Here is a 57,671-nt window from a genome sequence, read left to right as displayed (position 1 = left end):
GACACGCATCGGCTTCGAGCTCGAGCCCGCCCGAGCGGTCAACGGAGCTGCGGTACGGCTGCTCGGTGAGCTGATCGAGCGACTGCGCGGCGACGGCCACGACGTCGAGGTGGACGACCCCAACGGACTCATGTAGCGGAGAGTTCTCTCCGTGAGCGGAAGGTGCGGGGGTCGCCGGTGAGCGGATCGGTGAAGCTCAACCGGCACGCGAGCAACTGCAGGGGTGTCGAGAAGTCGTCGGGCGCCACGGACGTGAACGTCGGGTAGTACGGGTCGCCGTGGATCGGGATGCCGAGCGAGGAGAGATGCAGGCGCAGCTGGTGCGTCTTGCCCGTGCGAGGGAAGAGCCGGTAGCGCGCCGCGTCGCCCACCCTCTCGATGATCTCCACCCGTGTCTCGCTGTTCGGCTCACCCGGTTCCTCGTGCGCGGTCATGACGCCGTGTTCTTTGACGATCCGGCTCTCGACACTGCGCGGGAAGGTGAGGCCGGGGTCGAATCCGGCGACGGCCTCGTACTCCTTGTCCACGCTCCCGTCGACGAAGAGGTTTTGGTACGCCCGGCGGAATCGGGCTGCTCTGGTGAACATCAGGACTCCCGCGGTGGCGCGGTCGAGCCGATGGGCCGGCGTGATGTCCGGCTCGTCGAAGAGCCGCCGCAGCCGCACCGTCGCGGTCTCGGTGATGTGACGCCCGCGCGGGATGGTCGCGAGGAAGTGGGGCTTGTCGACGACGACGATCGCGTCGTCGACGTGCAGGATCTCCATCTCGAAGGGAACCGGCACCTCGGGCTCCGGGATCCGGTGGAAGTGCACGACGGCACCGGCGCGATAGGCCGTGTCCTCGCTGTACGGGCGGCCGCGCTCGTCGACCACCTCCCCCGCCGCCATCGTCGCCCGCCACGCGTCGCCGGGCAGCACGCTCTCCAGGTATTCGAGCGTGGTCGCCGGATGCTCGCCGTGGGGCAACCGATGCCGCAGCGGTGCGAGGCCGTCCCGGAACGGCAACGGCACGGTCACGTGGGGACGCACTCGGTGCAGACCAGAGCCAACCCACGACCGTGGCCGTCGTCCGTGTCGAGGTACCGCGAGGTGGGAACACCGCAGCGTGAACAGGTTCCGATAACGGCCGGGTGGTCGGAGAACGCGACGGTGCCGCGCTGATCGAACACGTACAGCGACCCGGACCAGAGCCCGTCGTCCCCGTACCGCTCGCCGTACCGCACGATGCCGCCGTCCAGCTGGTAGACCTCCTCGAAGCCGCGCGAGCGCATCAAGGAGGACAACACTTCACATCGCACGCCCCCGGTGCAGTAGGTGACGACGGGCTTCGACTTCAGGTGGTCGAACACACCGGAATCCAACTGCGCCACGAACTCTCGCGTGTTCTCGACGTCCGGAACCACAGCGCCGTCGAAACGTCCGATCGCGGCTTCGAAGGCGTTGCGGCCGTCGAGGAAGACGACGTCGTCCCCCCGCTCGGCCACCAGGTCGTGCACCTCCTCGGGTGCGAGGTGGCGGCCACCCCCCACGACGCCGTCCGCGGTCACGTGGAGTTCGTCCGGTACTCCGAATGTCACGATCTCGGGACGCACCCGGACACTGAGTTTGGGGAAGTCGCCGCCGCGGCCGTCCGACCACTTCACGTCCGCGGCCGCGAACGGCGCGTATTCACGAGTGCCGCGGACGTACTTCTTGACTGCGCGGACGTCGCCGCCCACCGTCGCGTTGATGCCGTGCGGGGAGACGATGATCCGGCCGGTGAGCCCGTGTACGGACGCCAGGGTGTGCTGCCACAGCCGGACCGCCTCGGGGTCCGGCAGCGGCGTGAACACGTAGAACAGCACGATCTTGGGCGTCGACACGGAGGAACAGTCTAGATTCCTCGAACCGGCCTGAAGTCACGGCAGTCAGGGAGCCAGGGGTTGGGCGGGAGCCACCGTCTGCGTGCCCGACCCGACGCGGAAACCCGCACCGAAGTAGGCCGTCGACGCGGGATCCTCCTTGGCGGTGACGTACCAGTGATCCATCTGCGCGCCCGACGGCGTCACCTCGAAGACACCGAACCCGTGGGTGTCGAGATCGACGTACTTGACGTGGTGGTTGAAGGCCTTGAACGCCTCCTCCGCCACCCGCCCGACCGTGTGCTCCGGGACCTTCAGGAAGTCGTCGATGTTCGCCGAGGTGACCGACGTGACCACCAGCTCGGTCGCCACCGTTCCCGCCGCCGGGTACGCCGCGGCGTCGACCGGGATGTCGCATGCCCACGAGGAGTGGATGTCGCCGGTGATGAACACGGTGTTGTCGACCCCCGCGGTACGGATCGCGTCGAGCAGCCTGCGCCGGTCGGCCGTGTACCCGTCCCACGGATCAGCGTTGTAGGACACTCCGGCGGCCGGGAGCCCGAGCAGCTGGGTGACACCTCGCGCCGCCTCGGGGTCCAGCGGCGGAATCAGAGTCGGCGTGATCATCACCGGGTTGCCGATGATGCGCCACTGCGTGGGCGACGACGTCAGACCTGCCGTCAGCCACGCCATCTGGTCGGCGCCGGTGATGGTGCGATCCGGCGAGTCCACCGCCGGGCCCTGAAACGGCAGCACCTGCTTCGAACGGTAGGTGCGGAGATCGAGCATCGACAGCTCCATCAGCGTCCCGAACCGCAGTCGGCGGTACAGGTGCCGGTTGTTCGCGGTTCCCGCAGCGCGCACGGGCATCCACTCGTAGTAGGCCTGAACCGAGTTGGCCTTGCGCGAGGCCCAGTCCCCCTCGGTGTCCGGCTGATGGTTCTCGGCGCCCGTGGCGTAGGCGTCGTTCGCCGACTCGTGGTCGTCCCACGTGCAGATCCACGGCACACCGCGGTGAGCGGCCTGGAGATCCGGATCGGACTTGTACTGGCCGTGCCGGATTCGGTAGTCGGCGAGAGAGACGATCTCGTGCAGTGGATCGTGCACTCGCACGACGCCGTTCTTGCCCTCGAACCCGCCCGTCTCGTACTCGTAGATGTAGTCGCCCAGATGGATGATCGCATCGAGATCCTGGCGGGCGGCGAGATGGCGATACGCGGAGAAGTACCCCGACTCCCAATTGGCGCACGACACGACGCCGAATCGCAGGCGCGCGACGTCGGCCTCGGCGGCAGGGGCGGTACGGGTGGTGGCCACCGTCGACGACTCGCCCGCCGCCGTGAAGCGGTAGTGATAGGTCGTCGCCGGGCTCAGACCGGTGACGTCGACCTTCACCGTGTGGTCGGTGTCTGCAGAGGTGACGACGCTGCCCGAGCGCACCACGTCGGTCAGCGCGGCGTCGCGCGCCAGCTCCCACGTGACGGTGGTGGCCGGTCCACGGCCGGACCCCGGCGTCGCGTCGGGGGTCGGCGTGACGCGGGTCCACAGCAGGATCGCATCCTCGAGTGGGTCGCCCGAGGCGACACCGTGTCGGAAGACGGACGACGACTGCGCCGCCGCGGTCCGGGCGGTGAGGGTCGCCGCGGCGCCCACCCCTGCGGCGAGGGTGGTGGTCCGGAGGAAGCCGCGGCGGTTCAGAGAAGTCTCGTGCACGCCCGTGAGTCCATGCCATGGGGGCCGATCGGTCAAGTGAACGTTCGAGCGGCGCCCTCTCAGGAACAGGACCCCCCGGTCGAATCGTTGCCCCACGCATGAAGGCAATCGTCTACACCGAGACCGGTGCACCCTCCGTCCTGACCGCAGTCGACCGCGACATCGTGGAGCCCGGCGTCGGCGAGGTGCGGGTGCGCCTCGTCGTCGCGGGGGTCAATCCCACCGACTGGAAGTCGCGGACGGGCGCGGGTCCGGGGCAGAAGCCCGCGTTCGACGAGGTGGTTCCGGGCCAGGACGGGGCCGGTGTCGTCGACGCGGTCGGCCCGGAGGTCGAGGGCATCGCCACCGGTGACCGGGTGTGGCTGCTGCTCGCCCAGCACGAGCGCCCCACCGGAACCGCCCAGGAGTTCACCGTCGTCCCGGCGGATCGCGTGGTCCGGCTGCCCGAGAACGCCGACTTCGACCTCGGCGCCTCGCTCGGCGTCCCGGCGGTGACCGCCCATCGCGCGCTCACCGTGTCCGAGGACGGACCGTCCCGTCTCCATCCGGGCGCACTGGACGGCAAGACCGTCCTGGTCGCCGGCGGTGCAGGTGCGGTCGGCCACGCCGCGATCCAACTGGCCCGCTGGGCCGGCGCCACCGTCATCACGACGGTGAGCGGCCCGGAGAAGGCAGGTCTGGCCACCGCAGCCCGTGCGCACCACATCGTCAATTACAAGTCCGGCGACGCTGTGGCTCGCATCCGCGAACTGGCTCCGCACGGTGTGGACATCATCGTCGAGGTGGCTCCCGCCCAAGAACGCGGAGCTCGATGCCGCCGTCGCCGCACCCCGCGCGTCGGTGGCGATCTACGCGAACAACGGCGGCGACGCGGTCTCCATCGACATCCGCCCGAGCATGGTCGGCAACATCCGGTACCAGTTCGTGCTGCTGTACACCGTGGGAACCGCCGCTCTCGAGGCCGCGAAGCACGACGTGACCGAGGCTGTTCGGGCCGGTGCACTTCCGGTCGGTGAGTCGCACGGGCTGCCGCTGCACCGCTTCTCTCTCGGTGCCACGGCCGACGCTCATGCCGCCGTCGAGTCCGGGGTGACCGGAAAGGTGCTCATCGACATCAGCGCCCCGTGATCCTTTCGTGTCAACGGTCGAGAGGCCATTGACAAATGGTGTGATCGCGGTCACCATTCCCGGATGATGGTGCGCCGCCTGGCCGGTCTCGCGTTCTTTCTGGCCGTGGTGGCCTTCGTCGGCTTCACCACCGCGGTGTACGCCCGGACATTCGAGTCCGTGGTGACGGTGGAACTGCGCACCGATTCGGTGGGAAACGCGCTGCCACCCGACGCCGACGTCAAGGTGCGGGGAGTCATCGTCGGCCAGGTGCGATCGTCGACCACGGAGAACGGTGTCGTGATCTCCCGCATCGCGCTCGAGGAGGACTCGGCGCCGATGATTCCGGCGTCCGTGACGGCGCGTCTGTTGCCCAAGACGCTGTTCGGCGAGCGCTACGTCGCACTCCAGATTCCGCGGGGAGGGACGGGCACTCCCATCGCGGAAGGCGACGTCATCGAGCAGGACACGAGCGGCAACGCCATCGAGGTCGGCCAATTACTGGACAGCCTGCTGCCCTTGCTCGACGCCATTCCCCCGGACAAGTTGGCCACCACTCTGGGCGCGCTGTCGCAGGCCCTCGACGGGCGGGGCGAGGCACTCGGTCGCACCCTCGACCGACTCGACGAGATCGTCACCGGCCTCAGCCGTGAACTGCCCGCGCTGCAGCAGGATCTCGTCGACTTCGCCGCCCTGACGGAGACCTACTCCACCGCGGCTCCGGATCTGCTCGACGCGCTCGACAACCTCACCGTCACGGGCAACACGCTCGTCGAGCGACGTCCCGCCGTCGACACGCTTCTGACGTCGGCGACCGCATCGTCCGGCAGCACCGCGGACCTGCTCGCGGCGAACGCCGAGTCGATCATCACCATCGCCGACGGCAGCAGAGAGACGTTGGAGTTGCTGGCCGAGTTCTCCCCCACGTTCGGGTGCATGCTGCCCAAGTTCGCGGGCCTGATCGGGGAGGCGAGACGCATTCTGGGAGTGGGTGATCCGTACCCCGGTGCGCGCGCCACCATCAATTTCGTCAACCCGCGCGGCGGCTACCTCCCCAACCAGGACGAACCGCGCCTCTTCGACGACAGGCCGGCCGCCTGCTATCAGGACGTCACCGCACCCGGACGGTTCTTCCCGCAGTACCCGGGCAGTGGACTCAACGACGGGTCGTACCAGGTGCCCTCGCGCAAATCCCGGCCCGCAGGACATCGAGTACGCATCGCTCCCCCAGCAGTCACCCGTTCCGGCCGACGCGTCCTACGCCGGGTCGGACGCCGAGCGAGACACGCTGGCCGTCATCTACGGACAGGGCAGCGGCGTCGAGCCCACCGCGGTCCCGTCCTGGACGACGCTGATCGGCGCACCCGCACTCCGCGGCGCCGAGGTGGCGATCCGCTGACGGCAGCAGGTCAATTCCGTTCGATGACCGGCTCCGAGGACCATGGGAACTCGATCCACAGATCGGTCTCCCGCCACGAGAAGTCCGGCGTGATGATGGTGCGGGGCTTGGTGTAGACGACGGCGGACTTCACCTCTGCCGCATGCTCTTTCAGTAAGCCTACGACCAGCGCGAGAGTGCGCCCGGAGTCGGCGACGTCGTCCACGACGAGCAGCTTCTTCCCCACGAGTGCGTCGGTGTCGAGCAACGGCGCGAGCACCACCGGATCCGGCAGTGTCTCCTCGACGTCGGTGTAGAACTCGACATTGAGCGTGCCGGCGGCCTTCACACCCATCGCGTAGGCCAGAGCCCCGGCCGGGATGAGTCCGCCGCGTGCGATCGCGATGACGATGTCCGGCCGGAAGCCACTGTCCACGACGGTGCGTGTGAGCTCACGCGACGCCGTGCCGAACAGGTCCCACGTCAGTGTCTCGCGCATGGGGACTCACGTTACCCGTGCCGGTGCCACCGGATCGGACGAGCGATCACGGCCACTCGATGGTCTCCGCGGCGGCGATGTCGTCGACGACCATGGTCACCACGGCCACGATCGGTGATCCGATGCGGGCGAGGAGCACGTCCGTGACCGCCGCCGACGCACGGATCGCAGGCGCCGCGGCCATTCTCGCCACGACCACCTGGCCGTCGTCTCGACGGTCGTCGGGGTCCTGACTCTCGTCCTCGGCGCTCGACCCGCTCGTCCGACGCTCCGGTTCCGGATGGACCCCGAGGGTGCCGAGCACCACGGCCACGACGTCCGACGGATCCGACCCGGTGTCCTTCGCGGCCGCCTCGCGGACGACGGCGCCCACGTCGTCACCGTCGAGGCCGTCGGGATGGGCAGCCTCGAGGAGCATCCGCAGGATCGCGGCGTAGACGTCCTCGACGCGAACACCGTTCTGCGAGGCCAGTTCCGACACAGCATCGTCGACCGCGTCGGCATCGGAGTCTCGCAGCGCCGCGGAGAGTCGGACGATGCCGTCGGCGACATCGCGTGCGGACGCCGGCCAACGCAGCGGCCAGGTGGTGGTGGTCATCGTTCGGGTCCTCTCGTGCTGAGTGCCGTCACGATGTCACGGCCGTCCGACACGGGGCTCTCTCACCGCCGCTCGACGACTCCACGGATGAAGGCCGCCTGGCCGATGTGCTGTAGATCGTCGGACACGACACTGACGAGGCGGACGGCCAGAGTGACCGGCGGATCCCAATTCTCGTCGATCACCCGGTCGAGGTCTTCTGCCGTGAGGGTGTCGAGGTACTCGACGGTGCGCGCATGAACGGCATCGACGTACCCGGCGAGGAGCTCAGCGTCGACGTCGACCTTGCCCACGTCCTCCGTCGACTGCCCGTACCCGATGGCGTCGTCGTCGAACGGAAGCGCGAAGCGGGCGTTCCATCCGTCCGCGGTGTAGACCTGCTCGCTGCCCGCCACACCCGCCACGTGATCGTCCTGCACCCGCGCGAGATGCCACACCAGCCAGGCGATGGTGTTGGCCTCCGGATCGATGCGGTAGGTCAGCGCCTCCCGATTCAGGCCGTCGAGCGTCGTGTGCACGGTCTCCTTGATGCGGTCGTACGCGTCGATGAGCACGCCTCTGTGGTCCACCGGTGATCTCCTTCGTGTCGGTGGCCCCAGTGTGCCCGCGCCCCCGGACACGGAAACGCCGGACCTCTCTCGCGAGAGGTCAGAGAAGGGCGCCGATGTCGGCCGGGAGTTCGGCCGTCGACGCGGCACTCTCGGTGGCGACACCGTTCGCCACGACGATGCGCGACACCCCGGAATCTGCCAGGACGTACAGGTCACCCGTGGTCGAGAAGACGACGCCCGAGCCGTACCGCGCACTCGGCGTGAGGGTGCGGGAGTACAGCGACGTGCCGTCCGGTCCGGTCAGCGTCAGGGTGTTCCCCGCGACCGACGCGGTGGTAGTGCCGCTCGTCGCCGAACCTCCGTCGGCCACGAACGCGCTCGCCGGTGGGGGCGGTGGGGTGGTGCTCGTCGGCGGGGGCGGCGGCGGGGCTGCCGTCGGCGTCACAGGAGGTGTGGTGGACGGAGCCGGGGCGACGGTCGTGGTGGTGGTCGAGGTGACCGGGGGCGCGGTTGTCGTGGATGCGGGAACCGGAGTCGTGGTGCCGGCTGCAGGCGTCGTCGATGGTGCCGTTGCCGTCGTCGTCGGTGCGACGCGGGCGGCGGCGAGCGGCGCGGTCGTCGTCGGTGTGACCGTTCCCGGGGTGACGCACGTCGAGATCCCGTTCGATCCCAGCGAGGTGACTGAGATACGGCGCGTCAGAGCGGGAGTCGACACGAATTCTCCGACGCGCGAGTAGAGCGAGACGGTGAAGTTCTGTAACAGGGAGAGGATCTCGGCCGGCGGGTAACTCGACAGGGTGCCGGCCGGCAGATTGACGGTGCGCGACTGACCGAGCAGTGCCTCCGACTGGAACACGAGCCGGTAGCCGTAGAGCGGATCGACGGACGGCCAGGACAGCAGCGCTGCTCGGTTGCTTCCTTGGAGAGAATCGGTGCAGGTGAAGCTCGTCGGCCGGACCATCGTCGCGGCCGTCGGAACGGCCCGCGCCTGCGCCGTGTCGTTCAGGGCTGCCTCGGTCCCTTGCGTCGCCGCAAATCCGGGGACCACCACGACCGCCACCAGTGCTGCCGCGACCCCGGAATGCACTCGATGACGACCGGGCCGGACGGGCGATTCCCTGCGGAGACTTGTCGGCCGTACAACGACGTACAGCAGAGCCGCCGCGGCGAGACCGCCGACGACCCACGCGAACGGTGTGGACAACCAGGACGCTGCATAGCCCGCGTACGGCACGTGCGCGACGACCCGGTCGACGGAAGACAGGATGTACGGATCGGCGTCCGGTGTGGAGTTGGCGTCACCCTTCAGGATCAAGACGGCGGTCTCCCCCTCGGCGAAGTCGACACGGTCGACGCGGTGAGTGATGCGCGACCCGTCGGAGCGGAGCACGCTGACCACGTCTCCGACCTGAACCTCCACCGCGGACGTCTCACGGGCGAGCGCCAGCGATCCGGTGGGGATCGACGGCTCCATCGAGCCAGATCGGAAGACCAAGGGTGTCAACGAGAACACGGAGGCGCAGACCGCGAACACGATGCAGAGGGCGCCGAGCACGGCGGCGGCGGTGAGCGCGCGGTCGGCGACCCGGCGCCGCCGATCAAATGTCTCGGAGTGGTCAGGCACTTCCCACCCCCGTCGCAGCGAAGGTGAACGTCACGGTGTTTGTTGACACCCTGCAGGGTGTTGGCTGCGTTGATCGACAGATCGAACTGCACACACAGCGACTCGGTCGCGCCGACAGCCAGCGGTCGTGACGTGGTCAGGACGGGCGTCGTACCCCCGGTGCACGTGAGACCGGTCGTGACAGAACTGGCGGCGACACCCGTGCCGGCTCTCACCGTGGTGGTCAGGCTGGTCCCGAGGCCACCGGTCGACGTCACCGCGGTGGGGGTGTAGGTGAAGGCGATATTACCCGCGTTCCGGACGTTGACCAGCGCCGCAGTCGACCTGCCGGGCAGGATGTTTCCCGCGGGCAGGGTGATCGTGGCGGGCGTAGGTGCGCCCTCTGTTCCGTTGACGGTGATGTCGACCGACCCGGTGAGGAACTGGCCGGACGTCGTCGTCGAGGACGTCGACCACGCGGCGAGGGTCCCGACGGTGCCGAGGCCGAACACCAGGCCGGACGCCAGGATCGCTCGCAGACGAACGCTGGTGGCGGTGCTCACTGAGAACGTCACGACGCGTGCCTACCCGTACGTCGTCGGTCCCGCGCTGCCGAGACGAACTGTGCTGCGGCGTAAAGGAACAGCAGTGCAGCGCCGGCACCCACGACGAGGGTGCGCGTCTGACCGGTGAGCCAGTTGTTGACGTAGCCGAGGTACGGGATGGCATACCAGACTGCGCCGCGAATCTGCCCCGGCTGCACGACATCCGGGTCGGGCTGCGGATTGTTGTCGCCCTGAGTGGTGTAGACCCGAGCGCCGTCCTTGTCCAGACCGGTCGCGATGATGCGGTGTGTCACGACGTCGGGCTCGCCCGAGCGGATCTGGTACGTGATCGATGATCCGACGCTCAGTTGCTCGCTGGGCTTGACGACGACGAGGGTGCCCGGAGGGTAGGTGGGTTCCATCGACTGGGTGAGGATCGTGTACGGCTGCGCCCCGGCAACCTTCGGCACGACCACGGCGGCGAGAAGTACACCCACCACGCCGATCAGCAGCACCCAGGACAGAACGGTGCCGATCCACCACAACGGACCGGTGCGGCGCTCGGTCGCGTCCTCGTGTGTCGTCATCGTGTCTGCTCCACTGCGAAGGCGAAGCGGTGGGTGTAGGCCACCGCGCTGGTCGACGTGACCTGAGTGAGAGTCGTTCTGATACACCAGGTCTGACTCGCACCCTTGGCAAGGCTCTGCCACAACGGGGCAACCGCGGTGGTCGGAGCGGACGTCGTGAAGGTCCCGAAGGCCGTCCCCATCGGAGTGGTCGCGGAGCACGTGGCGCCAGACGACAGCACCGCACCGGCGAGGGACACCGTCGCGGCGGCGTTCGCCGTGGAGACGGCCGGGCCCGCAGCGGACAACCGGAAGCGTAGCGGGGTGTCACCGGTGTTGGTGATCACCAGCGGCGCCTGCACCGCCTCGTTCAGAGCCACCGGGTTCTTGGTCAGTTCGCTGAACACGTAGTCCGACCCGGACGGCGATCCGGTGGCCAGTGACAACGTTCCGGTCCGAACGGTCGCACCGGCCACCGTCACGTCGTCACGCCAGAGCGCCCCGGTGCTCTGCACCGAGCCGAACACCAGGGCGGCGGCCCCCACGACCGCCGCCCCGAGCCACACTTTCCGCGGCACGTCAGTTCACCTCGCTGGATGGGTGTTCGGAATCAGGCAGATCGGCGCGTCAGGGAGCAGTCGTGCGGGCGGCCTGCTGCAGGTTGATCCGAAAGGCGGACAGGTTCACCGAGTCCTCGGTTCCCACCTGGTTCGGCGTCGTCTCGACGAACGTGACGGTCACCGTGACATCGACGAGGCGGTTGTTGTCCGCCTCCGTGATCTGGTTGTTGGCGAGGGGCGTGCCGTTGTACGTGCTGACCAACGACACCGGGGTGTTCGTCGGAGTCAGTTCGCCAGTGCGCTGGATGCTCTGAGCATCCGCGGCGATGGTCGCACGAAGATTCTCGCCGTCCGCGAGTACTCGGTACTGCGCCTTGTACTGGAGGACGTCGCCCGGAACCATCCGGAACGTGGCGATGTCGAGGGGGCCCGGCGTCTTGACCGGTCCCGGCGAGACGTCGGTCCACACACCTGCGGCGACCGGCGAGATGTCCAGGTTGCCCGCCGTGATGGTGCCGCCCTGGACGGTCTCGGCGTCACTCCACAGCGCGTAGCTTCCCGCGCCACCGAGCAGGAGGATACCGGCGGCACCCGCAGCGAGGGCACCCTTCGTGGTCTTGTTCATGGGGTTCACTTCCGTCGTGTCCTCCACGCCGGAGGTCGGCGCGGTTCAACCATTGCTTCGCTAGCTGATTACCCATTCGTTACATGTCCCAAAGCGGACGGGGGATCCGGGAAGCTCTTTGGGACGTAACTCAAAACCGTTCGCGCCCCGGGAGTTACACCGTGCGCGGCTGGGCGAAATGGTCCCAGCCAGCCATTATTTGCCATTACTGCGCCATTGCGTAAGAGCGTTTCCAGTAGGCAATATTGGCCAATCCCGGATGCCGATGCTGGAATGGTGGTCCACACAAATCTTTCACCCTGTTTCTCGGATCGCGGTTTCGGGCACTCCACGGCCACCATCCACTCGTTCGAAGGACTCCCATGACCCATGACACGGCCACACCTCGGCAGCGCACCGAGCCCGCATCGTCGGGCCAGGTTCTCCTGGTCGTCGTCAGCGCCATCGTCGCCGTGGTCGGAGGGTTCCTGGGCTCTGGCGCCGTGGTCGGCACACCGATCGCCGAAGCAGCCGACGGCGCCCTCAGCGCGACCGCCACCCTGGTCGCCCCGGCGGGGCCCGCATTCTCCATCTGGTCGGTCATCTACCTCGGACTGATCGCCTACGCGGTGTGGCAGGCACTGCCCGCCCAGCGCCGGTCCGAGCGGCAACGAGCACTCCGCGTACCCATCGCCGTGACGATGCTGCTCAATGCCGCGTGGATCACCGTGGTGCAGTTCGGGCAGGTACTGCTGAGCGTCGTCGTGATCGTCGCGCTGCTCGCGAGCCTGGCGTTCGTGTTCGCTCGGCTGATCGCGGCACCGCGGACCACCGCCGTCGACACGCTGATCACCGATGGGACGATGGGCCTCTACCTCGGGTGGGTAGCGATCGCGACGGTCGCGAACGTCAGCGCATGGCTCGCGTCGACGGGCGTCGAGTCGGCGGCCACCCTGTGGGCCGTTCTCGTTCTCGTCGTCGCGGCGCTCGTCGGACTGTTCCTGGCCACCGTCTCCGCCGGACGGATCGCGCCCGCACTGTCTCTCGCGTGGGGACTCGGGTGGGTCGCGCAGGGGCGCCTGTCCGGCGAGGTCCTGAACACCACCGTCGGGTGGACTGCCGCGACGGCGGCAGTCGTCGTTCTCGTGGGCACGGTCGCCGTGCGAGTGCGCTCCCGCTGACGTTCCGTGTTCCCGCGGCCGCTGCACGTTCGTTGCCAGGATGGTCGTGAGACAGACTGGCGGCGGCGTGGAGATCGGAGCATCTCAGTGACCGGAGTGCAGATCGGACGTTCAGCGACCGGCGTTCGGAAGTTCTCGTTCGCGTTCAAGGTCGAGTTTTTACGCGAGTGGGACGCCGCCGTCGAACGAGGCGCCAAGACTCGGCTGATGCGCGAACACAACTTGTCCCGCCCGACCGTCGATCGGTGGCTCGAGGCGCGGGAGCGTGGAGAATTCACCGCATCGATGGTGACCGCCGCACGAAAGTCGAGGTTCGAGGTGAAGAACACCGAACGCGCCGAACTGGCACGACTACGCAAGGAGAACGACGCCCTCAAGAAAAAGGTGGCGCAGAGCGAAGCGGTCCAGGAGATCCTGGGAAAAGCATACGAGCTCTTGGAAGGGATCACCGAGAGCTCGACGGAGACCGACGAGCAGATCCCACCGGCCCTGATGAGCGCAACCGAGTACGCGCAGTGGCTCGAGCGCAACAAACTGTCCTGACCACCACCGTCGAGCAGGTGACCGCGGCGTCGGCGCTGTCGGTGGTCGCGGCGTGCGCGCTCGTCGGCATCGCCCGATCCACCTACTACCGGCTGGTGCGTGGCTACTCCCATCACCGGCCGGCAGCGACGCCGATTCCGCATACCGAGCGGGCGCAACCGGCGGCGCTGTCCGCGGACGAACGCGCCCAGATCATCGACGTCATCACCGATGACGATTACCCGAGCCTTTCAGTGGTGCAAGCCTATTGGCGAGCGTTCGACGCCGGGACGGTGGCGTGTTCGCAGCGGACGTTCTACCGAGTCGCTGCCGCCGCGAACTGCGTCGGTGACCGGCGTCGCCGCCGCGGCACCGGGCCCGGCGCGACCCGCCGCGCACCCGTGGTCGCGGCGCACGCGGTGGGTGATCTCTGGTCGTGGGACGTCACCGAACTACGCGGCCCTCGGATCCAGGATCGGTACAAGCTCTACCTCGCCATCGACGTCTTCTCCCGCTACCCGGTCGCATGGCGGATCGAGTACACCGAAGACCGGAAATCGGCGGTGGCGATGTTCACCGACGCCATCGCCGCGCACGGCGCCCCGACGGTGCTGCACGCCGACAAAGGAGCCGTCATGCGCTCGCACACCTTGATCGACGCCCTCACCGAACGTGGTGTGCTCACCTCGTTCTCCCGACCGCGGGTCAGTGACGACAACCCGTTCTCCGAATCGCTGTTCAAGACGATCAAGTACGACCTCGACTGCCCCGACCGCTTCGACAACATCGACCACGCCCGCACCTGGACCGCACAATTTCTGAACCGCTACGCCACCGAACACCGCCACTCCGGCCTCGGCCGGCACACCCCCGCAACCGTCCACCAGGGCACCGCGCACCTGATCCGACAGGACCGGCAACACCATCTGCACCGCTACTACGCCCAACACCCCGAACGATTCCGACGCCCACCCCGAGCACCCGAACTACCAAGACCCACCGGAATCAACCACCACAAACTGTCTCAGACAGGTTGACAACTACCGTGCAACCACCACGGGAACACACAACGCCCGCGGGAACCGAGGCGCCACCCCTATCGATACCGACAGTGCATCGCTGCAGTGCAATTTTGACTTGGACTTGTATGACACCGCGCCTTAGCGTCGTCTGTACAACCACGCACTGCGAGAAGGGCTGATGCACTGATGACTGCAACGGTGACGACGACCGCTCCTCTGACCGGGGAGCTGATCATCGCCGGGTCCACCGTCCCCGGCACCGGCACGACCGTCCACGGCATCGATCCGTCCACCGGCGCGGATCTCGAGCCCGCCTACCGGCACGGCACGATGGCCGACGTCGACGCGGCCTGCGCGGCGGCGGACGAGGCCTTCGACGCCTACCGCTCCACCACGTCCGAGGCGCGCGCCGACTTCCTCGACGCCATCGCCGACAACATCGAGGCGCTGGGCGAGACGCTCATCGAGCGCGCGGTGGCCGAGTCCGGCCTGCCCGTCGGTCGGATCACCGGTGAGGTCGGCCGCACCAGCGGACAGCTCCGCCTGTTCGCCTCGGTGCTCCCGCGAGGGCAGCTGGAACGGTGCCCGCATCGACCCCGCACAGCCGGATCGCGCACCCCTTCCCCGCGCCGACATCCGCCAGCGCACGGTCTCACTCGGACCGGTGGTCGTGTTCGGCGCCAGCAACTTCCCGCTCGCCTTCTCCGTCGGCGGCGGCGACACCGCATCGGCACTCGCCGCCGGATGCCCCGTCATCGTCAAGGCCCACGACGCCCACCCGGGTACGTCCGAGTACGTCGGCCGCGCGATCACCGAGGCCGCCGCGTCGACCGGCATGCCGGCAGGAGTGTTCTCGCTCGTCTACGGCGACGGCCGCACCATCGGCACCGCTCTGGTCACCGACCCGCGCGTCAAGGCCGTCGGCTTCACCGGATCCCGTTCCGGCGGCACCGCTCTGGTACGCGCCGCAGCCGGTCGACCGGAACCGATCCCGGTGTACGCCGAGATGAGCTCCATCAACCCGGTGTTCCTGTTCCCGCACGCCCTCGAGACGCGGGCCGCAGATCTGGGCCGAGCCTTCGTCGCCTCCCTGACGCTCGGCTCCGGACAGTTCTGCACCAATCCCGGCCTCGTCGTCGCGCAGGACGGACCGGAACTCGACGCCTTCGTCGCGGCCGCTGCGGACGCCGTCGCGGCCAGCACCCCGACCACCATGCTGACGCCGAACATCGCCGACAGCTACGGCAAGGGTGTCGACGCGCTGAGCGCCGCCGCAGACGAGGTCGCCCGAGGCACCGTCACCGACGCACCCAACGCCGGCCGCGCGGCACTCTTCAGCACCGACGCCGCGACGTTCCTCGACCGAGACGTGTTGCAGGCCGAAGTGTTCGGCGCATCCGCGCTCGTCGTCCGCTGCACCTCGGCCGAGCAGGTCGCCGCCGTGGCCCGCGCTCTCGAAGGTCAGCTCACCGCGACGATCCACGCCGACGCCGCCGATCACGCCGACGCCGGACGCCTGCTCCGCGTCCTCGAGCTGAAGGCCGGACGCATCCTCTTCGACGGGTGGCCCACGGGCGTCGAGGTGGGCCACGCGATGGTCCACGGCGGCCCTTACCCGGCGACGTCCGACTCACGCTCGACATCGGTCGGCTCGCTCGCCATCGAGCGGTTCCTGCGCCCTGTCGCGTACCAGGACGTTCCCGCCGCGCTGCTCCCCAGCGCCATCGCCGACGGCAACCCCGACGGCATCTGGCGGCGTGTCGACGGCCAACTCTCCCGCGACTGATTCCACCCTCCCGCACCACACCGGCCGGCCTCCGGCCTTCCCGCACCACCCCGGCCGGCCTCCGGCCTTCCCGCACCACCCCCCTCGTACACCAGGAGATCTCATGCTCGACGGCGTCCTCTTCTTCCCTGTCACCCCCTTCACCGACTCCGGCGAGGTGGACCACGCACTTCTCGCCGAGCACATCGCGAAGGGTGTCGACGCGGGCCCCGGCGGTGTCTTCATCGCCTGCGGCACCGGTGAGTTCCACGCTCTCGAGGCCGTCGAGTTCGGCGAGATCGTCGCCACCGCGGTGCGTACCGTCGCCGGCCGCGTCCCGGTCTACGCGGGCGCGGGTGGTTCGGTGGCCCAGGCGAAGATCTTCGCCCGATCCGCTCGTGACAACGGTGCCGACGGCATCCTGCTGCTCCCGCCCTACCTGGTGACCATGCCGCAGGCCGGCCTGGTCGAGTACACCCGCGAGGTCACCTCCGTCACCGACCTGCCGGTGATCGTCTACAACCGCGGCAACGCGCGCTACGACGAGGCGTCCGCCGTCGAGGTCGCCCACTTCCCCACCGTCGTCGGATTCAAGGACGGCACAGGCGATCTGGATCGCGTCTCGCGTATCGTGCGTGCGGTCGAGGACTCCCTGGCGCCCACCGGCAAGGCGTTCCAGTTCTTCAACGGACTGCCCACGGCCGAGGTCTCGCAGCAGGCCTACCGCGCCATCGGCGTCACGCTCTATTCGTCGGCCACGTTCGCCTTCGCCCCGGAGCTGGCCCTGGCGTTCTACACCTCGCTCGAGAACGCCGACGTCACGCTCACCGACGCCCTGCTGCGCGAGTTCTTCCACCCACTCGTGCGTCTGCGTGACTCGGTACCCGGCTACGCCGTCTCCCTGATCAAGGCGGGCGTCACCCTCGAAGGTGTTGCCGCCGGCCCCGTTCGGGCACCGCTGATCGACGCGGCCCCCGCGGACGTGGAGGCCCTCACCGCGATCATCGCAGCCGGCCGCGCCGTGCTCGCCGACTCCCTCGCAGCCGACTCGGTCACCAAGGAGGCCGTGCACTCGTGAGCGCCCGGATCACCTCCGTCACCGTCACCCCCGTCGCCTTCGCCGACCCGCCGCTGCTCAACACCGTCGGAGTCCATCAGCCGTTCGCTCTGCGCGCGATCGTGCAGATCCGGACCGACGACGGCGCCGTGGGTCTGGGCGAGACCTACGCCGACACCGCGCATCTCGTTCGCCTGAACGCTGCTGCCGACGCCATGGTCGGGGTGGACGTCTTCGCACTCCACACGCTGCGCGCCGTCGTGGACGAGTGCCTGGGTGGCCTGACGGTGACGGGTGGTGACGGGGTGGCCGGCATGATCACGACGGCCAGCACCACCGATCGGGTGTTCTCGCCGTTCGAGGTGGCGTGCCTCGACATCCAGGGCAAGATCCTCGGGCGGCCCGTCTCCGATCTTCTCGGTGGCCTGGTGCGCACGGCCGTACCGTTCAGTGCCTATCTCTTCTACAAGTGGGCCGGGCACCCCGGCTCCGCGGACGACGAGTGGGGTGCCGCGCTCGATCCCGAGGGCATCGTCGCGCAGGCCCGACGGATGATCGACCGGTACGGCTTCGGCGCGATCAAGCTCAAGGGCGGGGTGTTCCCACCCGAGCAGGAGATCGCCGCGATGCACGCGCTGCGCGAGGCATTTCCCGATCTCCCACTGCGGCTGGATCCCAACGCGGCGTGGACCGTCGACACGTCCCTCGAGGTCGCGTCGGCCCTGACCGGTGTCGTCGAGTATCTCGAGGACCCCACACCGGGCCTGGACGGAATGTCGGAGGTGGCCCGCAAGGCCGCCATGCCGCTGGCGACCAACATGTGTGTCGTGGCGTTCGATCAGCTCGAGCCGTCGGTCCGACGCGACTCGGTCGGGGTCGTGCTGTCCGATCACCACTACTGGGGTGGACTGCAACGCTCACGGCTGCTCGCCGGCATCTGCGACACCTTCGGACTCGGCCTGTCGATGCACTCGAACTCCCATCTCGGCATCTCGCTCGCCGCGATGGTGCACCTCGCCGGCGCCACGCCGAATCTCACGTACGCCTGCGACACACACTGGCCGTGGAAGACCGAGGACGTCGTGGTCCCGGGCGTTCTGCGCATCGAGAACGGCGCCGTCGCGGTACCCACGGGACCGGGGCTGGGCGTCGAACTCGACGAGGACGCGCTGGCGAGGCTGCACCAGCAGTACCTCGACTGCGGGATCAGGGACCGTGACGACACCGGCTACCGGCAGAGTCTCGAACCCGACTTCGTCAACTCCTCGCCGCGATGGTGACCGGCCGTTCACACGGTCGGCTATCTTGAGCCGATGTTCTCGCTCTCGCGCCTGACGTGCTTCATCGCCGTCGCGGAAGAGCTGCACTTCGGCCGAGCCGCAGAGCGGCTCCACATGACCCAGCCCCCGCTCAGCAGGCAGATCCAGCAGCTCGAGAGTGAACTGGGCGTGCAGCTGATCGATCGGACGTCACGCTCGGTGACCCTCACGGCCGCCGGCGTGGCGTTCCTGCCCGACGCCCGCCGGATAGTCCGCTTGGCCGAGAGCGCCGCACTGACCGTCAAGCGTGTCCCCGCCGGTGATCTGGGCACCGTCGTCATCGGCTTCACCGCGGCGTCCGCGCACGCCGTCCTGCCTCGGCTGCTCTCGGACGTGCGCGCGGCTCTCCCGGACGTCGAACTGGTGCTGCGGGAGATGGTGTCGTCGATTCAGATCGACGCCCTGGCGAGCGGGGAACTGGATCTCGGTCTGGTCCGTCCCACCGTCACGCGACCGGGAATCCTGACGCGGCCCATCCACCGCGAGGCACTCGTCGCTGCGCTTCCCGAGGGGCACGAACTCCTCGACGTGGAGCGTCTGAGCGTGACGCACTTCGACGATCAACCCGTGATCATGTACTCGCCGGTGGATGCCCGCTACTTCCACGAGCTCCTCATCAGCACCTTCACCGTCGCCGGGGTCACGCCTCGATACGTGCAGTACGTGACGCAGGTGCACACCATGTTGATGCTCGTGAGCTCCGGCCTGGGCTGCGCACTGGTGCCGGCCTCGGCACGCACGATGCACACCGAGGGCGTCGTGTTCCGCGAGATCCGTTCCAGCACCGAGGAACCCGTGCGACTGAACGCCGCATGGCGTCACGACGCCGCCAACCCCGCCCTGCACCGTGTGCTGACGGACGTGAAGGCCGTGACCTCACTGCAGTGAGATCACGGCCGGCGGCTGCTGCGTCCGCGAATTAGTGCGCGACCTCGACCGGCGGCTTGACGGCCACGACCGGGCAGTGTGCGTCGAGCAGGACACGCTGAGACAGGCTGCCGAGCAACAGCTTTCCGACGGGTGAGCGGCGACGCACGCCGATGACGAGGAGCTCGACGTCCGGCTCGTAGGACATGTCGACGAGGTTGTCGGCATGCGAGCGGCCGGGTACCGGTTCCGCCACCCGCGCCGCCACGCCGTCGGCGCCGGAGTCGCTGCGGGCAGCCATGATCAGCTCGTCGACCGCACTGCGATCACCGTCGACCACGACGGTGACGTCGGTACCGCGCATCTTGGCCTCGCGGAACGCGAACGGCAGTGCGTTGCGATCCTCGACGGTGTCCGCGTATCCCACGACGACGCTCATCGGGTCTCCTTCTGATCGGGCTGGAAGACCGGCGTCACGAGCGTGCCGTCGGCGAGGAACGAGTTCAGGTTCTCGAGGGTGAGTGCTTCCATCGCGGCGCGAGTCTGCACCGTGGCACTCCCGACGTGGGGAAGCAACACCACGGTGTCGAGGGCGCGAAGCGCGTCCGGCACCTCGGGTTCGTGGGCGAAGACGTCGAGCCCGGCGCCGGCCAACCGTCCGCTCTGCAGCGCCTCGACGAGGGCGTCCTCGTCCACGACGCTGCCGCGAGCCACGTTGATCAAGAAGCCGTCCGGCCCCAGTGCGTCCAGCGTCTCCCTGTCGACGAGCTGCTGCGTCTCCGGTCCGCCGGCTGCGGCCACGACCAGAACATCTACTGCCGCAGCGAGTTCGCGCGGAGACGAGTGGTACCGGTACGGACTCGACTCGACGACGTTGCGGTTGTGATAGTCGATGGTGCAGCCGAAGGCCTCGAGGCGGTGCGCGATGGCGCCGCCGATGCGCCCGAGACCGAGGATGCCGACCCGAGATCCGCTGACCTGCCGCGCCAACGGCGGCATGGGCTTGGTGGTCCACTCGCCCGCGCGCACGTAGCGGTCGGCGGCGGAGAAGCCGCGGAGGGTGTCGATGAGCAGCCCGAGGGCGGTGTCGGCGACGGCGTCGGTGAGGACGTCCGGAGTGTTGCTGACACCGATCCCGCGGCGGCGGGCCTCCTCGGCATCGGTGCCGTCGTACCCGACTCCGAAGTGGACGATCGCGCGCAGCGCGGGCAGGCGGTCCATGAGGTCCGCCTTGACGCCGACACGGCCGGACGTCACGACGGCGACGATCTCGTCGGCGTGCCGGCCGAGCACATCGTCGCGATCGTCGTCCGGCAGCACCAGAGCGCCGCCGGCCTCGAGTGTCTCCATGAGCGAAGGCTTGAGTCCGCCGACCCGGAGAACGCGCGAAAATCGCTGCGCCTCATCGGGACTCGATGCCGATCCGTTCGAGCTCGGCGTTCCACCGTCGGTCATGCCGCCTCCTTCACCGTGCGACGGCCACCGGGAGCGACGGCCATCGTCTGCGGTGATCGTATGTCGGCCGACGAATACCGGTCCAACACGCAATTAGCATGGATCCATACTCTTCCGGTATTGATATCGTGTCTTCTCGTGACGCAGCAGGTCAGAGCCTCGGCAGTGTGATGCGGACCGCTCGACGCCGTCACGGCGAGCCCGAAATCGGCCCCGAACTGCGATTTCCCGGCCGATCGTCTGTTGACGGTCACTCCCCCCCACTCCTACCGTGTGTCTACCGTCACAGGCGGTCCATCGGCTCCACTCGGCATGCGTCGTCAGCCCCGACTCCTCGCACCCGGTGAAGCCCCCTCAGCTTGGAGGAATCCATGAGATCCACCCGCGCCACATCCCTGGTGTCGGTGATCGCCGCGTCCGCACTCCTCACCGGATGCACCGTCGCGAACTCGGACAGCGGAGACGCCGCGAGTCCCGACACCGTCCGGATCGTGCTGCCGCAGGAACCACCGACCCTGGAGCCGTGCGATGTCTCGCTGACGGCCATCGGCGTGGTCACGCGGTCCAACATCACCGAACCCATGATCGAGCGTGACCCCACCACGGGTGACCTCGAACCGAAGCTCGCCACGTCGTGGGAGCGCACGTCGGACACCGAGTGGACGATCCGCCTGCGCGACGACGTCACCTTCAGCGACGGCACACCGTTCGACGCCGAGGACGCCGCCGTGTCGGTCGATCGCGCCGTGAACTCCGATCTGGCCTGCAACGTCGAGGGATACGTCTTCGGCGACGACGACCTCACCGTCCGCGCCGTGGATCCGACGACGTTGACCGTCGCCTCGCCGACTCCCGATCCGATTCTGCCGCTTCGGCTCTCGTTCATCGAGATGGTCAAGAGCGAGGTCGGTAGCGCCGAGCGGACCCGCGAGCCGATCGGTACCGGCCCGTACCGCATCGACTCGTGGGACTACGGCCAGCGACTCTCCCTGGTGCGCAACGACACCTACTGGGGCGACGCACCGGAATTCACGCGGGCCGTCTACCAGTGGCGTACCGAGGGCAGCGTCCGCGCCGCCATGGTCACCAACGGCGAGGCGGACATCGCGACCGGACTCGGCCCCGAGGACGGAGCCGGCGACCTCGGTGTCGCCTTCCCGAACAACGAGACCACCGCCTTGCGGATGCAGGCCACCACACCGCCACTCGACGATCAGCGCGTGCGCGAGGCGATCAACTACGCCATCAACCGTGCGGGCATCGTCAAGGCACTGTTCCGCGGAATGGGAGCGCCCGCTGCGCAACTCATCGCGGACGGCGTCGTCGGCTACAACGACGAGCTCACCCCGTGGCCGTACGACATGGAGAAGGGCAAGGCCCTCATCGACGAGGCTCGCGCCGACGGTGTTCCCGTCGACACCGAGATCCGCCTCATCGGCCGCACCGGGCAGTTCCCGAAGATCAACGAGACCGTCGAGGTCATCCAGAACGCGCTGGCCGGCATCGGCCTGAACGTGAAGATCGAGATGAAGGACACGGCGGCCACCGCCGAGTTCCAGGAACGGCCGTTCCCGAACGTCGGGCCCTACCTGCTGGTGATCCAGCACGGCAATCAGGCCGGCGACGCCGCGTTCACGATGGATCAGTACATGCGCAGCGACGGCTTCCAGAGCTCCTACGGCACAACCGACTTCGACGAGGGGATCGACGAGGCCGAATCGCTGACCGACGAGGAGCGACAGACCGCGTTCGCCGATCTCTTCGCCCGTGAACCCGAGGAGATCACGCAGATGGCGTACATCGCGCACATGAACGGTGTGTTGGCCAAGGACCCGCGCATCGACTACACCCCCGATTCCGCCACCGTCGACGAGATGCGACTGGCCGAGATGACCCGGAGTTCCGATGCGACCGACTGATCACGACCCCGACCAGCAGCCCACCTCGATCGAGAGGCCGACCAGCCCCTCCTCCGGAAGGGAGTGACCGCCATGTTCGCCTTTCTGCGACGCCGCGTCTACACCAGCCTCGTCCCACTTCTGGTCGTCCTCATCGGCGTCTTCTTCCTCGCTCGTCTGACCGGTGATCCGACCAGCCTCTACCTTCCCGAGTCGGCGACACCCGCCCAGCGCGAGGCGTTCGCCGCCCAGAACGGCTTCGACCAGTCCGTGTGGACACAGATGGCCGACTACTTCGGCGGCGTGCTGCACCTCGACTTCGGTGAGTCGCTCCGGACGGGCGAAGCCGCGTCCACCATGGCGTTGCGCGCCTTCCCCGCCACCCTGCAGCTCGCGTTCGTCACGATGCTCCTCGCCGTGATCGGTTCGATCGTCATCGGCTGCTGGGCCGCGTACCGTCCCAACTCTCTCGCCGACCGGTTCTCGAGCCTGCTGTCCATGACGGCCGCGAGCATCCCCGACTTCTGGTTCGCCATCACCGGCGTCTGGATCTTCGCCGTGGTGCTCGGTGTCCTGCCGACCTCCGGCACCGGGGGCGCCGTCGCATGGGTGCTCCCCATCGCGACACTGCTCATCCGTCCGCTCGGCGTGCTCACCCAGGTGGTCCGCGGCGCGATGGTCTCCGCCCTCTCCGCCCCGTACGTCCGCCTCGCTCGCAGCAAGGGTGCCGGCGATCTGCGCGTCGTCACCCACCATGCGCTGCGCAACGCCGCGGCACCCGCGCTGACCGTCGCCGGCGACCTCACCGTCGGCCTGGTGAACGGCGCCGTCGTGGTCGAGGCCATCTTCGGGTGGCCCGGCATCGGCAAGTTGATGATCGACGCGATCCTGCAGCGCGACTTCGCCGTCCTCCAAGCAGCCGTCCTCCTGACGGCCGTGAGCATCTTCGTTCTGAACATCGTGATCGACGCGTGCTACGCGCTGCTGGACGCACGGGTTCGCGACAAGGCCAAGGTCTGAGAGGTACACCCATGACACTCGAAGCAAGCAAGGACAGCTCGGGCGTTCCGGTTCCCCCGGTGCTGCCGCCCACCCCGGACGCCGCGTCCACGGCGCCCTCGCGCACGACCTCCATGCCGCTGTGGCGTCTGCTGCTGCGGGACCGCGTCGCCACCATCGCGGCGAGCATTCTGGTGCTCGTCTTCCTCACGGCGATCTTCGGTCCCATGCTGGTCGGCGACGCCGCCACCCGTCAGGATCTCGATCGATCCAACCTGGCGCCGTTCTCCCTCGACACCGGCTTCATGAACATCCTCGGCACCGATCCGCTCGGCCGCAGCATGCTCGCCCGCCTGATCCTCGCCAGCCGGACCACGCTGTCGGTCGCGATCCCCGCAGTCATCCTGTCCGGCATCATCGGCTCGATCATCGGCATGTGGGCCGGTTACCACCGCGGCTGGCGCGAGACCGCCGCCATGCGCGTCGCCGACGTCATCATGAGCTTCCCGTCGTTGCTGATGGCCGTCGTCGTGCTGTACGTCTTCTCCCCCAGCGCCGCGAACATCGTGCTGATCCTGACCATCACCCGCATCCCGATCTACCTCCGCACGGCCCGCGCCGAGAGCGCGGAACTCCGATCGCGAGTCTTCGTCGACGCGGCCCGCACGTTCGGCGCCGGCAGCGGCGCGGTGATCCGTCGCCACGTGGTGCCGATTCTGCTGCCCACGTTGCTGACCGTCGCCACGCTCGACTTCTGCTTCGTCATGCTGGCCGAGTCGTCGCTCAGCTTCCTCGGCATCGGGATCCAGCCGCCCGACATCAGCTGGGGCCTCATGGTGTCCCAGGGCCGCACCTACCTGCAGAGCGCCTGGTGGCTGTCGTTCTTCCCCGGACTCGCGATCGTCATCACCACCGTGTCCGCGACCGTGCTGGCCGCGTGGGCCCGCATCGCCACCGACCCGGCGCAGCGCTGGCGCCTCACCCTCCCGCGTTCGAAGAGAAAGGCACGTCGATGAGTGCTCCCGCTCTCGCCCGCACCGCGCTCGAGGTCGACGGTCTGACCGTCGAGATCCGCACCCCGTCGGGCACCGTGCGTGCCGTCGACGGAGTGTCGTTCAGCGCGAAGCGCGGCCGCACACTCGCACTGCTGGGCGAATCCGGCTGCGGCAAGTCCATGACGGCCCAGGCCCTCGTCGGGTTGCTCGAGCCGATCGCCGACATCGTCGACGGCACCGTCATGCTCGGCGACACCGATCTGGTGACGGCGAACTCCAGGACTCGACGCCGCATCGCCGCCACCGAGCTCGCCATCGTCTTCCAGGACGCCCTGACGGCGCTGAACCCGGTCTACACCGTCGGCACGCAGTTGGCGGAACCGTTCCGCATCCACCGCGGCATGTCGGCGAAAGCGGCTCGCGTCGAGGCGATCTCGTTGATGGAACGCGTCGGTATCCCCGAGCCCGAGTCACGTGCGGACTCCTACCCCCACCAGTTCTCCGGCGGTATGCGGCAGCGACTGCTCATCGCCATGGCCGTGGCCCTGGGTCCGACGGTGCTGCTGGCCGACGAGCCCACCACCGCCCTCGACGTCACCGTGCAGGCGCAGATCATGTCCCTGCTGCGCGACCTGCGCACCGAGCACGACATGGCCGTCATCCTCATCACGCACGATCTGGCCCTCGTCGCCGAGGAAGCCGACGACGTCGCCGTCATGTACGCCGGCACCGTCGTCGAGACGGGACCCGTCGCCGAGGTGTTCGGCTCGCCGCAGCATCCGTACACGAAGGGACTGCTCGACTCGGTCCCCGTCGCCACCGTGCGCGGCGAGCACCTCAAGTCCATCGGCGGCACCCCGCCGGATCTGCACTCCATCCCGCCGGGATGCGTGTACCAGGCCCGATGCCCCATCGCGCGCGCCGTCTGCGTCGCGCAGCGCCCCGAGCTCCGCAGTGTCGCCGGCACCAGCCGTGCGACCGCATGCCATTTCCCCGAGGAGGTGTCCGGTGTCCGTTACGACGACAGTGGCGAGTGAGGCCGCGGCCACGCAGGCCGCACCGTTGCTCCAGGTCCGTGGAGTCTCCAAGACGTTCGACGTCGCCGCCGGCAGCGGCGGCCACAAGAAACTGCGGGCACTCGACGGCATCGACCTCGAGCTGCGACGCGGCGAGACCCTCGGCCTCGTCGGTGAGTCCGGTTGCGGCAAGTCCACACTCGCGCGCACGCTGATGATGCTCGAACGACCCGACACGGGCACCGTGTCGTGGGACGGCGTCGACCCGTTCGGCCTCAAGGGCAAGGAACTGCTCGCGTGGCGTCGTCGGATCCAGATGGTCTTCCAGGACCCGTACGGATCGCTCAACTCGAGGATGTCGGCGGCGGAGATAATCTCGGAGCCGTGGCACACGCATCGCACGATGTACAAGACCAAGCGCGACCGCGCCGCCCGCGTCCGGGAGCTGCTGCACCTCGTCGGTCTGCGTCCCAGCGACGAGCACCGCTACCCGCAGGAGTTCTCAGGTGGTCAGCGCCAGCGTCTCGGCATCGCGCGGGCCCTGGCACTCGACCCGAGTGTCGTGGTGTGCGACGAGCCCGTCTCGGCTCTCGACCTGTCGGTCCAGGCGCAGGTGCTCAACCTGCTCTCGGATCTGCAGAAGGAGCTCGGCATCAGCTACGTCTTCATCTCGCACGACCTGTCGGTGGTGCGACACGTCGCCGACCGGGTCGCCGTGATGTACCTCGGCCGGATCATCGAGACCGGGCCGACCGACGACGTCTTCGACCATCCCACGCACCCGTACACCGAGGCGCTGATGTCGGCAGCCCCGACGCTGGATCCCTCGACCCGGCGTTCGCGCATCCTCCTGGAGGGGGAGGTACCGTCGCCTCTGAACCCGCCGTCGGGCTGCCGTTTCCGCACGCGCTGCGCGCACGCGACGGACGTCTGCGCCACGGGCATCCCCCCGTCGGTCGGGCGTCTCGGGAACCTGCACATCGCCGAGTGCCACCACCCGAGATCGGACGCCGTGGCCGTATGACCGTGCTCGCGTGACCGGCCTCGAATGGCTGGTCGTGGGCGTCGCGATCTTCACGGCGTCGTGTCTCCAGTCGTCGATCGGCTTCGGGATGGGGATGGTCGCGGCGCCCGTCCTGGCCATCATCGATCCGCGGATGGTGCCCGGCACGATCATCCTGCTCGCCACCGCGCTCACCGCGCTGGTGGTGGTGCGGGAGCGCACGAGCATCGACGTGCGCGGGGCCGGCTGGGCACTGGTGGGACGGGTGCCCGGCGTGATCGCCGGCGCCGCGCTGCTCGTCGTGCTGCCCGAGCGGGGAGTCTCCATCATGCTCGGCGCAGTGGTGCTGTTCGGCGTCGTGGCCACGGCGATCGGCTGGTCGCCGACACCGCGACGCGGATCGCTCATGACCGCGGGCGCCGCGTCCGGACTGCTCGGCACCGCCACCTCCATCGGCGGGCCACCCATGGCGCTGATCTGGAGCGGCAGCAGCGGCGCCGCGTTGCGCAGCACCATGAGCGGCTTCTTCCTGATCGGCTCCCTGATGTCGCTCGCCGCGCTGGGGGTCACCGGCTCCCTCGACGCGCACTCCCTGGCGACCGGCGCCCTGCTCCTGCCCGTAGTCGCGCTCGGGTACATGGCCTCGCGCTGGGTGAACCGCGTACTCGACCGTCGTCGGCTGCGATGGGTGTCCATCGTCGTGTCGGCGGGTGGTGCGCTCGTGCTGCTGGTCGATGCGGTGGTGTGAGGTGTGCGGTTGCGGTGGGTGCAGCGCCAGCGCTTCCGGGAGCGCACACACCCTCTGATGAGCGCACACCCGCTACAGCCGACTGGACGGGGTGTGCGCTTCATGGCAGATGTGCGCACTCGGCGCCGGCGCACTCGATCGATACTCACCCTGCATCGCTGCATCCACAAATGGTGTTGGACGGGAATGAATCACCCGCCCTAGGCTCGTCGACGTGAGCACCGTCACCGAGGTCCGAACCTCCCATGCCACGCCCGTCGTCACCGCGATGCGCGTCGTTCCCGTCGCCGGCCACGACAGCATGCTGCTGAATCTCAGCGGCGCCCATGCACCGTTCTTCACCCGGAACCTGGTCGTGCTGACCGACTCCGACGGGCGCACCGGTGTGGGCGAGGTACCGGGTGGCGAGCCCATCCGCCGCTGTCTGGAGGACGCCCGCGTCCTCGTCGAGAACGCCTCGGTCGGCAACTACCACGCCGTGCTCAACGCGATGCGCCGCGCGTTCGCGGACCGCGATTCCGGCGGACGCGGCGCCCAGACCTTCGATCTGCGGATCGCAGTGCATGCCGTGACCGCGGTGGAGAGCGCCCTGCTCGATCTTCTCGGTCAACACCTCGGCGTCAGTGTCGCTGCCCTGCTCGGCGACGGCCGCCAGCGCGACAAGGTGCAGGCGTTGGGCTACCTCTTCTTCATCGGCGACCGCACCAAGACCGACCTCGCGTACCGCGCCCCCTCGGACGAGAGCGGCTCCGCCGACGCCTGGTCCCGTATTCGCCACGAGGAAGCCCTGTCGCCCGACGCCGTAGTGGCGTTGGCCGAAGCCGCACAGGCGAAGTACGGCTTCCAGGACTTCAAGCTCAAGGGCGGCGTACTCCCCGCAGCGCAGGAGGCCGACGCGGTCCGTGCGCTCGCGGAACGATTCCCCTCTGCGCGGATCACCCTGGATCCCAACGGCGGGTGGCTCCTGAAGGACGCGATCGAGACCTGCCGTGGTCTGCGCGACGTGCTCGCCTACGCGGAGGACCCGGTCGGACCCGAGGGCGGATTCTCCGGGCGCGAGGTGATGGCCGAGTTCAAGCGCGCGACCGGCCTGCCCACCGCCACCAACATGATCGCCACCGACTGGCGCGAGATGGGACACACCATTCGATCCGGCGCCGTCGACATCCCGCTCGCGGATCCCCATTTCTGGACGATGAACGGATCGGTCCGCGTCGCGCAGCTGTGCGACGCCTGGGGTCTGACGTGGGGATCGCACTCCAACAACCACTTCGACGTCTCGCTCGCCATGTTCGCGCACGTCGCAGCTGCCGCTCCCGGTGAGATCACCGCCATCGACACGCACTGGATCTGGCAGGACGGGCAGCGCATCACGACGAATCCGTTCCCCATCGTGGACGGGTACCTCACCGTCCCCGACGTGCCGGGCCTCGGAGTGACCCTCGACATGGAGCGCGTCGAGGCCGCACACGAGCTGTACCAGCGCGAGGGCCTCGGGGCCCGCGACGATGCGGTCGGCATGCAGTACCTGGTGCCGAACTGGACCTTCGACAGCAAGCGCCCCTGCCTGCAGCGCGCATGAAGGTCGTCGTCGCGGACCGCAACCTCCTCCCGCATCGGGACGCCGTCGAGGCGGGGATGCCGGACGGCACCGTCGTGTCGTGGCACGAACGCTTCGACGAGGACGCGCTCGTCGCCGACCTCGCCGATGCGGACGTCCATGTCGGGGGCCGGGTCACCGAGGCCATGGCGCAGGCGGGCCGGGGCCTGCGACTCGTCCAGGTCGCGGGAGCCGGCGTCGACAACGTCGCCCGTACGGCCCTTCCACCGACCACATTGCTGGCCAACACGTTCCACCACGAGGACTCCATCGCGGAGTACGTGCTCGCGTCTGCGGTGCTCTTGCGGCGTGGCTTCCTGACGCAGGATCACGCACTGCGACAGAGTGTCTGGTCGACCTCGGTGTACGACGACACGCTGCCCCAGCCGTCCGCGACAGCGGGCGCCCGCGTGGGCCTCGTCGGCTTCGGCCACATCGGGCAGCGCTCGTGGTCGCTGCTGCGCACCCTCGGCTGCCTCGGCGCCGCCGTGACCGGACGCGGAGCCGTCGACGTGGCCGCTCACGGCCTGGACTGGGCCGGAGACACCACGGAACTTCCGCGGCTGATGGCGGAGTCGGACATCGTCGTCGTCTCGGCACCTCTCTCCGCGACGACGACCGGCATGATCGGCGCGGACGAGCTCCGCGCGCTGGGGCCGGCGGGAGTCCTGATCAACGTCGGCCGCGGGCCGCTGGTGCAGGAGCGGCCGCTACACGACGCGCTGGCGACCGGCGAGCTCGGCGCCGCAGCCATCGACGTCTGGTACAGCTACCCCGGCCCGGACGGGCGGGGCGAGCCGAGTGCACTCCCGTTCGGAAGCCTGCCGAACGTGCTGATGACGCCGCACTCGTCCGGCATCACGCGCCGAACGTTCGAGGGCCGCTGCCGCGACATCGTCGCCAACATCCGGCATCTCGCCGACGGGACCCCGCTGATCAACCTGGTCGGCTGACCCCGAACAGGACGAAGGCCGGTCACCACGCGGGCGACCGGCCTTCGTCGAGGCGGTGCTAGGAGACGCCGAGCATCTCGTGATCCTTCAGCGACGACGTGATCACCCGGAGGTGATCGTCGACCCCGCCGAGCGTGTGCTCGATGGCCGTGAGACGCGAGAAGTAATGTCCCACAGGGTATTCGTCCGTCACACCGATTCCGCCGTGCAGCTGGATCGACTCCTGGCCGATCTGCCGGGCGGAGCGTCCGATCTGCAACTTCGCCCGCGACGCGACCGTGGGATCCGGAGATCCGTCGGCCAGCGACATCGTCGCGTAGAGCGCCATGCTGCGTGCCAGTTCGAGCTGCACGTACATGTCCGCAGCGCGGAACGTCAGTGCCTGGAACTTGGCGAGCGGCACACCGAACTGCTTGCGCTGCTTCAGGTACTCCGTGGTGAGTCGCAGCGACTCCTCCATCGCACCGAGCGCCTCGGCAGCGAGAGCCGCCTGCGCACGGACGTTGGACGCCACGATGGCGGCACTGGCGTCGCCGCCGTCACCGAGCGGTTCGCCCGCGACGTCCGACAGCTCGAGCGACGCGCCGCGCAGTCCGTCGTGGGTGCGGTAGGTCTTGCGCGTGAGTCCCTCGGCATCGGCCGCGACCAGGAACAGGCCCACGCCGCCGCCGGGCAGCGCCGCGCTGATCACGAAGTGATCGGCGCAGTCACCGTGCAGCACAGGGTTCTTCACACCCGAGAGTGCCCACGAGCCACCCGATCCGGCCGGCCTCCGGCCTTCACGCAGGTCCTCGGTGGCCGACGTCGACACCTCGGCCGCCGGCCAGCGGGTGCCCGGCTCGGAATGCGCGAATGCGAGAAGGGTCTGCCCCTCCGCGACGCCCGGCAGGATGCGCTGACGCTGATCGGTCGATCCGACCTCGGTGATGAGACCACCCGGAATCAGCACGCAGTCCAGCAGCGGCTCGGGTGCGAGGCGGCGACCGATCTCGGTCATGACCGCGAAGGTCTCGACCGGTCCGGCGTCCATGCCGCCGTCGTCCTCGGCGAAACTGAGGCCGAGCAGGCCCAGCTCGGCGAACTGCTTCCAGACCGATTCGGTCCAGCCGCGCTCGCTCTCCACCGCTGCCTTGCGCTTCTCGTTGTCGTAACTGCGGGCGAGCACGTCACGCACCGTGTCGCGCAGCAGCTTCTGTTCTTCGTCCAGTTCGAACTGCATGTCGTGCGCTCCTAGAGACCGAGAATGCCGGACGCGATGATGGTGCGCTGCACCTCGTTCGAGCCGCCGTAGATGGATGTCTTGCGGAAGTTCAGGTAGGTCGGGGTCGCACGCTGCGCCCAGACCGGTGTCGGCGAGTCCTCTCCGGCCGCGAACGGGAGCGAGTCCGGTCCCGCCACGTCGGTGAGGATCTCTGTGGCCAACTGCTGCAGCTCGCTGCCCCGGAGCTTGAGCACCGACGACGCCGGGTTCTCCTTGCCGGAGACGTAGCTGGAGACGATGCGCAGCTGGGTGAGCTCGAGTGCGAGCACCTGATTCTCGAGCTCGGCGAACCGAGCGGCGAAGACCGGATCGTCGAGCAGCGTGCCGGTCCCGACCGTGGTCTCGGCCGCGAGCGCCTTGGCCTGCGCCAGCTTGGTCTTGGTGAAGCCGAGTCGCGTGATGCCGGTGCGCTCGTTGCTCAGCAGGAACTTGGCGTAGGTCCAGCCGGCGTTCTCCTCGCCGACGAGGTTCTCGACGGGGACGCGGACGTCCTCGAACCAGACCTCGTTGACCTCGTGGCCTCCGTCGATCAGCTTGATCGGGCGCACCGTGATGCCGGGGGTCTTCAGGTCCACCAGGATGAACGAGATACCGGCCTGCTTCTTCGGCGCGTCCGGGTTGGTGCGCGCCAGCACGAAGATCCAATCGGCGTACTGGCCGAGCGTGGTCCACGTCTTCTGACCGTTGATGACGTACTCGTCGCCGTCGCGCAGAGCGACCGTGCGCAGCGACGCGAGGTCCGATCCCGCCTCGGGCTCGGAGAAGCCCTGGCACCACCAGATGTCGAGGTTCTGCGTGGGCGGGAGGAACTTCTGCTTCTGCTCCTCGCTGCCGAAGGTCGCGATGACGGGCCCCACCATCGAGATGTTGAAGGCCAGGGGCTCGGGCACCGAGGCGAGCTGCAGCTCGTCCAACCAGATGTGGTGCTGCATCGGGGTCCAGTCCTTGCCACCCCATTCGACGGGCCAGTGCGGGCTCGCCATGCCGTGCTTGTTCAGGATCTGCAGCGTCGTGATCATGTCCTCGCGCTCGAGTTCCTCGCCTGCCGCGTTGCGCTCGCGGATATCGGCAGGGATCTCGGTACGGAAGAAAGTTCGCATCTCGTCGCGGAACGCAGCTTCCTCATCGGTGAGTGCCAGGTTCATCTGTGACCTTTCGAAGTCCTTCGCTGATCTCTAGCACCGTACTCTCCGGTAACCAGGCTCGGACAGGGGTGCCGTCGACCGATATTCTGGGCCCGACCATGACCGATCACCTCGACTCCCGGGCGCGGAGCACCTCTGTCCGAGTGGCCCTCGTGCGCCACGGCGAGACGGACTGGAACGTCGAGGGGCGTCTGCAGGGCTCCTCCGACATCCCGCTCAACGACATCGGGCGCAGCCAGGCCCGGACCGCGGCCGCCACGCTGGCCGACGACTCGTGGGACACCCTCGTCAGCTCGCCGCTCTCGCGGGCGTCGGAGACCGCCGACATCATCGGCCACGTCATCGGGCTCACCCGCTCGGCCGACCACGAGGACCTGATGGAACGTCGCTTCGGACGTGCCGAGGGCATGACCGGCTACGAGGCGTGGGCGTACTGGCCCGACGGTGACTACCCGGGCGCCGAGTCGCACGAGGCGCTCGCCGAGCGGGGGCGTCGTCGACTCGACCTGCTGGCCGACGAGAACCCCGGCAGGTCCCTCGTCGCCGTGGCACACGGCGGCATCATCCGGGCCGTGCTGAGGTCCATCACCGGCCACCCTGCGCCGCGCATCGCGAACGCCGGCGTGAGCATCGTCGTCCGCGACGACGACGGCTGGTCGGTCCGCACCGTCAACTCGGTTCCCGTCCGCCACGGCCGACGGCTCCGCTGACGCGTCAGGAGAGGAACGTCTCCACGGGCGCGGGGCGCCCGTAGAGGTACCCCTGTGCGTACGTGCAGCCGAGTTCGGTGACGATGCGCTCCTGCTCCGTCGTCTCCACGCCCTCGGCGACGGTGCGCATGGTCAGCGCGGTGGCCATGGCCTCGATGGCCGTCACGATGGACACCGACGCGTCGTCGACCGGGACGCGGTCGATGAACGACTTGTCGATCTTGATGACGGTGATGGGCAGATCTCGTAGGCGACCGAGCGAGGAGTACCCCATCCCGAAGTCGTCGAGCACCAGCACGATGTCCTGCTCGGCGAGACGTGCGAGGACCCGATTGGCCACCACCGGATCGGCGATGAGGGCACTCTCGGTCACCTCGAGCCCGAGCACCGACCCGTCCAGACCGTGCGACGCCAGCAGGTCCGCGACGACGTCCGGGAGCCGCTCGTCACGCAGCTGCAGCACGGAGAGGTTCACCGACATCGACATGCGCGGCGCTCCCGCCGCCCGCAGTCGCACCAGATCGCCCAGAGCCGTGTCGAGTACCCAGGTCCCGATCTCGGAGATCATGTTGGTGGCCTCGGCGACCGGGATGAACTCGTCCGGCCCCACCCAGCGGCCGCGATGCTTCCACCGCACCAGGGCCTCGTAGACCAGCACGTCGTGGGTCCGCAGCGACACGATGGGTTGGTAGTGCACCGCCATCTCCCCGCGCGCGACCGCGCCGCGCAGCGCGCTGCCCAGCTCGACCGATCGGGTCGCCGCGGTGCGCAGGGACTCGTCGAAGAACGCGTAGGCCGCCGGCCCGCGGAACTTGGCGTCGTACATCGCCGTGTCGGCCTCGCGGACCAGATCGTCCGCCAACCCGGCGGGACCGCAGGACGTCGCGATGCCGATGCTGACGCTCACGTACAGCGACGCCACACTCAACTCGAACGGTTCCGCGAACGCGGCCAGGAGCAGTTCCGCGAGTTCCTCGGCACGGGCCCGGTCACAGTGCGCCACCACCACGAACTCGTCGCCGGCGTACCGCACCACGTCCTCGTCGGCGGAGACCACGCGCCGGATGCGCTGCGCCGCCGCCTGGATGAGCTCGTCGCCCGCGCGGTGGCCGTACGAGTCGTTGACGACCTTGAAGTTGTCGAGGTCCGCGAACAGCACGGTGGTGGCCGACGCCGACGAGGACGGCCTCCGCGCAGCGCGTTCCAGGATCGACTCGAGCATGGACCGATCGGGGAGACCGGTGAGCGAATCGTGGGTGGCGTCGTGGCGGGCCTTGTCCTCGCTGCGCTGCACCCGGCTCAGCGCCCGCTCACCGCGGACGAACATTCCCACCAGGATCACGGCCAGAAAGGTCGAGCGGACCACCACGTCCGCGGTCCCCACCGCGTCGCCGACGAGCGGCAGCGCGGCGCAGGTGGCGACGAGCGCGACGGACACCGTCATCCGCTGCCGGGTGAGCGCGGCCGTCACACCTCCCGCGCGACCCACCCACGCCATCGACGGATGCAGCGACGCGGCGGCCAGCAGGACGAACGCGAGCAGATACATCGCGTCGAGGACGACCGCGGGCGGGGCGACCGAGCGGGCCGTCGCGATCGCGTAGCCGAGATCGCCGACGATGGTGACGAGCAGTGCGGCGACGAGGAGAACCAGGGACACGTTGAAGCGGCTCTTCGACAACAGCAGGAAGAACGCCATCGTGAACAGGCCGGCGTCGATCGCGGGGAACAGCCCGTTGAGCACCACGGACGGCACGTCCCGCGTGGTCGAGAGGACCGGAGCCACCAGCAGCACCCAGGAGACGAACGTCATGCCCAGCGTGACCAGGACCGCGTCGATGATGGTCGGGGTGGGCCGCGAGTTGCCCCCTCGCCGCGACCAGCCGACGATGCCGAGGACGAGCAGCAGGTAGCCGAGCAACACCAGTACCTCCGGCAGCAGCCGGATCGCCGAGGGCAGGTCCGCGCGCACGCTCCGCGCGGACAGGCCCACCAGGAAGGACGTCGCCGCGCCGAGCATGCACCGCCAGGCGTACGTGTCGGTCGGGCTGTTGCGCCGCAGGCCGACCAGGACCACGACCATGCAGCCGATGGCGCCCACCGCGAAGACGCCGGTCCGGATCGATGCGGGCACGATCAGGTAGACGGCCAGCACCACGGCGGCCACCGTGAACGACGCCGCCAGGTAGCGCCCCGGCGACCGGACAGGCCCACCGAGGCGCGATCGGTCCAGCGCCGCAGCGGTCACTCGTGGGGGAACGGGCGTCGACACCATCGACTCGTCCTCCTCGACCACCGCGCGTGAGCGTGTCCCCCGAACCACGACCTGTCCGACCACAATCTATCCGTCCACAACCTAGCTGAGCAGTGGAAAGACGAGCAGCGCCGAGGCAGCAGTCATGCCTGCGCGGACGGCGCCGACGCTGCCGGCAGTGCCCGAGATCGGATGCCGCCGCTCCCGCGCCGCGACACTGACGACGACGGTCCGTGCGAGGACCAGGTGAGAGGTGGTTTCCGGTGCCGAACGGCCACTGTCGGGGCAACCCGGGCGCCGTAACGACTCGATAACGAAGAGACCGATCGCCCCTCTCGATGCTGAGGTTCGGCCACTACTTCGGTAGGTCTGGGTGAGTGAGTACTTCCGAATCAGGTTCTGTCGACAACCCGACACCGGCGCTGAAGGACGCTCCGCCCGGGGTTCTCCGGCGCGCGATCGGCGCCTCGGCGATGGGCAACGCGACCGAGTGGTTCGACTACGGCGTGTACGCCTACACGGCGACGTACATCTCCCGCGCGTTCTTCCCGGACGACCTCGAGTCCGCCACCCTGCTGACGCTGGGCATCTTCGCGGTGTCCTTCCTCGTGCGGCCGCTCGGCGGCCTCGTCTGGGGACCACTGGGGGACCGTCTCGGCCGCAAGCACGTCCTCGCACTGACCATCATCCTGATGGGCACCGCGACCTTCCTCATCGGTGTCATCCCGAGTTACGCCTCGATCGGCTTCTGGGCACCGGTTCTGCTGGTGATCCTGCGCATGATCCAGGGCTTCTCCACCGGCGGTGAGTACGGCGGCGCAGCCACCTTCATGGCCGAGTACTCCCCCGACCGCAAGCGCGGCTTCTACGGCAGCTTCCTCGAGTTCGGCACACTCGGCGGCTTCTCCCTCGGCGCCCTCGTGGTGCTGGCCGTCGACCTGCTCTCCACCGACGCGTTCATGGACACGTGGGGCTGGCGCCTGCCGTTCTTCGTCGCTGGGCCGCTGGCGCTCATCGGGCTCTACATGCGGTCCAAGCTCGAGGACACCCCGGTGTTCCGTGAACTCGAGAACGAGGACGCGGTGGAGCACAAGACGTCCACCCAGTTCCGCGAACTGATCGCCACCTACTGGCGACCGATCCTCACGCTGATGGGCCTCGTCGTCGCGCTCAACGTCTGCAACTACACCCTGCTGAGCTACATGCCGACCTATCTGGAGAGCCGGATCGGCCTGTCGAGCACGTCGTCGCTGTTCCTCGTCGTCATCGGGCAGTTCGCCATGATGCTCGTCATTCCGTTCGCCGGAGCACTGTCGGACAAGGTGGGGCGCAAGCCACTGTGGCTCGTCTCGATGGTCGGACTGCTGATCTTCGCGATCCCGATGTACATGCTGATGACGGTCAACTTCGGCTGGGCCATCGTCGCGTTCACCGTGCTGGGCCTGCTCTACGTCCTGCAGCTCTCGACCATCTCGGCGACGTTCCCGGCCATGTTCCCGACGCACGTCCGGTTCGCCGGCTTCGCCATCGCCTACAACGTGTCGACCTCGTTGTTCGGCGGGACGGCGCCGGCGGCCAACGAGTGGCTCGTCGAACGGACCGGCAACGATCTCGTCCCGGCGTTCTACATGATGGGCGCCTGCGTCGTCGGCCTCATCGCGCTGTTCTTCGTCGCCGAGACGGCGGGCGCGTCGATCCGCGGCCGCGGGGTTCCGGGCGTCGACACCGACGCGCATCCCTCGGCGTTGCAGAAGAGCTGACGCACCGCACCCCCGCGAGACTCTCGCGGGGGTGCGCTGCTGTCAGTGCTTGCCGCGGGGCGGTCCGCCGTCGCGCTGCAGCTGAATGAGCACGCCGCTGATCCTGGTGCGGCGCAACGCTTCCAACGTCTCGTCCGCGAGATCCGCCGGGAGCTCGACCAGGCTGTGATCCGGCCGGATGCTGATGTGCCCGAAGTCGCTGCGCCGCAGCCCGCCCTCGTTGGCGATGGCACCGACGATGGCACCGGGCGCCACCTTGTGCCGCTTGCCGACGCTGATCCGGTACACCGCCAGATCCTGATCGCCCTTGCGAGACTTGCGCAACGGCGGTGCGTCCCGATCGTCGAACTTGCGCTCGGGGCGCTCGCGCTTCTCCCGCGGCGGGGGCGGCGGCTCGGGCGACATGAGGAACGCGTCGCCGTCCCGCGACTGCGTCGCCAGCGCCGCGGCGATGTCCGCGAGCGGCACGTCGTGCTCGCGCTCGTAGTCCTCGATGAGTCGACGGAACAGCCCGAGCGACGTCGAGGACAGCGACTGGGTGATGGAGTCGGCGAACTTGGCCACGCGCTGCGCGTTGACGTCGTCGACGCTCGGCAGCTGCATCTCGGTGATCGGCTGCCGCGTCGCCTTCTCGATGGCCTTGAGCAGATGACGCTCCCGCGGCGCGACGAACAGCAGCGCTTCGCCCGCGCGCCCGGCGCGACCGGTCCGCCCGATGCGGTGCACGTACGACTCGGTGTCGTGCGGGATGTCGTAGTTGACGACGTGCGAGATCCGCTCGACGTCGAGACCGCGGGCCGCGACATCGGTGGCGACGAGCACGTCGAGCGCACCGTTCTTGAGCTGACCGATGGTCCGCTCGCGCTGCGCCTGAACGATGTCACCGTTGATGGCGGCGGCCGAGTAGCCCCGCGCCCGCAACTTCTCGGCGAGCTCCTCCGTGGCCTGCTTGGTGCGGACGAAGATGATCATCGCCTCGAAGTCCTCGACCTCGAAGATCCGCGTCAAGGCGTCGAGCTTGCGCTGATGCGCCACCTGCACGTACCGCTGCGTGATGTTGGGGGCGGTGGACGTCTTCGTCTTCACCGTGATCTCGACCGGATCGTGCAGGTACTGCTGCGAGATCTTGCGGATCGCCGACGGCATGGTGGCCGAGAACAGCGCCACCTGCTTGTACTCGGGGGTGTCCGCGAGGATGCGCTCGACGTCCTCCTGGAATCCCATCTTCAGCATCTCGTCGGCCTCGTCGAGCACGAGGTACTCGAGGTGTGACAGGTCCAGCGTGCCCTTCTCGAGGTGGTCGATGACGCGACCGGGCGTGCCGACGACGATGTGGGCGCCGCGCCGCAGACCGGAGAGCTGGATGCCGTACGCCTGCCCGCCGTAGATGGGCAGGATGTGCAGGCCCTCGATGTGGGTGGCGTACTTGCCGAACGCCTCGGCCACCTGGATGGCCAGCTCGCGGGTGGGCGCGAGAACCAGCGCCTGCGGCACCCGGTTGGCGACGTCGAGGCGCGAGAGGATCGGCACGGCGAACGCGGCGGTCTTGCCGGTGCCTGTCTGCGCGAGGCCGACGACGTCGTTCCCGGCCATCAACGGCGGGATGGTGGCTGCCTGAATGGGCGACGGCGTCTCGTACCCGACGTCCGCGAGGGCTTTCAGCACACGCTCGTCGATACCGAGATCGACGAACGAGGGGGTGTCGGTGGACACCGTTTCCGACTCGGAAGTGCTCATGTGCACCAGAGTCTAGTCCAGCGACCACCTGCAGAACGACAACTGTTCGAACAGGACAAAGCGGATACGGCACTACGATCACCGCAGCATCGCTTCATGTGATCCAATACACAACAAACCTGCTGCTACTGGAAGGTACAGACACCGTGCACGAATACTCGGTACCCGCGTCCTACACGATCCCGGACGACGTCTCGATGGCCGACACCGTGTTCCGCTACGCGAGCGAGACCCCGGAGTGGGTGGCGTTCCAACGGCGAGTCGGCGGCTCGTGGAAGGACGTCACGGCGCGCACGTTCGCCGACGAGGTCGCGGGCGTGGCCAAGGGCCTCATGGCCTCCGGCATCGAGTTCGGTGACCGCGTCGCCATCATGGCCGGCACCCGCTACGAGTGGGTCGTGCTCGACTACGCGATCTGGACCGCCGGTGGCTGCACCGTGTCCATCTACGAGACGTCCGCAGCCGATCAGGCGCAGTGGATCCTCGAGGACTCCGCGACCAAGCTCTTCGTCGTCGAGACCTCCGAACACCTCACCCGCATGAAGGACGTCACCGACAGCGCCGCGGATCTCCGCGAGACGCTGAGCTTCGACGGCGGTGCGATCGACGAGCTCACCACCCGCGGCGCCTCCGTGTCCGACGACGATCTGCACGCCCGTCGTCAGCAGGTGTCCGCGTCGTCGGCCGCCACGCTCATCTACACCTCGGGGACCACCGGCCGCCCGAAGGGTGTCCAGCTCACGCACTCGAACTTCTACGCCGAGACGACGGCCACCCAGGTGGCGCTGCACGACCAGATGACCGAGGGCAAGCGCACCCTGCTGTTCCTCCCGATGGCGCACGTGTTCGCTCGCGCGGTGTCGTTCGGCGCCTTCGAGGCCAAGGTGACGGTGGCGCACACGTCCGACACCACGACGCTGGTCGAGCAGTTCGCCGAGTTCCAGCCCGACTTCATCCTCTCGGTCCCCCGCGTGTTCGAGAAGGTCTACAACTCGGCCAAGCAGAAGGCGCACGACGGCGGCAAGGGCAAGATCTTCGATCAGGCCGCGGACGTCGCGATCGAGTGGAGCATCGCGCAGGACAAGGGCGGCGCCGGCCTGGTGCTCAAGGCGAAGCACACCCTGTTCGACAAGCTGGTCTACTCGAAGCTCCGCGCCGCGCTCGGTGGACGGTGCACCAGTGCGCTGTCCGGCGGCGGCCCCCTCGGCGCTCGACTGGGCCATTTCTTCCGCGGCATCGGCGTTCCGGTGCGTGAAGGCTACGGACTCACCGAGACCAGCGCCGCCGTCACGGTCAACACCACCGACAAGCAGCGCATCGGTTCCGTCGGCCGCCCGCTCGCGGGGCACGCCGTGAAGATCGCGGAGGACGGCGAGATCCTGGTGAAGGGTCCCGTCGTGTTCTCCGGGTACTGGCACAACGAGAAGGCCACCGAGGAATCGATCCGCGACGGCTGGTTCCACACCGGTGACCTCGGCTCACTCGACGACGAGGGCTTCCTCTCGATCACCGGTCGCAAGAAGGAGATCATCGTGACGGCAGGTGGCAAGAACGTCGCGCCCGCCGGCCTCGAGGACTCCATCCGGTCGCACCCGCTGGTCAGCCAGTGCCTCGTCGTGGGCGACGCCAAGCCGTTCATCGGGGCGCTCATCACGCTGGATCCCGAGGCTCTGCCCGGCTGGCTCGAGCGTCACGGTCTCGACAAGAGCACGTCCGCGAGTGATCTGACGACCAACGCCGACCTGATCGCCGAGATCGACAAGGCCGTCGACACGGCCAACTCGAAGGTCTCCAAAGCCGAGCAGATCAAGAAGTACACGATCCTGCCCGGTGACTTCACGATCGAGTCGGGAGAACTGACGCCGACCATGAAGCTCAAGCGCAACGTCATCCTGGAGTCGCACGCCACCGAGGTGGCCGACATCTACGGCGGCTGACACTCGTCCGACCCACCCGAGGCGCGCCCGTGAGAACTCCTCACGGGCGCGCCTCGCTCGTTGTGGCTCGTCAACACGCCCACCGGAGCAAGCCGACACTGCCATCGTGACGAATAGCAGTCATGACCACGACGACCACCGAACGCCAGACCTCGGGTGACTCCGCGCGTACGCGCGTCCACCCCTTCGCACGCATGCTCAGCGGAGTGGTCGCCGCCGGCGTCGTGCTCGGCGTGGGCGAGATCCTCTCGCTCCTCTTCAGCTCGGCGTCGTCACCGTTCTTCGCCGTCGGCTCCACCACCGTGGACCGCACGCCCGCGTTCGCCCGCGAGTTCGCGATCGACACCTTCGGCACCAACGACAAGGCCGCCCTGTTCGTCGGCATGTCCATCGGCATCGCGATCATCGCCGCCATCGCCGGCCTGCTCGAGCGCCCGTCCCGTCCCATCGGATCGGCGATCCTGCTGGTGCTCGGCGCCGTCGGTGTCTACGCGGTGCTGCAGCGGCCGACGTCCTCACTCAGTGACGTCATCCCCACCGTGGTGGGTGTCGTCCTGGGCATCGCGGTCCTGCAAGCCCTCACGCGAGCGCTGGAGGTACCGGCGGGCACGGTCGACGGGTTCATGCCGCGTCGCAAGTTCCTCGTCCTGTTCGGCGCTGCCGCCGCGGTGGCCGTCGCAGCCGGCACGGTCGGCCGGTACCTCGGCGATCGTGTCGCCGGCGTCGCCGAGGACATCAAGAACTTCCGCCTCCCCACGGTCGCGGCCGGCGAGAAAGCCGCCGCCATTCCGGCCGGTACCGACATCGGCGTCGAGGGCGCGACCACCTTCGTCACGCCGAACAACACCTTCTACCGCATCGACACCGCTCTGCAGGTCCCGCAGCTGACCACCGCCGAGTGGCAGCTCAAGATCCACGGCAAGGTCGACCGCGAGATGACGCTGAGCTGGGACGACCTCATGGCTCGCACTCCGATCGAGCGCGTCGTGACGCTGACGTGCGTGTCCAACGAGGTCGGCGGACCGCTCGCCGGCAACGCGACCTGGATCGGGTTCCCCATCAAGGACATCCTCGACGAGGTGGGTGTGCAGGCCGACGCGGACATGCTGCTGTCCACGAGCATCGACGGCATGACCATCGGTTCGCCGGTCGAGGCCCTCACCGACGGCCGCGACGCGATGCTCGCGGTGTCGATGAACGGCGAGCCGCTGCCCGTCGAGCACGGCTACCCGGTGCGTCAGGTCGTGCCCGGTCTGTACGGATTCGTCTCCGCCACCAAGTGGGTCGTCGACTGGGAACTCACGCGCTTCGACGAGGCGACGGCCTACTGGACCGACCGCGGCTGGGGCGACAAGGCACCGATCAAGACGGCGTCACGCATCGACGTGCCGGCCGCCTTCGCCCCCGTCGCACCCGGTCCCGTCCGTGTCGCAGGTACCGCCTGGGCGCAGCAGCGTGGCATCGAGCGCGTCGAGGTCCGTGTCGACAACGGACCGTGGCAGGAGGCGACGCTCGCCGAGCAGTACACGATCGACACCTGGCGCCAATGGTTCTGGGACTGGGACGCCACTGCGGGCAACCACAACATCCAGGTCCGCGCGACGGATCAGGACGGGAACACGCAGGTCGAGGAGCGCACCCCGCCGATCCCCGGTGGTTCGACCGGGTGGCACACCCGCACCATCATCGTCAGCTGACGTCAGGCGTTCGCGAGGACGTGGTCCGCGGCCGCGTCGGTCACGGTGCGGTGGATCTTCTCGTGCAGCAGGTCGTGTCCGGTGTCGGCGTACTCGCGCAGGGTGATCGTCGGGATGCCGCGCACGAGGTCTCGGACGCCGTCGATCGGCACCATGCGGTCGTCCACACCGTGCAGTGCCAGGGTGGGCGACCGGGTCGCTGCCGTCAGATCCTCGCGGGAGATCGCGCGCGGCGGCATCGCCACCAGCACGACGGCGGGCGCGCCCCCGCCGGTCGCGAGCATCCGCACCGCGGTCGCGGACCCCAGCGAGTGGCCCATCACCGCAGGTCGGTGGCCGGCCTCGACCACGACGTCGAGGAGATGTCGTGCGTTCTCCGCCAGCGCGTCGAGGTAGGCGGCGTCGTCGGCCGCCTCTCCTTCGGACAAGCCGTGGCCGATGTGGTCGAGGCCCCAGGTGGCGATGCCGTGTGCTGACAGGGCAGCGCCGAACCGGTGGTACTGGCCGGTGTGCTGTCCCCGCCCGTGCAGGAACACGAGGGTCGCGGCAGGGTCCTCGGTGGGTCCCCACTGGCGGTAGTGGGCGCGACCTCGGGGTCCTTCGAAGAACGGCATGTGGCCATTGTGGCTGATGTGACTCAATAGTCACCGGTTCGACACAGAACCGAACCCCACGGTTCCCTCCGCCGTGCGAGCATCGGACCATGAGGTTGGTTTTCGTCATCGTCGTCGCCGTCGTCGCGGCTCTTCTCGGGGCGCCCGCCGCCACCGCTGCGGAGCCTGCCCGAGTGGTCGGGGTGCGGCAGCTCTCGCCGACACACTCGGTCGTCGACGTCTACTCCCCCGCCATGAACCGCGTCGTGCCGAACGACGTGCTCCGCCCGGCTCGCGGCGGGTCGCTCCCCACGCTCTACCTTCTCAACGGCGCCCTGGGCAACGAGGACGGAGTCGGCTGGATCAACAACTCCGGCGCCCCGGGATTCTTCGCCGACAAGAACGTCACCGTCGTGCTCCCCATCGGTGGGCGTCTGAGTTTCTACACGGATTGGCTCGCCGACGATCCGATCCTCGGATCCAACAAATGGCAGACCTATCTGACGCAGGAACTGCCCGGCGTCATGGACCAGCACTTCGGCAGTACGCGCCGCAACGCGGTGGCAGGGGTGTCGATGAGCGGCGGTCCGGCACTCGATCTCGCCGTGCAGGCGCCCGGCCTCTACCGTGCCGCGGCATCCATCAGCGGGTGCCCCGCCTCGTCGAACCCGCTCGCCCAGGCCGCGATCTCGATCATGATCGGCGGCGCCCTGAACAACCCCTTCAACATGTGGGGCCCTCCCGGTGCTCCCGCATGGGCGCAGCACGACCCGTCCCTCCACGCCGACCGCCTCCGCGGAACGGCTGTCTACGCAGGATCCGCGAGCGGTGTTCCCGGCCCCGTCGACCGCATCCCGCCCGGCAGCATTCCCCCGTTCGGTGGAGCAGCCGTCGAAGCCATGGTGAACACGTGCACCGGCATCTTCGCCGACGCGGTGCGGAGGGCGGGCGTGCCTGCGACCATCTCTATGCGCGGCGAGGGCTCGCACAGCTGGGCACTGTTCGAGGACCAGCTGAAGGAAGCCTGGGGCACGACGATCGCACCGGCCCTCGGGACCCGCTGACCTGTCGGCCGGTCTCGTTAGGGTGGCGGCATGTTCGTCACCGGAGACACCCTCGTCCACAGCGCAGGCGACCTCGCGCTGGCGTCCCGGTGCGAGTACGCACTCCTGCGCACGCTCGACGCGAACCTCGGCCGCATCGAGACCGAGCAGGTCGACGACGCGATGTTCGCCCGGCTCGCGCGCCTCGGCAGTCAGCACGAGGCCCGCGAGCTGCTGAGACTCGAGCGCGAGCATCCGGACGGCGTCGTGACCATCGAACGGCCGGCCGAGAGCATCCCGTCCGCGCTGGCCGCCGCCGCACAGGCCACCCTCGCCGCGGCGCAGCAGCGCGTCCCCGTCATCTACCAGGGCACGTTCTTCGACGGCGAGTTCCTCGGCTTCAGCGACTTCCTGATCCACGACCCGTCGACCGACACCTATGCGGTGCACGACACCAAGCTGTCGCGCACCGAGCGCGTCCCGTCGGTCCTGCAGATCGCGGCGTACGCCGACGCGCTCGAGGCTGTCGGAGTTCCCACGTCCGCCACGGGCCACCTCGTCCTCGGTGACGGCACCGACCATCTCGTGCACCTGCCGGACGTCCTCCCCGTCTACCGCCGCGCACGGCGCGAGATGGTGGCCCTGCTGTCCGGCCACCTGACGCAATTGCTCCCGGCATCCTGGGCCGACCTCGACATTCGCGCCTGCTTCCGGTGCGAGCACTGCACCCCCGAGGTCGAGGCACAGCGTGACCTGTTGCTGGTCGCCGGGATGCGCGTCTCCCAGCGGTCCACGTTGCACGCCGCGGGGATCACGACCGTCGACGAGTTGGCCGCACACACCGGTTCCGTCGCGGACCTCTCGGAGCGGTCCCTCGGCACCCTGCGCGCGCAGGCCCTGGCCCAGGTTCAGCAGGAGCAGTCGGGGTCACCGGTGGTCGACGTGCACACCCCGAGTGCTCTCGGTGCACTGCCCGCTCCGGACGGGGGCGACATCTTCTTCGACTTCGAGGGCGACCCGCTGTACGCCGAACGCGGCTCCTCCGACTGGGGGCTCGAGTACCTCTTCGGCGTCATGGAGTCCGACGGCGCGTTCCGGCCGTTCTGGGCCCACGACCGGCACGAGGAGAGGGCCGCCTTCGTCGCCTTCGTCGAGTACGTGCGTGCACGCCGCGAGGCGTTCCCCGGCATGCACGTGTATCACTATGCGGCATATGAGAAGTCGGCTCTGCTGCGTCTGGCCTCGCGGTACGGGGTGTACGAGAACGAGGTCGACGACCTTCTCCGGCAGCAGATCCTCGTCGACCTGTATCCCGTCGTGCGGTCCGCCCTGCGCATCGGCGCACCGAGCTACAGCATCAAGAAGCTCGAACCGCTGTACATGACCGATCACCGCGGCGACGTGGCAGACGCCGTCGCTTCCATCACCGAGTACGCGCGCTGGTGCGATCTGCGCGACCGTGGCGACCTCGACGAGGCGGCCGGCGTCCTCGCCGAGATCGCCGACTACAACGAGTACGACTGCCGCTCCACACTGGAACTGCGCGACTGGTTGCTCGGTCACGCCGAACGCGCGGGTGTGGTGCCCCGCGGTCCGCTCGACGCGGCCGAACCGGTCGACGAGGACCGGGACGCGGTGCGAGACGCCCTGTGGGAGTTCGCCGGTGAACCGATCTCACGCACGACCGACCAGCAGGCGATCGCCCTGCTCGCGGCCGCTGTCGGATATCACCAGCGCGAGGACAAGCCGTACTGGTGGGCGCACTTCGACCGACTGTCCTCTCCGATGGACGAGTGGGCGGACACCCGCGACGTGTTCATGGTCGAGGAGGTGGAGTCCATGACCGAGTGGGCGACACCGCCCGGCAAGCGGGTCCAGCGGCGCACGAGCGTGGTGCGCGGTGAGTTCGGGCCCGGCAGTGGGCGCGTGGGGTCGAAGGTGACCGTGCTCTACGCGCCGCCTGCTCCGGACTGGATCGCGCCCGACAGACGCGCGAACCCGCAGTATCGCTGGACGATGCCCGGAACGATCGTCGAGGTGTCCGAGGACGGCGCCCACCTCACGCTCGAGGAGTCGCTGTCCAAGGGCGCCGAACCCCACGATGTCGCACCGGTCGCCACGACGCCCGATGCCTTCGTCAACACGACCACGCTGCGGGAGGCCATCGCCGCCACCGCGGCGGAGGCAGCGGATCGCCTTCCCGAGGTCCGCGCCTCGGCCGTGGTCGACCTCCTGCGTCGTGATCCTCCCCGGACCCGGTCCGGCGCACCGCTCGCCGAGGTCGTCGACGAGCAGGTCGCTGCGGCCATCACGGCGTCGCTCCTCGATCTCGACGATTCCTACATCGCGGTCCAAGGGCCGCCAGGAACGGGGAAGACCTACACCGGATCGCGAGTGATCGCCGCACTCGCACGCGATCACGGCTGGCGCATCGGGGTGGTCGGCCAGTCGCACTCGGTGATCGAGAACCTTCTCGACGGTGTCGTCGCCGCCGGGCTCGATCCCGAGAGCGTCGCCAAGAAGGGGTCGTCCGACAGCACGCACTCGTGGCTCGGCGTGGACTCGTACTCCGGGTACCTGGCCACACACACCGGCGGATGCGTCGTCGGTGCGACGGCCTGGCCGTTCACCAACCGCAAGGAGTTCACGGAGCAGGAGCTGGACCTGCTGGTCGTCGACGAGGCGGGCCAGTTCTCGCTCGCCAACACCATTGCGGTGGCGCGGGTGGCACGCAACCTCCTGCTGCTCGGCGATCCGCAGCAGCTGCCGCAGGTGAGCCAGGGCAGCCACCCCGAACCGGTGGACACCTCTGCTCTGGGCTGGCTCGCGGACGGCTCCGACACGCTCCCGGCCGACCTCGGGTACTTCCTGGCCACCACTCGCCGCATGCACCCCGAGCTGTGTTCCGTGGTGTCCGACCTGTCCTACGACGGACGGCTCCGCTCGCACGACACAGTGCTGGGACGGCACCTGGACGGCGTCGACCCGGGAGTGCACACAGTTCTCGTCGACCACGAGGGCAACGCGACGTCCTCGCGAGAGGAAGCGGTCGAGATCGTCCGACTCGCACGGTCACTGGTGGGATCGGCCTGGACGTGTGACGGGGAGACACGGCCGCTCGGCGCCTCGGACCTGCTCGTGGTGGCGGCCTACAACGCCCAGGTCGCCACCGTGCGCGCGGCGCTCGACGATGCCGGACTGCACGAGGCCTCGTGCGGCACCGTCGACAAGTTCCAGGGCCGGGAGGCCGCCGTGGTGATCGTGTCCATGGCCGCGTCGGCCCCCGAGGACGTGCCGCGCGGCATGCAGTTCCTGTTGTCGCGCAACCGCATCAACGTCGCCTTGTCGCGGGGGCAGTGGGCCGCATACGTCGTCCGCTCACCCGCGCTGACGCACTATCTGCCCTCGACACCGGCGGAGCTGTCGTTGGTCGGCGCCTTCATGCGGGTGAGCCCCGACGAATGATGCCGGTCAGCCGAAGGCCCGGCCCTCACCGCGGTAGGTGGGCAGTGTCGTGCGGGAACCGTCCGCGGACACGAGGTGTGCCTCTGTGAAGCGCTCGCACACCTCACCGGCCTTGGCGTGCCGGAACCACAGCCGATCCCCCACCGCCGCACCGGATCCCGCCACCGGCGTCTGGACCTCCCCGGCCCCCTCGGTGCGGATCAACGCCCCGCGTCCGATCAGTGACGGCACACGAGAGGCCCCCGTCGGTCCCGAGGCGATGTACCCACCCGAGAACGCTGTCGCGATGGTCGGCGTCGGCGTGCGGACGACGGGGAGCGCGAAGAACAGCGCCGGTCGTGCAGTGAACGCGTCGTAGCGATCGAACAGCGTCGGCGCGAACAAGCCGGAGCCCGCCGTCACCTCGGTCACCGCCGGATCCGCAGCCGACACCTCGATCGACCCGGTGCCCCCACTGTTCACGATCTCGAGTACGCCCACCTCGTCCTGCACGGCATCGACCACGGCGCGTCGCCGGAAGGCCAACTCGGACGCCGACTTCCGCTTCATCCACCGCACCGCTCGTCCGGAATCGGGCAGCCCCGCGATCTGCGCCTCGTAGAACATGACGCCGACGACGGACGCGCCGCGCCGGACCGCCTCCCGCGCCAGCGCGGCTACCTCGGCCGGACGACGTAGCGGCGACCGACGAACACCGATGTGTGCGGGTCCGATGCGGAGCGACGCGTCGACGTCGAGACACACCCGCACCGGAGCTGCCCACGGACCGGCGGCGTCGATCACGTCGAGGTGTGCTCGCGAGTCGATCATGAGAGTGATGCGGCGGCACGCGTCGGCGTCCGCGGCCAGGGTGGCGAGCGCCTGTCGATCCACGGTCGGATAGCCGACGAGGATGTCCGGTACCTCGTTCAGCCACAACGCCTCTCGCAGCGAGTAGGCCATGACGCCCGCGAACCCCCGAACGGCCAGCGCACGCTCGAGGACACCGCGGATACGGACGGATTTCGACGCGAGACGGATGGGCGTACCGCCGGCCCGTCGCACCAGATCCGCGAGGTTGGCCTCGAGCGACTCCTCGTCGATCGCGAGCAGCGGCGGGTCGAGCTCTGCCGTCGCGGCACCGAGCCGATCGAGCACGGTCACGACGGCACCGCCTTCGCCGCGATGCGCGCGGCCAGGTCGTCGAGTTCCGCGATGACGGCGAGAGTGTCCTGGTCGACGAGCCACCGGAGAACCACCCCGTCGATGGTCGCCAGTGCGGAACGCGTCAACGACGCCATCGGTTCGGTCCACCGCATCCGTGATACCTCGGCCGCCGCCTCGAGGAAGCTCTCCGTCTCGGTGTCCATGACGCGGTACTGCAACGTGCCGATGCCGGGTCCGGCTCCCGCGGAGCGCACCGAGTAGGCGGTGATCTCGTAGGTGAGCAGCTGCCGGTCGGCCGTGCTCTCGATGACCGACCAGAGTGCGGCCACGCCGCGGTGCAGTATCTCGCGCAGCGCACGGGGGCCGGCGCAGTCCCGCCGACCGTCGGCGGCGGCAGCGTGCAGGGCCGTGCCGACGGCGGCGCCGAGCTCCTGGACCAACGCCTCGCCCATGGCCGTGACGAGCGCTTCCTTGTTCTCGAAGCAGTAGTGGACGACGCCGAGCGAAACCTCCGCGTGTTCGGCGACGGCGCGCACGGTGACGGCGGCGATCCCGGCCTCCGCTGCCACGGTGAGCCCGGCCTCGATCAGCTGCGAACGCCGGAGATCGGCGGGGAGGCGCACGGTCATGGTCGAAGTCTAGGGGGTTGACCTGGACGGTTGTCCAGTACTTGTATCCATCCATGACCGAATGGACGAACTGGGCGGGAAACCAGCGCGCACGGCCCGCGTCGATCGTGAGACCGCACAGCACCGACGAGATCCGGGACGTCGTCGTGCGCGCGCAGGGCCGGGTCCACGCGGTCGGAGCAGGCCATTCGTTCACCGGCGCCGCGCTGACGGACGGCGTCCTGGTGGCGCTCGACCATCTGACGGGCATCGAGGGTGTGGCCGCGGGACCGGACGGCACCACCGACGTCACCGTGCGCGCCGGAACGCGGCTGCACACCCTGAACGATCTCCTGCACGCCCGCGGGCTGGCGCTGACCAACATGGGCGACATCGACGTGCAGACACTCGCGGGTGCGATCTCGACCGGCACGCACGGCACCGGGGCGCGGTTCGCCGGGCTGTCCGCCCACGTGGTCGGGGCGCGACTGGTGCTCGCCGACGGCACGGAGGTCACGGTGTCGGACGGGCCGCTGTTCGAGTGCGCGCGACTCGGCCTCGGGGCGTTCGGGATCCTGACCGCCGTGACGATGCGGTGCGTTCCGGCCTTCGCGCTGCACGCCGAGGAGACCCCGGGTCGCCTCGGCGAGGCACTCGAGCGTTTCCCCGACGACATGCGCGACGTCGACCATCCGGAGTTCTACTGGTTCCCGCACACGGATCGGGTGCTGACCAAGCGCAACACGCGGCTGCCCGCCGACACGCCACTGTCTCCCGTGGGCCGCGTGTCGTCGTGGATCGACGACGAACTGTTGTCCAACAACGCCTTCGAGGTGATCAATCGCGTGACGACGCGAATCCCGTCCATCATCCCGAGGGTGAACACGGTGTCGGCGGCGGCCTGGTCGGGTCGCACGTTCACCGATCGCAGCTCGTCCGTGTTCGCGTCCTCCCGTCGGGTCCGCTTCCGCGAGATGGAGTACGCGGTGCCGCCCGAGTCCGTGCCGAGCGTGATCCGCGCGATCGAGGCCTGGATCGCGCGGACCGGTTACCGCGTGACCTTCCCGGTCGAGGTCCGCTGCGCCGCCGCCGACGACGTCTGGTTGTCCACCGCGCACGGCCGTGACACCGCCTACGTCGCGGTCCACCAGTACCACCGGCGGCCGGTGGGTGGGTACTTCGACGCGGTGGAGGCGATCGCTCGTGATGTCGGTGGACGACCGCACTGGGGCAAGCTGCACTCCCTCACCGCGGGCACACTTCGTTCGCTGTACCCGCGCTTCGACGACGTCGTGGCCGAACGCGAGCGAGTGGATCCCCACGGCACCTTCGGAAACGACTATTCGGACACGGTGCTCGCGCGACTAGAGTGACACAGTGAACGTGATGCGCAGGGCCCTGTCCGGAATCCTCTCGGCCGCCCTCGTGCTCGGTGTCGGTGAACTCCTCGCCGCCGTGGTCGGCCCGGACTCGTCACCGATCGTCGCTGTGGGGTCGGCCGCGGTGGACAACACCCCCGCAGGCGTCCGCGAGTGGGCCATCGACACGTTCGGCACCTCCGACAAGCTCGCCCTCTTCATCGGTATGGGTGTCGTCATCGCCCTCCTCGCCGCCGGAGCAGGCATCCTCGAACGTGCTCGGCGACCCATCGGATCGGCACTGTTCGTGGTTCTCGGCGTACTCGGGGTCCTGGCGGCGATCTCGCGCTCCGGCAGTGGATCGATCGCAGCGCTCCCCACCGTCGTCGGCGTCGCGGTCGGCATCCTCGTCCTACGGTCGCTCGTCGAGCGCGCGGACCCGGACGCGTCGGAGGGGTTCTCCCGTCGACGCTTCTTGATGCTCGCCGGGATCAGCGCTGCCGCGGCCGTCGCGACCGGCGCCGCGGGACGGGTGCTCGGCGCCTCCACGCGGGCGGTCACGCAGGACCGCAACGCCTTCACCGTCCCGGTGCCCGACAGCCCGGCGCCGCCCGTGCCCGCCGCCGCGGATCTCCGGCTGCCCGGCCTGTCCCCGTACGTCACCTCGAACGCCGAGTTCTACCGGATCGACACCGCTCTCGTGGTGCCGCGGGTGAACTCGCAGGACTGGAGTCTGCGCATCCACGGCATGGTGGACAACGAGATGACGCTGACGCTGGCCGATCTCGAACAGCGCGTGTCCATCGAACGGATGGTGACGCTCACCTGCGTGTCCAACCCCATCGGCGGCGACCTCGTCGGCAACGCCACCTGGACCGGCTACGCCCTGAAAGACATTCTGGCGGAAGCACGTCCGCAGGCATCGGCCGACATGGTGCTGTCCTCGTCGCACGACGACTTCACGGCCGGCACCCCGCTGGACGTCCTCATGGACGGGCGCGACGCCATGCTCGCCGTCGCCATGAACGGGGAGCCGCTGCCGATCGAGCACGGCTACCCGGCGCGCCTCGTCGTCCCCGGCCTGTACGGCTACGTCTCGGCGACCAAGTGGGTCACCGACCTCGAGGTGACCAAGTTCAGCCAGGCTCGCGCGTACTGGACCGACCGCGGATGGTCCGAGCGCGGACCGATCAAGACGGCCTGCCGTATCGACACCCCCGTCGGCAGCAAGGACGTCCAGGCGGGCACGGTGATGATCGCCGGCGTCGCGTGGGCCCAGCATCGAGGCATCTCCCGTGTCGAGGTCCGCGTCGACGACGGCCCCTGGACCGAGACCACCCTCTCCGACGAGTACTCGCGCGACACCTGGCGCCAATGGTCGTACGCCTGGACCGCCACTTCCGGCCAGCACCGCATCGAGGCTCGGGCCACCGACGGCACCGGTGAGGTGCAGACGGACGTGCGCGTCGACACCGTTCCCGACGGTGCGAGCGGGTACGCGAGCATGCCCGTGACGGTGCAGTAGGTCGCATCTGCGCGGGCTTCCGCGGTACGCGCGCCCCTCCGCCGACTGCAGGGGGTGTGCACGTCGCGGAACCGGTGCGCAGTGCCCCATTGCCACTGCGCGCAAAGGTTTCGGCGCCACACACCCCTTCCGGCTCGACGGAAGGGGTGCACTCGTCGTGCCTGCCGCGCGGGTACCGCCGCGTCGACGACGCCTCGATCACAAACGGACAATTGGTATGCACTGGCTCACATATGGGTTATGGTGAGTGCACTCTCAGCAACCGTGTTGCATACAGTGCAACACAATCCCATCCTGGAGGCATGCGTGCGCATCTCACCCTCTCGTTCCTCGCACCGGGCGCTCGGCGTCGTGGCAGCAGCGACCCTGATCGCCGGCGTCGCGGCGGGCTGCGCGGATCGATCGTCCGGCGGCGCCGAGTCCGGCGAGGACTTCCCCACCGGCAACATCACCCTGCTGACGCCGACCGCAGCGGGCGGCGCGACCGACCTCACCGCGCGCACACTGGGCCGGCAGATGGAGGAATCCCTCGGTGTCAGTGTGATCGTCGAGAACCGACCGGGCGGAGCAGGATCCATCGGCATGCAGTACCTCGCCGATCAGGATCCCGACGGATACACCATCGGTGTTCTCCCGGTCGAGGTGAGCCTGCTCGGTCATCAGGGCTACTCGATCGATCCGGCGTCCTACGACTTCCTCGGACAGGTCAACTCCCAGCCCGGCACCATCGCAGTGCCGGCGAACAGCCCGTATCAGACTCTCGACGACCTCCTCGCCGCCGCACAGGCCGATCCGGGCGGCATCACCGTGTCGAACGCCGGACCCGGAAGCATCTGGGAAGCAGGCGCCGTCGAACTCGGCAGGGTCGCCGGTGTCGAGTTCACGGGAGTCCCCTTCGACGGCGGCGCACCCGCGGTCACCGCGGCCGTGGGCTCCCAGGTCGATGCCGTCGTCGCCGGGATCGGAGAGACGGCACCCGCTCATGCCGACGGGCGACTCCGCGTTCTCGCCGTCTTCACCGAGGAGCCCGCGCCCGCACTGCCGGGCGTCCCCACCGCCACCGAGCTCGGTCAGGACGTGGTGATCGGCAGTTGGGCCGTCATCGCGGCGCCGACCGGCCTGCCCGACGGCGTGGCCACCCGCATCGAGGACGCCATCGAAAGCGCCTCCGCGACAGACGAGTACATCGATCTGATCGAGTCCGGCGGCAACCTGCCGCTGTACCGCTCCGCGGACGAGACCACCACCTTCGTCGGATCCGAGTCGGATCGATTCGCGGACCTGGCGGCACAGGAATGACGACGCACGACCTGACGGATTCGTCCGTGACGATCCCGGGCGACCCCTCCGAGGAGGACGTGCGGCACACCAGCCGCACCTACGAAGCGGTCATCGGCGTCGTCGTGGCCCTCGTCGGCGGCGCCCTGTTCGTCGCCGCACGGGACATCGATCTGGCCCGCGAGGGGCAGGCCTTCGGTCCGCGCTGGTGGCCCACCGCGCTCGCGATCTCGATGGTGATCGCAGGACTCGTCCTCGTCGTGCAGGCCTTCACGGGACGCATCGTCTCCGACGAGGCCGCGATGACCCGATCGGGCGGTGGCGCCCTCACCGCGACGCTGCTGGCCATCGTCGTCTACGGCACCGCCTGGCAGTACCTCGACTTCCGGGTCGTCACCGTGGTGCTGCTCGCCGCGCTCGTCGCGATCTTCGGCGGCCGAGGAATCAAGGCGCTCCTCGTGTTCCCGGTGGTCACCACGGCGGTTCTCTGGGTGATCTTCGGCATGCTCCTGCAGGTGCCGCTGTGAGCGCCGTCAGCGAGGGACTGAGCGCCCTCCTCGACCCCAGCATCGGGCTGTGCCTTCTCATCGGCATCCTGCTCGGCACACTCGTCGGTGCCGTGCCGGGCATCACCGCGGCGATGGCAGTCGCACTCGCGGCCGGCTTCACGCTCACTCTCGAACCGCTGCAGGGCCTCTCGGTCCTCCTGTCGATCTACGTCGCCGCCCAGTTCGGCGATCGGGTGCCGTCCATCCTCATCAACACGCCCGGCACCCCGGCGTCGATCGCCACTACCTTCGACGGGTTCCCGATGGCCAAGCAGGGGCGGGCCGGGATCGCACTGACGAGCTCGGCGCTCGTGTCCGCCATCGGATCCGTGGTGGGCATCTGCATCCTCGTCTTCGCCGCACAACCCATCGCGAGTGTGGCACTCCGGTTCGGGCCGGCCGAGATGTTCGCCCTCGTGGTGTTCGGCATGACGATGATGATCGGCGTCTCGGGTGGGCGCGTCGTGAAGGGTCTGTTCGCCGGCATCCTCGGCCTCGGACTCGGGGCCATCGGCCGCGATCCCATCACCGGCGACGGCCGCTTCACCTTCGGACTGAACGAACTGAGCTCCGGCATACCTTTCATCGCGGCGATCGTCGGCTTGTTCGGCATCGCCGAGGTGTTCAACCAGATGATCTGCCGCCGCCCCGGTCTACTCCCCGCACCGATCACACAGCTCGGAAAGTGGTGGCCGACCAAGGCGGAGCGCCGTGAGCTTCTCAAGCCGGCACTCATCGGATCCGGCGTCGGGTCGGTGGTCGGTGTGGTCCCCGCGGCGGGCGGCGACATCGCCGGAATCGTCTCGTGGGACCAGGCTCGGCGGGCGTCCAAGCATCCCGAGAAGTTCGGGAAGGGCTCACTCGAGGGCCTGGCGGCCGCGGACACCGCCAGCACGGCCACCATGGGCGGATCGGTCACCACCACACTGGCACTGGGTGTTCCAGGCGACGCGGTGATGGCGGTCATGATCGGGTCGATGGTCATCTGGGGCCTGCAGCCGGGCCCGGCCCTGTTCGTCGACTCCCCCGACCTGGTCTACAGCCTCGCGGCGATCATGCTGCTCGCGACGTTCGGTGCACTCGCTCTCGCACTCGTCCGGATGCGCGGCGTGGTGAAGCTGCTCGACCTCCCGCAGCAGTACCTGTGGGCCGTCATCATCACCTTCTGCATGGTCGGGACCTACGCGGTGCAGAACAGCGCATTCGACGTCGGACTCATGCTCGTCTTCGGGCTGCTCGGACTGGTGTTGCGACGCAACGGTTTTCCGGCAGGTCCGCTCGTCCTGGGCTTGATCCTGGGTCCGCTGGCCGAGAGCAACATCCGTCGGGCGTTCCTCATCGACGGCGCCGCGAGCATCTACACCAGCGGTATCGCCGTCGGTCTGCTCGTGCTGAGCGCGCTGGCCGTCGTCGGCCCGTACCTGCGTGCCGGCCTGAAGAAGAGTCGCACCCGCGCCCCGAAGGAGAGCGTCGATGCCTGAGTTCCTCTGCATCGGAGAGACGATGACGCTCGTCGCACCGGTCGACGCCACCCCCCTGCACACTGCGGACCTCTTCACCCTGCATATGGGTGGAGCAGAGTCGACGGTCGCGCTCTATCTCGCCGAACAGGGCCACGAGGTGTCGTGGGCCAGCGCGGTGGGTGCCGACCCGCTCGGCCGTCGCATCGTCGACGCCATTGCGTCCCACGGCGTCGACACCTCCCACGTCACCGTCCGCGAGGACGCGCCCACCGGCGTGTACTTCAAGGACCCGGACGACGGTGTCACCACCGTCCACTACTACCGGCGGGGCTCTGCTGCGTCGCGCATGTCCCCGGCGACTCTGGACGGACTGCCGTTGCACCGGACCGACGTCGTCCACACGTCCGGTATCACCGCGGGGCTGTCGCCGACGTGTGCGGCGATGACGGATCGACTGTTCGACCTCTGCGCCGGCACGTCGACGATCCTGTCGTTCGACGTGAACTACCGGCCCGGCGTCTGGTCGCGTGAGCGGGCCGCGCCGATCCTGCTCGATCTGGCCCGACGCGCCGACATCGTCTTCGTCGGCCGCGACGAGGCTGCCGACCTGTGGGGCACCGAGGACGCCCGGTCGATCGCCTCCCTCGTCGGAACGTCGGGAACGGTGGTGATCAAGGACAGCGACGTCGGTGCCACGGAGTTCACCCTGTCGGGCGACGTCTTCGTACCGGCGCACACCGTCGAGGTGGTCGAGGTGGTCGGGGCCGGTGACGCGTTCGCGGCGGGATACCTGTCCGGACTGCGTGCAGGCAAGGACGCACACGGCAGGCTGTCCATGGGGCACGATCTCGCCTCGAGAGCGTTGTCGAGCACCACCGACTTCGTCCCCGCAGCAGCGCTCGATGCCTGACGGCACGAGCCCCACAGTCGAAGGAGCGTGAACGATGTCGCAGAGCGTGGAACGAGCGGTCGAGATCCTGGAGTTCGTCGCCGTCCAGCCGCGGACCCAGAGCGAGGTCGCGGCGCATCTCGACATCCACCGGTCGACGGCACTGCGAGTGCTGCAGACCCTCACCGACCACGGCCTGACCCGCAAGCGGGCCGACGGGAAGTACGGCGTCGGGTACCGCATCGCCGGGCTGGCTCACGCTGCGCGTGACCAGTTCGACCTCGCGAACACCGCTCGCCCGTATCTGGTCGGACTGGGTGAACAGTGCTCGCACACAGTGCATCTCGCTCAGTTGGACGGCGGCCGCATCATCTACGTCGACAAGATCGAACAACCCGGCATGATCAAGCTGTTCTCCCAGATCGGCGCTCCCGTGTGCCTGCACACGGCCGGCGTCAGCAAGGCGGTACTGGCATTCCAGGACCCCGAGGTGGTCGATGCCGTGCTCGACGGCGCGGACTTCTCGCGACACACGGCCACCACCATCACCTCGCGGCAGCAGTTCGACGAGGAACTGCGAGTCGTCGCCGAGCGCGGCTGGTCGGTGGACGACGCCGAGTACGAGGACTACGTCAACTGTGTGGCGATGCCCGTGCGAGACGCGAGTGATCGCGTCGTCGCGGCGGTGTCCATCACCTCGCTGAAGGGGCGCGCGGACCTCGCCGCCCTGCAGAAACTGCTGCCCGACCTCCGGGCAGTCACCGACAACGTGTCGAAGGAGCTCGGATGGAGACCGTGAACGACTGGTTCGACGACGCGTTCTCGTCGCGACCCGTGATGGCCATTCTGCGGGGGTTCTCCCCCGCGCGGTCGGTCGCGCTCGCCCAGCGCGGCTGGGACGCCGGCATCACCTGCATCGAGGTGCCGGTGCAGTCCGCCGCCGCGGTGGACGCACTGGCCGCGGTGGTGAGCGCGGGAGCCGAGCGCGGCATGACCGTCGGGGCGGGGACGGTGGTCACCCCCGACCTCGTGCGGACGGCACAGCAGGCGGGTGCCGCCTTCACGGTGGCTCCCGGCTTCGACCCCGCCGTCGCGCGGGCGAGCATCGACGCCGGTATGCCGCACCTTCCCGGTGTCGCCACCGGGACCGACGTCCAGGCAGCGGCCGCGTTCGGGCTCGGATGGGTCAAAGCGTTTCCCGCATCCGTCCTGGGCGCCGACTGGTTCGCCGCGATGAAGGGCCCCTTCCCCGCGATGCGCTTCGTCGCGACGGGCGGCATGAATGCCCGC

General features: G+C 68.8%; 51 protein-coding genes and 2 pseudogenes (2 of these 53 running past the window's edge). 33 read left to right on the top strand and 20 right to left on the bottom strand.

The window, feature by feature from the left end; all coding sequences use genetic code 11:
• A protein-coding gene (gene glsA / locus QE397_RS02715) for a glutaminase A (protein ID WP_222649697.1) crosses the window boundary here: on the top strand, positions 1 to 136 show its final stretch. It extends 1,058 nt beyond the left edge of the window; only the last 136 of its 1,194 coding nucleotides appear in the window; its start codon lies beyond the left edge, outside the window; it ends in the stop codon at positions 134 to 136.
• On the opposite strand, the gene QE397_RS02710 is transcribed toward glsA, so the two are convergent.
• Genes QE397_RS02710 through QE397_RS02700 form a run of 3 tightly spaced genes read right to left on the bottom strand, consistent with a single transcriptional unit; the run spans position 129 to position 3,553 of the window.
• Positions 129 to 1,028, bottom strand: coding sequence for a pseudouridine synthase (locus QE397_RS02710; protein ID WP_307091514.1), 900 nt, complete (start codon positions 1,026 to 1,028; stop codon positions 129 to 131). The genes glsA and QE397_RS02710 overlap by 8 nt on opposite strands.
• Positions 1,013 to 1,861: a rhodanese-related sulfurtransferase gene (locus QE397_RS02705; protein ID WP_307091511.1), complete on the bottom strand. Its 849-nt coding sequence runs from the start codon at positions 1,859 to 1,861 to the stop codon at positions 1,013 to 1,015. Before QE397_RS02705 ends, QE397_RS02710 begins: the two co-directional genes overlap by 16 nt.
• 45 nt (positions 1,862 to 1,906) lie before the next feature.
• Positions 1,907 to 3,553, bottom strand: coding sequence for an alkaline phosphatase (locus tag QE397_RS02700; RefSeq protein WP_307091509.1), 1,647 nt, complete (start codon positions 3,551 to 3,553; stop codon positions 1,907 to 1,909).
• A 98-nt stretch (positions 3,554 to 3,651) separates the two neighbouring features.
• Between QE397_RS02700 and QE397_RS02695 the strand changes: the two genes are divergently transcribed.
• From QE397_RS02695 to QE397_RS02685, 3 genes and pseudogenes are all read left to right on the top strand, one after another.
• Positions 3,652 to 4,569 (top strand): NADPH:quinone reductase, encoded by a 918-nt coding sequence (locus QE397_RS02695; protein WP_307091507.1) that lies wholly within the window; start codon positions 3,652 to 3,654, stop codon positions 4,567 to 4,569.
• Positions 4,529 to 4,681, top strand: a complete 153-nt coding sequence (locus QE397_RS02690) for a hypothetical protein (RefSeq protein ID WP_307091503.1) — start codon at positions 4,529 to 4,531, stop codon at positions 4,679 to 4,681. The genes QE397_RS02695 and QE397_RS02690 overlap by 41 nt, the downstream gene beginning before the upstream one ends.
• A gap of 66 nt (positions 4,682 to 4,747) precedes the next feature.
• A pseudogene (locus QE397_RS02685) lies at positions 4,748 to 6,059 on the top strand (MCE family protein).
• Between the two features lie 10 nt (positions 6,060 to 6,069).
• On the opposite strand, the gene QE397_RS02680 reads toward QE397_RS02685, so the two are convergent.
• The 8 genes from QE397_RS02680 to QE397_RS02645 form a co-directional block, all read right to left on the bottom strand.
• Positions 6,070 to 6,537: a phosphoribosyltransferase gene (locus QE397_RS02680; RefSeq protein ID WP_222632966.1), complete on the bottom strand. Its 468-nt coding sequence runs from the start codon at positions 6,535 to 6,537 to the stop codon at positions 6,070 to 6,072.
• A 46-nt stretch (positions 6,538 to 6,583) separates the two neighbouring features.
• Positions 6,584 to 7,135 (bottom strand): hypothetical protein, encoded by a 552-nt coding sequence (locus tag QE397_RS02675; protein WP_307091501.1) that lies wholly within the window; start codon positions 7,133 to 7,135, stop codon positions 6,584 to 6,586.
• A gap of 62 nt (positions 7,136 to 7,197) precedes the next feature.
• The gene (locus tag QE397_RS02670) at positions 7,198 to 7,704 is read right to left on the bottom strand and encodes a DUF664 domain-containing protein (RefSeq protein ID WP_307091499.1); all 507 of its coding nucleotides are present in this window, start codon (positions 7,702 to 7,704) and stop codon (positions 7,198 to 7,200) included.
• A 79-nt stretch (positions 7,705 to 7,783) separates the two neighbouring features.
• Positions 7,784 to 9,199, bottom strand: coding sequence for a signal peptidase I (locus QE397_RS02665; protein ID WP_307097328.1), 1,416 nt, complete (start codon positions 9,197 to 9,199; stop codon positions 7,784 to 7,786).
• Positions 9,187 to 9,864, bottom strand: a complete 678-nt coding sequence (locus QE397_RS02660) for a hypothetical protein (RefSeq protein WP_307091498.1) — start codon at positions 9,862 to 9,864, stop codon at positions 9,187 to 9,189. Before QE397_RS02660 ends, QE397_RS02665 begins: the two co-directional genes overlap by 13 nt.
• Complete coding sequence (locus QE397_RS02655) at positions 9,861 to 10,421, bottom strand: signal peptidase I (protein ID WP_307091496.1); 561 nt, start codon at positions 10,419 to 10,421, stop codon at positions 9,861 to 9,863. The genes QE397_RS02660 and QE397_RS02655 overlap by 4 nt, the downstream gene beginning before the upstream one ends.
• Positions 10,418 to 10,978 carry a hypothetical protein gene (locus QE397_RS02650; protein ID WP_307091494.1) on the bottom strand — a complete coding sequence of 187 codons (561 nt, stop codon included), beginning with the start codon at positions 10,976 to 10,978 and terminating at the stop codon, positions 10,418 to 10,420. Before QE397_RS02650 ends, QE397_RS02655 begins: the two co-directional genes overlap by 4 nt.
• A 49-nt stretch (positions 10,979 to 11,027) precedes the next feature.
• Positions 11,028 to 11,585, bottom strand: coding sequence for an alternate-type signal peptide domain-containing protein (locus QE397_RS02645; RefSeq protein WP_307091493.1), 558 nt, complete (start codon positions 11,583 to 11,585; stop codon positions 11,028 to 11,030).
• Between the two features lie 362 nt (positions 11,586 to 11,947).
• On the opposite strand from QE397_RS02645, the gene QE397_RS02640 reads away from it, so the two are divergent.
• From QE397_RS02640 to QE397_RS02610, 7 genes and pseudogenes are all read left to right on the top strand, one after another.
• Entirely contained in the window at positions 11,948 to 12,745 is a 798-nt protein-coding gene (locus tag QE397_RS02640) for a TspO/MBR family protein (RefSeq protein WP_307091491.1), read from the top strand.
• 207 nt (positions 12,746 to 12,952) lie between these two features.
• Positions 12,953 to 13,288: a hypothetical protein gene (locus tag QE397_RS02635; protein ID WP_307091489.1), complete on the top strand. Its 336-nt coding sequence runs from the start codon at positions 12,953 to 12,955 to the stop codon at positions 13,286 to 13,288.
• Between the two features lie 17 nt (positions 13,289 to 13,305).
• Positions 13,306 to 14,304 (top strand): DDE-type integrase/transposase/recombinase, encoded by a 999-nt coding sequence (locus tag QE397_RS02630; RefSeq protein WP_307091487.1) that lies wholly within the window; start codon positions 13,306 to 13,308, stop codon positions 14,302 to 14,304.
• A 171-nt stretch (positions 14,305 to 14,475) separates the two neighbouring features.
• Positions 14,476 to 16,075: pseudogene (locus tag QE397_RS02625) on the top strand (aldehyde dehydrogenase (NADP(+))).
• Positions 16,076 to 16,178: 103 nt separating this feature from the next.
• Positions 16,179 to 17,132, top strand: coding sequence for a 5-dehydro-4-deoxyglucarate dehydratase (locus tag QE397_RS02620; protein WP_307091484.1), 954 nt, complete (start codon positions 16,179 to 16,181; stop codon positions 17,130 to 17,132).
• The gene (locus tag QE397_RS02615) at positions 17,129 to 18,391 is read left to right on the top strand and encodes a glucarate dehydratase family protein (protein ID WP_307091482.1); all 1,263 of its coding nucleotides are present in this window, start codon (positions 17,129 to 17,131) and stop codon (positions 18,389 to 18,391) included. Before QE397_RS02620 ends, QE397_RS02615 begins: the two co-directional genes overlap by 4 nt.
• Before the next feature lie 33 nt (positions 18,392 to 18,424).
• Positions 18,425 to 19,318, top strand: a complete 894-nt coding sequence (locus tag QE397_RS02610) for a LysR substrate-binding domain-containing protein (RefSeq protein WP_027504713.1) — start codon at positions 18,425 to 18,427, stop codon at positions 19,316 to 19,318.
• 31 nt (positions 19,319 to 19,349) lie between these two features.
• Here the strand turns inward: QE397_RS02610 and QE397_RS02605 are convergent, their stop codons facing one another.
• Together QE397_RS02605 and QE397_RS02600 are read right to left on the bottom strand one after the other, a co-directional pair.
• Positions 19,350 to 19,736 (bottom strand): universal stress protein, encoded by a 387-nt coding sequence (locus QE397_RS02605; protein WP_307091480.1) that lies wholly within the window; start codon positions 19,734 to 19,736, stop codon positions 19,350 to 19,352.
• Positions 19,733 to 20,752 carry a 2-hydroxyacid dehydrogenase gene (locus tag QE397_RS02600; RefSeq protein ID WP_307091478.1) on the bottom strand — a complete coding sequence of 340 codons (1,020 nt, stop codon included), beginning with the start codon at positions 20,750 to 20,752 and terminating at the stop codon, positions 19,733 to 19,735. The genes QE397_RS02605 and QE397_RS02600 overlap by 4 nt, the downstream gene beginning before the upstream one ends.
• A gap of 371 nt (positions 20,753 to 21,123) precedes the next feature.
• Between QE397_RS02600 and QE397_RS02595 the strand changes: the two genes are divergently transcribed.
• The 8 genes from QE397_RS02595 to QE397_RS02560 all read left to right on the top strand — a co-directional run bounded on the left by QE397_RS02595 (position 21,124) and on the right by QE397_RS02560 (position 29,964).
• Positions 21,124 to 22,671: an ABC transporter substrate-binding protein gene (locus tag QE397_RS02595; protein WP_222631613.1), complete on the top strand. Its 1,548-nt coding sequence runs from the start codon at positions 21,124 to 21,126 to the stop codon at positions 22,669 to 22,671.
• A 72-nt stretch (positions 22,672 to 22,743) separates the two neighbouring features.
• A complete protein-coding gene (locus QE397_RS02590; RefSeq protein WP_027504709.1) occupies positions 22,744 to 23,670 on the top strand; it encodes an ABC transporter permease in 927 nt (308 codons plus the stop codon).
• Between the two features lie 11 nt (positions 23,671 to 23,681).
• Entirely contained in the window at positions 23,682 to 24,665 is a 984-nt protein-coding gene (locus QE397_RS02585) for an ABC transporter permease (RefSeq protein WP_235578886.1), read from the top strand.
• The gene (locus QE397_RS02580) at positions 24,662 to 25,681 is read left to right on the top strand and encodes an ABC transporter ATP-binding protein (protein WP_027504708.1); all 1,020 of its coding nucleotides are present in this window, start codon (positions 24,662 to 24,664) and stop codon (positions 25,679 to 25,681) included. The genes QE397_RS02585 and QE397_RS02580 overlap by 4 nt, the downstream gene beginning before the upstream one ends.
• On the top strand, positions 25,653 to 26,684 hold the full coding sequence (locus QE397_RS02575; RefSeq protein ID WP_231476221.1) for an ABC transporter ATP-binding protein: 1,032 nt from the start codon (positions 25,653 to 25,655) through the stop codon (positions 26,682 to 26,684). The genes QE397_RS02580 and QE397_RS02575 overlap by 29 nt, the downstream gene beginning before the upstream one ends.
• 10 nt (positions 26,685 to 26,694) lie before the next feature.
• Positions 26,695 to 27,411: a sulfite exporter TauE/SafE family protein gene (locus tag QE397_RS02570; RefSeq protein ID WP_027504706.1), complete on the top strand. Its 717-nt coding sequence runs from the start codon at positions 26,695 to 26,697 to the stop codon at positions 27,409 to 27,411.
• Between the two features lie 268 nt (positions 27,412 to 27,679).
• Positions 27,680 to 28,993, top strand: a complete 1,314-nt coding sequence (locus tag QE397_RS02565) for an enolase C-terminal domain-like protein (RefSeq protein WP_307097326.1) — start codon at positions 27,680 to 27,682, stop codon at positions 28,991 to 28,993.
• Positions 28,990 to 29,964: a 2-hydroxyacid dehydrogenase gene (locus tag QE397_RS02560; RefSeq protein ID WP_307091470.1), complete on the top strand. Its 975-nt coding sequence runs from the start codon at positions 28,990 to 28,992 to the stop codon at positions 29,962 to 29,964. The genes QE397_RS02565 and QE397_RS02560 overlap by 4 nt, the downstream gene beginning before the upstream one ends.
• Positions 29,965 to 30,022: 58 nt before the next feature.
• Here QE397_RS02560 and QE397_RS02555 read toward each other — a convergent pair whose 3' ends face one another.
• Together QE397_RS02555 and QE397_RS02550 are read right to left on the bottom strand one after the other, a co-directional pair.
• Positions 30,023 to 31,183 (bottom strand): acyl-CoA dehydrogenase family protein, encoded by a 1,161-nt coding sequence (locus QE397_RS02555; RefSeq protein ID WP_027504703.1) that lies wholly within the window; start codon positions 31,181 to 31,183, stop codon positions 30,023 to 30,025.
• Between the two features lie 11 nt (positions 31,184 to 31,194).
• Complete coding sequence (locus QE397_RS02550) at positions 31,195 to 32,370, bottom strand: acyl-CoA dehydrogenase family protein (RefSeq protein ID WP_027504702.1); 1,176 nt, start codon at positions 32,368 to 32,370, stop codon at positions 31,195 to 31,197.
• Positions 32,371 to 32,468: 98 nt separating this feature from the next.
• Here QE397_RS02550 and QE397_RS02545 point away from each other — a divergent pair, with 98 nt between their 5' ends.
• Entirely contained in the window at positions 32,469 to 33,080 is a 612-nt protein-coding gene (locus QE397_RS02545; RefSeq protein WP_307091468.1) for a histidine phosphatase family protein, read from the top strand.
• Between the two features lie 4 nt (positions 33,081 to 33,084).
• Here QE397_RS02545 and QE397_RS02540 read toward each other — a convergent pair whose 3' ends face one another.
• Positions 33,085 to 35,376 carry a bifunctional diguanylate cyclase/phosphodiesterase gene (locus tag QE397_RS02540; protein ID WP_222631621.1) on the bottom strand — a complete coding sequence of 764 codons (2,292 nt, stop codon included), beginning with the start codon at positions 35,374 to 35,376 and terminating at the stop codon, positions 33,085 to 33,087.
• A 431-nt stretch (positions 35,377 to 35,807) separates the two neighbouring features.
• On the opposite strand from QE397_RS02540, the gene QE397_RS02535 reads away from it, so the two are divergent.
• Positions 35,808 to 37,094 (top strand): MFS transporter, encoded by a 1,287-nt coding sequence (locus QE397_RS02535; protein WP_222632582.1) that lies wholly within the window; start codon positions 35,808 to 35,810, stop codon positions 37,092 to 37,094.
• Positions 37,095 to 37,136: 42 nt separating this feature from the next.
• Here the strand turns inward: QE397_RS02535 and QE397_RS02530 are convergent, their stop codons facing one another.
• On the bottom strand, positions 37,137 to 38,831 hold the full coding sequence (locus tag QE397_RS02530; protein ID WP_051613107.1) for a DEAD/DEAH box helicase: 1,695 nt from the start codon (positions 38,829 to 38,831) through the stop codon (positions 37,137 to 37,139).
• 146 nt (positions 38,832 to 38,977) lie between these two features.
• On the opposite strand from QE397_RS02530, the gene QE397_RS02525 reads away from it, so the two are divergent.
• Both QE397_RS02525 and QE397_RS02520 read left to right on the top strand, forming a co-directional pair.
• Positions 38,978 to 40,768, top strand: coding sequence for a long-chain fatty acid--CoA ligase (locus QE397_RS02525; RefSeq protein WP_027504699.1), 1,791 nt, complete (start codon positions 38,978 to 38,980; stop codon positions 40,766 to 40,768).
• 122 nt (positions 40,769 to 40,890) lie between these two features.
• Positions 40,891 to 42,465, top strand: coding sequence for a molybdopterin-dependent oxidoreductase (locus QE397_RS02520; protein ID WP_307091464.1), 1,575 nt, complete (start codon positions 40,891 to 40,893; stop codon positions 42,463 to 42,465).
• A 2-nt stretch (positions 42,466 to 42,467) separates the two neighbouring features.
• Here QE397_RS02520 and QE397_RS02515 read toward each other — a convergent pair whose 3' ends face one another.
• Positions 42,468 to 43,079, bottom strand: coding sequence for an alpha/beta hydrolase (locus tag QE397_RS02515; RefSeq protein ID WP_307091462.1), 612 nt, complete (start codon positions 43,077 to 43,079; stop codon positions 42,468 to 42,470).
• Between the two features lie 89 nt (positions 43,080 to 43,168).
• Here QE397_RS02515 and QE397_RS02510 point away from each other — a divergent pair, with 89 nt between their 5' ends.
• Both QE397_RS02510 and QE397_RS02505 read left to right on the top strand, forming a co-directional pair.
• Entirely contained in the window at positions 43,169 to 44,122 is a 954-nt protein-coding gene (locus QE397_RS02510; RefSeq protein ID WP_056441924.1) for an alpha/beta hydrolase family protein, read from the top strand.
• Between the two features lie 30 nt (positions 44,123 to 44,152).
• Positions 44,153 to 47,566: a bifunctional RecB family nuclease/DEAD/DEAH box helicase gene (locus QE397_RS02505; protein WP_307091459.1), complete on the top strand. Its 3,414-nt coding sequence runs from the start codon at positions 44,153 to 44,155 to the stop codon at positions 47,564 to 47,566.
• Positions 47,567 to 47,572: 6 nt separating this feature from the next.
• Here the strand turns inward: QE397_RS02505 and QE397_RS02500 are convergent, their stop codons facing one another.
• Both QE397_RS02500 and QE397_RS02495 read right to left on the bottom strand, forming a co-directional pair.
• On the bottom strand, positions 47,573 to 48,709 hold the full coding sequence (locus QE397_RS02500) for an amino acid deaminase/aldolase (protein ID WP_307091457.1): 1,137 nt from the start codon (positions 48,707 to 48,709) through the stop codon (positions 47,573 to 47,575).
• A complete protein-coding gene (locus tag QE397_RS02495; RefSeq protein ID WP_307091455.1) occupies positions 48,706 to 49,341 on the bottom strand; it encodes a TetR/AcrR family transcriptional regulator in 636 nt (211 codons plus the stop codon). Before QE397_RS02495 ends, QE397_RS02500 begins: the two co-directional genes overlap by 4 nt.
• 53 nt (positions 49,342 to 49,394) lie before the next feature.
• Between QE397_RS02495 and QE397_RS02490 the strand changes: the two genes are divergently transcribed.
• The 8 genes from QE397_RS02490 to QE397_RS02455 all read left to right on the top strand — a co-directional run.
• On the top strand, positions 49,395 to 50,693 hold the full coding sequence (locus tag QE397_RS02490; RefSeq protein WP_307091453.1) for a D-arabinono-1,4-lactone oxidase: 1,299 nt from the start codon (positions 49,395 to 49,397) through the stop codon (positions 50,691 to 50,693).
• A gap of 13 nt (positions 50,694 to 50,706) precedes the next feature.
• Positions 50,707 to 52,203, top strand: coding sequence for a molybdopterin-dependent oxidoreductase (locus QE397_RS02485; protein WP_307091450.1), 1,497 nt, complete (start codon positions 50,707 to 50,709; stop codon positions 52,201 to 52,203).
• Between the two features lie 351 nt (positions 52,204 to 52,554).
• On the top strand, positions 52,555 to 53,502 hold the full coding sequence (locus QE397_RS02480; RefSeq protein WP_307091447.1) for a tripartite tricarboxylate transporter substrate binding protein: 948 nt from the start codon (positions 52,555 to 52,557) through the stop codon (positions 53,500 to 53,502).
• Between the two features lie 26 nt (positions 53,503 to 53,528).
• Positions 53,529 to 54,008, top strand: coding sequence for a tripartite tricarboxylate transporter TctB family protein (locus tag QE397_RS02475; RefSeq protein ID WP_307091445.1), 480 nt, complete (start codon positions 53,529 to 53,531; stop codon positions 54,006 to 54,008).
• Positions 54,005 to 55,510 (top strand): tripartite tricarboxylate transporter permease, encoded by a 1,506-nt coding sequence (locus QE397_RS02470; RefSeq protein WP_285184414.1) that lies wholly within the window; start codon positions 54,005 to 54,007, stop codon positions 55,508 to 55,510. Before QE397_RS02475 ends, QE397_RS02470 begins: the two co-directional genes overlap by 4 nt.
• Positions 55,503 to 56,402, top strand: a complete 900-nt coding sequence (locus tag QE397_RS02465; protein WP_307091442.1) for a sugar kinase — start codon at positions 55,503 to 55,505, stop codon at positions 56,400 to 56,402. Before QE397_RS02470 ends, QE397_RS02465 begins: the two co-directional genes overlap by 8 nt.
• A gap of 34 nt (positions 56,403 to 56,436) precedes the next feature.
• Positions 56,437 to 57,180 (top strand): IclR family transcriptional regulator, encoded by a 744-nt coding sequence (locus tag QE397_RS02460; protein WP_027504686.1) that lies wholly within the window; start codon positions 56,437 to 56,439, stop codon positions 57,178 to 57,180.
• Positions 57,168 to 57,671, top strand: partial view of a bifunctional 4-hydroxy-2-oxoglutarate aldolase/2-dehydro-3-deoxy-phosphogluconate aldolase gene (locus QE397_RS02455; RefSeq protein WP_222630489.1) — the 5' portion only. It continues 108 nt past the right edge of the window; only the first 504 of its 612 coding nucleotides appear in the window; the start codon lies at positions 57,168 to 57,170; the stop codon falls past the right edge of the window. The genes QE397_RS02460 and QE397_RS02455 overlap by 13 nt, the downstream gene beginning before the upstream one ends.

Source organism: Rhodococcus sp. SORGH_AS_0301 (genome assembly GCF_030818285.1).
In the GTDB taxonomy this organism is placed as follows: Bacteria; Actinomycetota; Actinomycetes; order Mycobacteriales; family Mycobacteriaceae; genus Rhodococcoides.
Note: the sequence above shows the minus strand (reverse complement) of the source record. Positions and strands in the feature narration are given on the sequence as shown.

Bases quoted from the DNA above. Each gene is read 5' to 3' on its own strand.
- QE397_RS02465 (WP_307091442.1), top strand. From the start codon at position 55,503: ATGCCTGAGTTCCTCTGCATCGGAGAGACGATGACGCTCGTCGCACCG.
- QE397_RS02560 (WP_307091470.1), top strand. From the start codon at position 28,990: ATGAAGGTCGTCGTCGCGGACCGCAACCTCCTCCCGCATCGGGACGCC.
- QE397_RS02545 (WP_307091468.1), top strand. From the start codon at position 32,469: ATGACCGATCACCTCGACTCCCGGGCGCGGAGCACCTCTGTCCGAGTG.
- QE397_RS02585 (WP_235578886.1), top strand. From the start codon at position 23,682: ATGACACTCGAAGCAAGCAAGGACAGCTCGGGCGTTCCGGTTCCCCCG.
- QE397_RS02620 (WP_307091484.1), top strand. From the start codon at position 16,179: ATGCTCGACGGCGTCCTCTTCTTCCCTGTCACCCCCTTCACCGACTCC.
- QE397_RS02505 (WP_307091459.1), top strand. From the start codon at position 44,153: ATGTTCGTCACCGGAGACACCCTCGTCCACAGCGCAGGCGACCTCGCG.
- QE397_RS02460 (WP_027504686.1), top strand. From the start codon at position 56,437: ATGTCGCAGAGCGTGGAACGAGCGGTCGAGATCCTGGAGTTCGTCGCC.
- QE397_RS02495 (WP_307091455.1), bottom strand. From the start codon at position 49,341: ATGACCGTGCGCCTCCCCGCCGATCTCCGGCGTTCGCAGCTGATCGAG.
- QE397_RS02510 (WP_056441924.1), top strand. From the start codon at position 43,169: ATGAGGTTGGTTTTCGTCATCGTCGTCGCCGTCGTCGCGGCTCTTCTC.
- QE397_RS02565 (WP_307097326.1), top strand. From the start codon at position 27,680: ATGCGCGTCGTTCCCGTCGCCGGCCACGACAGCATGCTGCTGAATCTC.
- QE397_RS02595 (WP_222631613.1), top strand. From the start codon at position 21,124: ATGAGATCCACCCGCGCCACATCCCTGGTGTCGGTGATCGCCGCGTCC.
- QE397_RS02675 (WP_307091501.1), bottom strand. From the start codon at position 7,135: ATGACCACCACCACCTGGCCGCTGCGTTGGCCGGCGTCCGCACGCGAT.
- QE397_RS02655 (WP_307091496.1), bottom strand. From the start codon at position 10,421: ATGACGACACACGAGGACGCGACCGAGCGCCGCACCGGTCCGTTGTGG.
- QE397_RS02580 (WP_027504708.1), top strand. From the start codon at position 24,662: ATGAGTGCTCCCGCTCTCGCCCGCACCGCGCTCGAGGTCGACGGTCTG.
- QE397_RS02640 (WP_307091491.1), top strand. From the start codon at position 11,948: ATGACCCATGACACGGCCACACCTCGGCAGCGCACCGAGCCCGCATCG.
- QE397_RS02590 (WP_027504709.1), top strand. From the start codon at position 22,744: ATGTTCGCCTTTCTGCGACGCCGCGTCTACACCAGCCTCGTCCCACTT.
- QE397_RS02695 (WP_307091507.1), top strand. From the start codon at position 3,652: ATGAAGGCAATCGTCTACACCGAGACCGGTGCACCCTCCGTCCTGACC.
- QE397_RS02680 (WP_222632966.1), bottom strand. From the start codon at position 6,537: ATGCGCGAGACACTGACGTGGGACCTGTTCGGCACGGCGTCGCGTGAG.
- QE397_RS02605 (WP_307091480.1), bottom strand. From the start codon at position 19,736: ATGAGCGTCGTCGTGGGATACGCGGACACCGTCGAGGATCGCAACGCA.
- QE397_RS02490 (WP_307091453.1), top strand. From the start codon at position 49,395: ATGACCGAATGGACGAACTGGGCGGGAAACCAGCGCGCACGGCCCGCG.
- QE397_RS02520 (WP_307091464.1), top strand. From the start codon at position 40,891: ATGACCACGACGACCACCGAACGCCAGACCTCGGGTGACTCCGCGCGT.
- QE397_RS02600 (WP_307091478.1), bottom strand. From the start codon at position 20,752: ATGACCGACGGTGGAACGCCGAGCTCGAACGGATCGGCATCGAGTCCC.
- QE397_RS02610 (WP_027504713.1), top strand. From the start codon at position 18,425: ATGTTCTCGCTCTCGCGCCTGACGTGCTTCATCGCCGTCGCGGAAGAG.
- QE397_RS02535 (WP_222632582.1), top strand. From the start codon at position 35,808: ATGGGCAACGCGACCGAGTGGTTCGACTACGGCGTGTACGCCTACACG.
- QE397_RS02515 (WP_307091462.1), bottom strand. From the start codon at position 43,079: ATGCCGTTCTTCGAAGGACCCCGAGGTCGCGCCCACTACCGCCAGTGG.
- QE397_RS02645 (WP_307091493.1), bottom strand. From the start codon at position 11,585: ATGAACAAGACCACGAAGGGTGCCCTCGCTGCGGGTGCCGCCGGTATC.
- QE397_RS02550 (WP_027504702.1), bottom strand. From the start codon at position 32,370: ATGAACCTGGCACTCACCGATGAGGAAGCTGCGTTCCGCGACGAGATG.
- QE397_RS02485 (WP_307091450.1), top strand. From the start codon at position 50,707: ATGCGCAGGGCCCTGTCCGGAATCCTCTCGGCCGCCCTCGTGCTCGGT.
- QE397_RS02635 (WP_307091489.1), top strand. From the start codon at position 12,953: ATGCGCGAACACAACTTGTCCCGCCCGACCGTCGATCGGTGGCTCGAG.
- QE397_RS02555 (WP_027504703.1), bottom strand. From the start codon at position 31,183: ATGCAGTTCGAACTGGACGAAGAACAGAAGCTGCTGCGCGACACGGTG.
- QE397_RS02530 (WP_051613107.1), bottom strand. From the start codon at position 38,831: ATGAGCACTTCCGAGTCGGAAACGGTGTCCACCGACACCCCCTCGTTC.